Here is a 57120-nt window from a genome sequence, read left to right on the forward strand (position 1 = left end):
ACGCCCGTGCCCAACCGAAAACCGGCTTCGCCGCCACTTCGCCCATCCGAAGCTGGACCAGTTACCCGGCCAAGGTTGCGTGACGGGCCACTAGCTAGCGCGTGACCTGGGCGGCCAGCTTGCGGTGCGCCGCGGAGCGCAGCACGCCGGCCGCCTTCTCCGCGTCGGCGGCGGGGGCCTCGGTCAGGTAGCCCTTGGCCTGCTTGAGCGTGAGCAGCCTGGTGACGGACTGGTCGAGCCGCTCCTTGGAGATCCGGCCCGACCGCACCGCCGCCATCACCGCCTGGTAGGCCTTCGGCAGGTCGTTCGGCATGAGCAGCAGGTCGGCCCCGGCCAGCACGGCCCGCACCGCGATCTCCCCGTCGTTGTACTTCTTGCGCACGCCCTCCATGTTGAGCGCGTCGGTGGAGATCACGCCCTTGAAGCCGAGCTTCTGCCGCAGCAGGCCGGTCAGGATGGGCTTGGACAGCGTGGCCGGGTCGCCCGACGGGTCGAGCTTGGGGAAGACGAGGTGGGCGCTCATCACGGCGTCCACGCCCGCCTCGATCGCCGCCCTGAACGGCGGCGCGTCGATCTTCTCCCACTGCGCCTTCGTGTGCTTGATCACCGGCAGCCCGGTGTGGCTGTCGACGTCGGTGTCGCCGTGGCCGGGGAAGTGCTTGGCGGTGGCGGCCACCTTCGCCTCGCCGAACCCCTTGACCGCCGCCGCGACCATCTTCGCCACCCGCGCCGGGTCGTTGCCGTAGGCCCGGGGGCCGATGACCGGGTTCTTGGGGTTCACGTTCACATCGGCGACCGGGGCGAAGTCGAGGTTGACGCCGAGCGCGCGCAGCTCCTCGCCGGTGGCCCTGGCCACGGCCCGCGCCCGGTCGGGGTTCCTGGTGGCGCCGATCTGGGCGGCTCCGGGGAAGTCGGTCATGAGCGCGGACATCCTGGCCACCAGGCCGTTCTCCTGGTCGGTGCCGATCAGGAGCGGGACGTCCCCGGACGCGCGCTGCAGGCCGTTGGTGAGGCCGACGACCTGGCCGACGCCCTTGATGTTGTGCGGGAAGAGGATCACGCCGCCGAGGTGGTACTTCGCGATCACCTTGGCCGGGGTCTGGGCGCCGTACCTGGCCTGGTTCTCGCCCGACACCGTGTCGGCCGCGGTGCCGTACAGGACGGGCATGAAGAGCTGGCCGACCTTCTCCTCGACGCTCATCTTCGCCAGGACGCGCTCCACGGCGCCCTGGCGCGCCTGCGGCGGGCTCTGCGGCGTCGTCTGCGGAGGCGTCGTCTGCGGGGTCTGCGCGGGCGGTGCGGCCTTGCCTCCTCCGGTCGGGGTCGCACCCGCCGGGCTGCCGCCTGCGCCGCAGGCTGTCAGAGCGATCGCGAGGAGGCCTGCCGTACCGATCCGTCGAAGCATGCCTCCAAAGGTATCCATGAGACAACCCACACCAGACCGTCCCTTTACCAAGACGGCCGGATGTGGACCCGGTTACAGCCCCAGCCGGGTGAGCCCGGACAGGTGCACACGGGCCGCCGCACGCGCCTGAGCCGCCGTCGTCTGCGCCCGCGCGGCCTCGGCGGCCCGCTCGCACTGCTCGAGCGTGTGCGCGGCCAGCACGGCGCGTACGGCGGGCAGCGCCGCGGCGCCCATCGACAGCGAGGAGACCCCGAGCCCGACGAGCACGCAGGCCAGCGCCGGGTCGGCGGCCGACTCGCCGCAGACGCCGCACGGCTTGCCCGCTCTCGCGGCGGCGGCCGCGGTCATGGCGACCAGGTCCAGCAGCGCGGGCAGCCACGGGTCGTGCAGCGCGCTCACGGCGCCGACCTGGCGGTCCGCGGCGTAGGCGTACTGGGCGAGGTCGTTGGTGCCGATCGAGACGAAGTCCACCCGGGTGAGCAACTCGCGGGCGCGCAGCGCGGCCGACGGGATCTCGACCATCGCGCCCACGTTCGTCAGGCCCCTGGCCCGGCACTCCTGCGCGAACCACGCGGCCTCCTCGGCCGTGGCCACCATCGGCGCCATCACCTGGAGCCGCTCGGAGGCGACGGCCGCGAGCGCGCCGAGCTGCGCCGCCATGACGTCGGGGAATCTCCTGAACCTGCGCAGCCCCCGCTCACCGAGCGCCGGGTTCGGCTCGGCGGGTCCGGGCAGGAACGCCAGCGGCTTGTCCGCGCCCACGTCCAGAGTCCGCACGACCACCTTGCCGCCGGGGAACGCCTCCAGCGCCGCGCGGTAGGCCCGCCGCTGCTCCTCCGTGGACGGCGGCCCGGTCCTGTCGAGGAAGAGGAACTCGGTGCGGTAGAGCCCGATCCCCTCGGCCCCGGCGTTGACGGCGTCGTCGAGGTCCGCGGGACCGCCGACGTTGGCGAGCAGCGGAACCGGGTGCCCGTCGGCGGTCCTGCCCGGCCCTTTCGCCGCGGCGATCGCCGCCTGCCGCGCCGCGTCCGCGCCGACCGCCTCGGCCACGTCGGACTCGGCCGGCTCGACGCGTACGTCTCCCGACGTGCCGTCGGCCATCACCCGGACGCCCGGCGGGATCTCCAGCGCGCCCGGGCAGGCCACGACGGCGGGCACGCCCATCGCCCTGGCCATGATCGCGGTGTGGCTGGTGGGGCCGCCCTCCTGGGTGACGAACGCGGCGACGTCCTCCTTGCGCAGCATCGCCGTGTCGGCGGGCGCGAGGTCCCTGGCGACCAGCACGTACGGCTCCTCGGGCGCGACCGGGAGCCCCTGCATGGCGTGCCCGTAGAGCAGCGCGATCACGCGGTCCCTGATGTCGTCGAGGTCGGCGGCCCGCTCGCCCAGGTAGCCCCCGGACCCGGCCAGTACGTGCCGATATTTCGTGAAAGCTTCAAAAACCGCCCTCGGGGCGGCCAGGCCGCGGTCGATCAACGTTCGCACCTTGACGACCAGCCCGGGATCCTCGGCCATCAGCGCCTGGGCCTTGAGGATCTCCTCGGCCTCGCCGCCCGCCTGGTTCCCCCGGGCCTCCAACTCTCCCGCGACCTGTGTGAGCGCGGCCATCGCGCGCTCCTTCTCCTGATCCGCCTCACCGGTGTAGGTGGCGCCCTCGGGGGGTTCGGGCACGGAGACGGTCAGCACGTACGCGGGGCCGTGCCCGATGCCCGGGCTGACCCCGACCCCCCGCAGGTTCATGGCGCCGCGGCGATCGCGGCCAGCTCGTCGAGGACCTCTTCCGACCCCTCGCCCTCCGCGCTGATCACGACGGTCTCGCCCTGCCTGACGTCCAGGGCCATGATCGCGAGGATGCTCTTGCCGTTGACCTGCTGGCTGCCGTGGGACTTCGTCACCGTGATGTCCATGGGGGCCTTCTTCGCCCGCTGGACGAACGTCGCGGCGGGCCGGGCGTGCAGCCCCACTTCCGCCGCCACGGTGACCTTGCGCTCACCCATTACTCCTCCTTCTGGTGCCGGTCCAGACCAGCCGGACCCTCGTGCGATAGCGCGTGTACATTCTGCCGTCTCGGCGGACACGCTCGTTCCGGAGCTATTCCCATCGGAAGAGCTCGTCCCCCGCGTGAACCGCCCCCTCCGCGACCTCGGTCACGGCCCCGGAGAGGGCGTCGAGCGCGACGACCGGGCAGACCGGCGAGCGGCCGCCCGCCTCGACGACCGCCGGGTCCCAGGCCACGACGGGCTGACCGGCGCTCACGCGGTCGCCCTCGGCGGCCAGGAGCTCGAACCCCTGGCCTTTGAGCTGGACCGTGTCGATGCCCAGGTGCACCAGGACGCCTCTGCCGTCGTCTCCGACGATGACGTACGCGTGCGGATGCAGTTTCATGATTTTTCCAGCTATGGGGGCTACGGCCTTGCCCGGCCCGCGCAGCGGGTCGATCGCGGCCCCCGGCCCGACCAGCCCGGCGGAGAACACCGGGTCGGGCACGGCGGCCAACCCCACAGCTGCCCCCTCAACCGGGGCGAGAACAGTCGTCATGGTCTCGCCCTTAGCCGATGATGTCCTCGATGTCGCTGGCGATGGTGTCCGCCTCCGGCCCGACGACGACCTGGACCACGTTCCCCGCGGCCATCACGCCGTGCGCGCCCGCCGCCCTGAGGGCGGCCTGATCGACCTTGGACGCGTCGTGCACCTCCGTACGCAACCGGGTGATGCAGGGCTCGATCTCGATGATGTTGTCGGCCCCGCCCAAACCGGCGATGATCGCGTTCGCGTCAGCCGCCATCCGGCCCTCCCTAGAGCTCTTGTGACCAGGCTATTTCAGTCGGTCTGGGTGACCTTGTTCAGCCCGCGCGGCGCGTCGGGGTCGATGCCGAGCCTGCGGGCCAGCGCCTCGGTGAGCAGCTGACCGGGCACGATCAATCCCATCGGAGCCACCCATTCGGGCAGGTCGGGGCCGTTCAGCGCGGCGGTGCCCGCCCGTGCGAGCGCGTCGCCGCCACCGATCGTGTACGCCGCCGCGCCCGCGGCCACCACCCGCTCGGCCAGCGCGACCGTGCCGGACAGGGTCGGGCTGTTCTCGGCGGCGACCAGCAGCGCGGGCGTGTCGGCGTCGACCACGGCGATGGGGCCGTGCAGCAGGTCGGCGTAGGACAGGCCCATGGCGTGCAGGTAGCAGGCCTCCTTGAGCTTCAGCGCCGTCTCCAGGGCCGTCGAGAACGCCAGCCCACGCCCGGACACGACCACGCCCGGCTTGTCCAGCAGGCCCTCGACCACGGCCTCCAGGTCGCCCGGCTCGGTGATCAGCTTCTCCACCGCCTCGGGCACCCGCCGCAGGTCCCCCGCGTCCACGTCGGCGCCCAGGCCCAGCGCGAGCACCGCCAGGGCCGCGAGCTGCGTCGTGTACGTCTTGGTCGCGGGAACGGCCTTCTCCTCACCGGCGACCGTGCACAGGGCCACGTCGGCGGCCTGCGCGAGGGGGCTCTGCTCGCCGCCGTTCGTGATGCCGACTGTCCTGGCCCCGCAGTCCTTGGCCCAGGCCAGCGTCTCGACGATCTCCTCAGTGCGGCCCGACTGCGAGATCGCGACGGCCAGCACCCCGTCCAGGTCAAGCTTGCGCTTGTACGTCGTGGCGATCGAGGGCGCGGCCAGCGCGGCCAGGCGGCCCGCGTGTGATTCGACCAGGTATCGCCCATAAACTGCAGCATTGTCAGAGGTACCGCGCGCGATGAACAGCAGCTGGCGAGTCTGCTCGCCCACTGCTCTCACCTCGTCGACCCTCGGCAGCAGGGAGTCCAGGGTGGCCCGCAGCGCGGCCGGCTGCTCGGCGATCTCGCTGCGCATCTTCGTGGTCATCTCGGGCTCTTTCCTTGATCGACTGCGACGCGGACTTGACCGTCTTTCGCGACATGTGGTCTAGTCCGGACTAGACCAGTACGAACCATAACCCATTGCCAAGGTCGCGATCGAGGGGAGGATCCGTGGCGCACATCGATCCGGACAGCCCGGTGCCCAAGTATTTCCAGCTCCGCGAGATCCTGTTGGACCTCATCGACAGCGACGAGCTGAGCATCGGGGCGGCCATCCCGTCCGAGCGCGAGCTCTGCCAGCGCTTCGGCCTGTCCAGGATGACCGTACGGCAGGCCGTCGACCACCTCGTGTCCGAGGGCCGCCTGCACCGGGTGCCGGGCAAGGGGACGTTCGTCGCCCGGCCCAAGATCGAGCTGGCGCTGCAGCTGACGTCGTTCACCGACGACATGAGGGCGCGGGGCATGATCCCGGGCTCGCGCGACCTCGATCGCCGGATCGTGCGGGCCAGCGCGCACCTCGCCAAGGAGCTGGGGATCCAGCCGGGCGAGGAGGTGCACTTCATCGAGCGGCTGCGGATGGCCGACGGGGAGCCCCTGTCCATCGAACGGGCGCACATCCCGGTCAAGCTCGCCCCCGACCTGGGTTCCCACGACTTGTCGGATAAATCACTTTATGAGCTGCTGGAGAGCCGCTACGGCCTGGTCATGGACGCCGGCGAGCTCACCATCGACGGCGGCATAGCCGACCCGAGCGACGCGGACCTGCTGAAGCTCCCGCGCGGCGGCGCCGTGCTGCTGCTGCAGCGCAGGTCGTTCGCCGGCGGCGTCTGTGCGGAGCTGGGCGTGTCCACGTATCGTGCGGATCGCTACCAGTTGCGCACCATCCTGGAAATGCCCGTAAGACGGGGCTGAGGCCTCACCCGGCTCGGAGGAACGCCCGGTGAACGAGACCACCGCCGCCCGGCCTTCGCCGTTCGCTCGCGTGATGACCGTGCTCCAGCGGCTGGGCCGCTCCCTCATGCTGCCCATCGCCGCCCTGCCCGCCGCCGCCCTGCTGCTGCGCTTCGGCCAGCCCGACATGCTCGGCTCCAACGGCGCCGAGCCGGGCGGCCTGGCGGACGTGGCCGGGTTCGCCTGGATGAACCAGGTCGCCGAGGTGCTGGCCGCGGCCGGCGCGGCGCTCTTCGAGAACCTGCCGTTGCTGTTCGCCGTGGGAGTGGCGATCGGCTTCGCCCGCAAGGCCGACGGCTCCACCGCCCTGGCCGCCGTGGTCGGCTACCTGGTCTTCGACCGGGTGACCAAGGTGATGTTCTTCGGCTCCGACATCCGCGACACCGTCCTCATCAAGGAGGCCCAGGCCCAGGGCATCAAGGAGATCATCAACTACGGCATGCAGAACCCGACCAAGGTCCTCGGCGGCATCGTCATGGGCCTGGTCGCCGCCCTCCTCTGGCAGCGCTTCCACCGCATCAAGCTGCCGTCCTGGCTGGCCTTCTTCGGCGGTCGCCGATTCGTCCCCATCATCACCTCCATCGTGGCCCTGCTCATCGGCGTGGTCTTCGGCTGGCTCTGGCCGGTGATCGGCGAGTGGATCCGCCACGCCGGCGAGGCCCTGGCCGCCATCGGCCCGATCGGCACCGGCATCTACGGCCTCATCAACCGCCTGCTCATCCCCCTCGGCCTGCACCACTTCGTCAACTCCGTCGTCTGGTACGTGGTGCCGCAGTGCGAGGTGGGCGGCCGGGTGCTGGGCGGGGACTGGAACTGCTACTTCGGCGGCGCCCCGCACGCCGGCCAGTTCATGGCCGGCTTCTTCCCCATCATGATGTTCGCCCTGCCGGCCGCCGCCCTCGCCATGTGGCGCGCCGCCCCACCCCACCGCCGCGCCACGGTGGGCGGCATCATGCTCTCGGCCGCCCTGGCGTCGTTCGTCACGGGGATCACGGAGCCGATCGAGTTCGCCTTCATCTTCGTGGCCCCCCTGCTCCTGGTGGTGCACGCCATCCTGACCGGCCTGGCCATGGCCCTGACCACCTTGATCGGCGGACAACTGGGATTCGGCTTCTCCGCCGGCCTGCTCGACATGCTCCTGAACGCCAGCAAGTCGAACACCCAGAATTTGCCCGGGATCCTGATATTGGGGGTGATTTACGGCGTCATCTACTACGCCGTCTTCACCTTCCTCATCCGCAAACTCAACATCCTCACCCCGGGCCGCGAACCCGAACCAGACCTCGACTCAGGCGAAACCTAACCCCCCGCCCACGGCCGCACCACCCACCCACAGAACACACCCGCCCCACCAACCCACGCCACACCCGCCCCCCAAAGCACCGCCCCGGCCAAACACCCCGCGGGCGAGCCCCACAAGCCCCAGGCCACCCCGCCACAGCGCCGCCCCACGTCCCTCACCCCGCCCGGCCCTCCAAAGCGCCGCGTCGGCGAGACGCCCCACGACCGCACCCGGCGCCAATCAACGGCGGGAGCCCAGAAAAAAGGGACGACCACCACCCCACTACAAGCATGCCCAAAATGGTTTAGGGCGCCCGCAACCCAGCCAATCACGTCCGGAATAGCCACCCACCCCCACCCCAAGGGGATCCAACTTCCAAAATTCTTCTCCATCAAAGACAGACAAACCCAGCCACCCCCAGGAGAAGTTGGCGGCATTTGTATTCCTAGCCAAGACCGAAAACTCCTTATAACGATTCTTTCTTCGTCCAAGAATTTGGAGGATGCGTGTCAACAACCCCCCGCATCGGCGTCACCCCCACCCCCGAACCCCCCTACGACGAAGAGCAGCCGACATCGGAAATCGCACCCCCGGAAATCCACGGCACCCTGGCCCTGGACCCCCACCCCCTCGTATGGGGCCCGCCGGGATCCATCCCCGATGAGCGCAAGCTGCGCCACCTCGGCCAGGCGCTGGCAGAGGTGCTCGCGGGCCGCCGCCCGCCGGAGACCGTGGCCGACAAGCTCACAGCTCGCGCCTACCGAGAGCTGGTCCAGGCAGGCCAGATGATCAGGACCAGCCGCCCCCCGTTCGCCGGCAGCGTGCACGTCAAGGAGCCCAGGGACGGCGCCGTGGAGATGTGCATGCTGGTGCACTGCGGCGACCGCAACCGCGTCCTGGCGATACGGCTCGAACGGAGAGGCGCCCAATGGCTCTGCACGGACTTCGAGACGGCGTAGAAAAAGGCATTTAAAGAGCCCAGAAAAAACCCGGCAGAAAAAAAGAGACCCCCACACGAGGTGGGGGTCTCAAAAAGAAGCGTCAGGCCGCGTTCTTGGGGTCGCCGTGGCAGCGCTTGTACTTCTTGCCCGACCCACACGGGCAGGGCGCGTTGCGCTCCACGTTTCCGTACGCGGCCCGCTCCGCCGAAGTGGTGCGGACGCGGGTGTGCTCGACCTCGCCCTGCTCGCCGGGCGCGGAGTATTCGAGCTCGGCCGGACGCTCAGGCCCGCGCAGCCCGCGCGCGATGATCGAGCGGGTCTCCGCGATGACCGCGTCCTCCTCCTCGACGATCGGGTTTTCCTGCACCTCCACCTCGAGGTTGAACAGGAACCCGACCGAGTCCTCCTTGATGCCCTCGAGCATCGCGGCGAACATCTCGAAGCCCTCGCGGGCGTACTCGATCTTGGGGTCCTTCTGCGCGTAGGCCCGCATGCCGATGCCCTCGCGCAGGTAGTCCATCTCGTACAGGTGCTCGCGCCACTTCCGGTCGAGGACCGAGAGGATCACGCGGCGCTCCAGGTCGCGCGTGGTCTCGGGGCCGAACTCCTCCTCGCGCCTGGCGTACGCCTCGAGCGCGTCGGCCTTGACCTTCTCGGAGATGAACTCGGCGGACAGCTCTTCGCGAGAGCCGGCCTCCTCGACGAGGTCCTCGATCCTGATCGAGATCGGATAGAGCTCCCCGAACGCCTTCCACAGCTTGTCGAGATCCCACTCCTCGGCGAAGCCCTCGGACGTGGCGCCCTGCACGTAGCCGTCGATCACCTCGCCGACGAAGCCGCGCACCTGCTCGTGCAGGTCGGCGCCCTCCAGCACGCGGTGGCGCTCGGCGTAGATGACCTTGCGCTGGCGGTCCATGACCTCGTCGTACTTCAGAACTTCCTTGCGGATCTCGAAGTTCTGCTGCTCGACCTGGTGCTGGGCGGAGGCGATGGCCTTGGAGACGATGCCCGACTCGATCGGCTGGTCGTCGGGGATCTGCAGCCTGGTCATGATCATCTCGACCCTGGCCGAGTTGAACAGGCGCATGAGGTCGTCGCCGAGCGACAGGTAGAACCGCGACTCACCGGGGTCGCCCTGACGGCCGGAACGGCCGCGGAGCTGGTTGTCGATGCGGCGCGACTCGTGGCGCTCGGTGCCGAGAACGTAGAGGCCGCCGAGCGAGGTGACCTCGTCGTGCTCGGCCTTGACCGCCGCCCTGGCCTTCTCCAGCGCCTCGGGGTAGGCCTTCTCGTACTCCTCCGGCGTCTCGACCGGGTCGAGGCCGCGCTGGCGCAGCTCGAGGTCGGCGCGGAACTCGGAGTTGCCGCCGAGCATGATGTCGGTGCCTCGGCCGGCCATGTTGGTGGCGACGGTGACCGCGCCCTTACGCCCGGCCTCGGCGATGATCGACGCCTCACGCGCGTGGTTCTTCGCGTTGAGCACCTCGTGCTGCACGCCGCGGCGCTTGAGCGCCTTGGACAGCCGCTCGGACTTCGCCACCGAGGTCGTGCCGACGAGCACCGGCTGCCCGGCCTCGAAGCGCTCCTTGATGTCCTGGACGACCGCGTCGAACTTGGCGTCCTCGGTCTTGTAGACCACGTCCGCCTGGTCCTTGCGGACCATCGGCCGGTTGGTCGGGATCGGGACGACACCCAGCTTGTACGTCTGGTGGAACTCGTTGGCCTCGGTGGCGGCCGTACCGGTCATTCCGCTCAGCTTGGTGTAGAGGCGGAAGTAGTTCTGCAGGGTGACCGTGGCGAGAGTCTGGTTCTCGTCCTTGATCTTCACGCTCTCCTTGGCCTCGATGGCCTGGTGCATGCCCTCGTTGTAGCGGCGCCCGTGCAGGATGCGGCCGGTGAACTCGTCGACGATCAGGACCTCGCCGTCGGCGACGATGTAGTCCTTGTCCTTCTTGAACAGCTCCTTGGCCTTGAGCGCGTTGTTCAGGAAGCCGACGAGGTGGGTGTGCTCGGGCTTGTAGAGGTTGTCGATGCCGAGCCAGTCCTCGACCTTCTCGACACCGGCCTCCAGGATGCCGACCGTGCGCTTCTTCTCGTCGACGATGTAGTCGCCGGTGCTCTCCTCGCCAGGGTTCTTCGCCTCGACGCCCCTGCGCAGGCGGGGCACGATCTTGGCGAACTCCTGGTACCACTTGCCCGACTGCTCGCCGGGGCCGGAGATGATCAGCGGCGTACGGGCCTCGTCGATCAGGATGGAGTCGACCTCGTCGACGATCGCGAAGTTGTGGCCGCGCTGCGCGCACTCCTCGAGCGACCACGCCATGTTGTCGCGCAGGTAGTCGAAGCCGAACTCGTTGTTGGTGCCGTACGTGATGTCGGCCTCGTACTGCTTGCGCCGCTCGTCTGGCTGCTGGCCGGCGATGATGCAGCCGACCTCGAGGCCGAGGAACCGGTGGATGCGACCCATGGTCTCGGCGTCACGCTTGGCCAGATAGTCGTTGACCGTGATGACGTGGACGCCCTTGCCGGAGATGGCGTTGAGGTACGCCGGAAGCGTACAGGTGAGGGTCTTGCCCTCACCGGTCTTCATCTCCGAGATGTTGCCCAGATGGAGGTTGGCGCCGCCCATGATCTGCACGTCGTAGGGCCGCTGGCCGAGCACGCGGCGGGCCGCCTCGCGCACGGTCGCGAACGCCTCGGGAAGCAGATCGTCGAGCGTTTCACCGTCTGCATGGCGCTGCTTGAACTCATCCGTCAGCGCACGCAACTCCGCGTCGGACAGGCTCGTGAAGTCGTCCTCGATGGAGTTGACCTGGTCTGCGATCCGCTTGAGCTTGCGCAGGATCTTACCTTCGCCGGCACGTAGGATCTTGTCGAGAATGGCTGCCACTTTATGTAAAGCTCCTCGCAGGTCTACCCCGGCGGCGCCGCCAGGAGGAGAGGCCGAGACAAACTTCCCCGTTGCCATCGTAGGCGGTTCCGCAACCAGACACAGCCACCGTGACGACGAGGGCGCAACACCCATCTGGGAGAATGGGTCAAGGCAGAGGGTATGCCGGTTGAGAGCCGGCTCGCACCAATAAGCGCGATAACCGGCAAAGGAAGGATTAATCATGGTTGAGGGGAAGAAGTCGGCGCATCCGGAGAATCTCGGCAGCCACGCCGGGCGGGCGTCATCGTGGCTGGCGGTGACGGTGATGCTGGTGGGCACGGTGGTGGCCGGCTTCGGCCTCACGGCCGCCAACTGGACGCTCGTCTGGATCGGCGCCGGAGTGTTCGTCGTGGGCGGCGTCCTGGCTCTTGTCTTCGATATCTTCACCGACGTCGTGATCGACGCGCCCCGCGTGGGCATGCACGCTGAAGATCACCGCTGACGCACGCTTCACCGGGTGGGGCACCCACCCACGGGTGCCCCACCATCTCCCATCTCCCACACTCTGTGCGCCGCCGGTGACCGGTTCTCCCACACCGCCCGCGAGCACCTCGATGGCGTCGGCCGCGGCCTTTCGTAATAGGCGAGCACAATCCCCGTAACGACGAGCCCGCCGCGCGTGTCGGGCGGGGATGAGGGGTTGCGTACGCGGGCGTACAGCCCCAGGCGGCGCTGGAGGACCCCTGGGCCCGCTATGGGCGCCGTCGCCTGCCACTCGGCCGCGCTCAGATGGCATCGGCGGGCACAGTCGGGTATCGGCGGGCACGATCGGTACGGGCGAGGCAAGGCGGCTGGCGTTGACGGCGGCAGACCGGACGCGGTGGCGTCGTGACGCCAACCGGACGCCATAACGCCGACCGGACGCCGTGACGCCGACCGGACGTGGTGGCGCCGACGGTCGAGGACCGGGCGATATTGACGAGCGGCCAGCCGGGCGAGGGTGGCGCCAGTGGGCGGCGAGCCGGGCGCGCTTGGCGTGGGCTGGCGGCAGTCCGGACATTGGCTGGCTGTAGTCCGGACGTTGGCTGGTGGCAGGCCAGGTGTGGGCGGTGCAAGCTAGCGGGCGATGGGCGACCTCCACTGGCCGACGGGCGCGGGTGACGTCGACAAGGCGTCAGGCGGGCGCGGAACACATCGGCGCGGGAGGCATCGGCGGGGGCGGTCGGCGTTGGCGAGGCCGCAGGCGTTGGCGAGGCGTGGGCCGGGCGCGGATGGCGGGTGGTGTGCCCAGGGGGTTGGGGCGGGCGGGGATGTTTTGTCGGTGGCCGTCGCTACATTGCTCGCATGCATCGCCATACGCAATCGCAGCCATGACCGGCACCACCGACCTGACCCTCGACGAGGCGCGCCGGATCATCCTCCGTTCCCAGGGCATGATCGGCGCCGACGCGCGCAAGGGCGGGGCGCACGCGATGCTGCGCAGGCTGGGCGCCGTGCAGCTCGACACGATCTCGGTGCTCGCCCGTTCCCACGAGCTGGTCGCCTACGCCCGCCTGGGCGCGGTGGGACGGACCAACATCGAACGGGCCTACTGGCACAACCCTGCCCAGAGCTTCGAATACTGGTGCCACGCCGCCTGCATCCTGCCCGTCGAGCACTGGCCCCTCTACTCGTTCCGGCGCCGGGCGTACCGTAAGCGGCGCTACCGCTGGCACGAGGTCCCCGACGGGGTGGACAAGCTGCTCGAGCAGGTACGCGAGCAGGGCCCGCTGACGACCTCGGACGTCGGCGGGGCCAAGAACGGCGGCCCGTGGTGGGACTGGTCCGACTCCAAGATCGGCCTGGAGTGGCTGCTCGACATCGGTGAGCTGGTCTGCAGCCGCCGCGTCGGCTGGCGGCGCGTCTACGACCTGGCCGAGCGCGTGGTCCCCGCGGAGCTCCTGGCCGATGATCTCTCCGACGAGGAGTGCGTCGTACGCCTGGCCGCCGTGGCGGGCCGGTCCCTGGGCGTGGCCAACAGGACCGACCTCATCGACTTCCTGCGCCTGAAGGGCGAGTACGCCGCCATGCTCGACGCGGCTCTGCGCAGCGGCGCGGCGGGCCTGGTGCCCGTGACGGTCTCGGGCTGGCCGGGCAAGAAGGGCTCCCCCAACGCCTGGGCGGACCCGGCGGCGCTGGAGTCCGAGCCGCGCGGGCGTCACCGCACGACGCTGCTGTCGCCGTTCGACTCCCTCATCTGGCACCGCGGCCGCACCGAGCGCGTCTTCGGCTTCCAGTACACGCTCGAGCTGTACGTCCCCAAGCACAAACGGGTCCACGGCTACTTCACGATGCCCGTGCTGGCGGGCGGCCGGCTGATCGGCCGCGTCGACCCGGCCCGTGAGGGCAGCACGCTGGTGATCCGGCAGCTCCACCTGGAGCCGGGCCTGTCGCCCGCCCGGTGGGCCGACGCCCTGACGGACGCCCTGTGGTCTGCGGCGGAGTGGGTAGGCTGCGATTCCGTACGGGTCGAGCACGCCGATCCGCCCGAGCTCGTCCCGATCCTGAACGCCGCCGCCACCGCCCGATAGCCCCCAGCACAACGGCGCCAGGCAGGCGGGTATCGGTGGCGAGCGCGGGTGGCTGCCTATCTCCAGGCCGCCCAGGTGGGGCGGGAGTGAGACGGCTCGCGGGCGGCGGTGGCGGGTGCTTGCCTCCAGGCCTCCCAGGTGGGGGCGGGAGCAAGACGGACTCGCGGGCAGCGATGGCTACCTGCCCCTGGCCGCCCAGGCGGAGCCCGGGGCGACGCGCGGCCTCGCGGGCGGCGATGGTGCCCCTGAGCCGTCCAGGTGAGAACCGGGTGAGGCTCCCCGCATGGACGGCTAGGTGATCTCCAGCATGCGTTCCCGCACCGCGTACACCACGGCCTCCATCCTCGAGTGCAGTTGCAGCTTGTCGAGGATGTTGCGTACGTGGTTCTTCACGGTGTTCTCGGAGATGAACAGCTGCTTGGCGATCTCGCGGTTGTTCATCCCCTTGGCCACCAGCCGCAGGACCTCCATCTCGCGATCGGTCAGGCGGGGGACGGGGAGCTGGGGAGGGCGCTCGGACTCCTTGCGGCTCATGCTCTGGAATTCGCTGATGAGCTTGGCGGCCATCGCCGGGTTGATTAAGGACTGGCCCTCGTGCACGCCGCGCACCGCGGCCGGCACGTCGTTGATCTGGACATCCTTGAGCAGATAACCGGTGGCGCCGGCCTTGATGGCCTCGAAGAGGTCTTCTTCCTCGTCGCTCACCGTCAGCATGATGACGCGCGTGCTCGGGACCGAGGCCTTGATGCCCTTCGTGGCCTCGATCCCGTCCTGCCGTGGCATACGCACGTCCATGAGCGCGATGTCGGGCATGAGGCGGTTGGCCAATTCGACCGCCTCCTGCCCGTCACTCGCTTCGCCGACCACCTCGATGTCGGGCTCAGCGGCCAGAGCGAGAGCCAGGCTCCGCCGGATCAGCTCGTGATCGTCAACGATCAGCACGCGGATCGGCTCGGTCGCTGAGGTACGGACCTCGCCGGACTCGGTCACGAGGCCTCCTTGATCCGCCTCGCGACAGCCTTCGCTTCGCTTCGCTCGCTCATCTGAACCTGACTGAGCTCGCTCACGTCTCCTCCTCGTCGGGGGGCCAGAGCCGTTGAACCGCAATGATGGCATGGGAGCCGCGGTTCTCGGGTGGTCGAGAAGATCTTTTAGCGCGCGATCATGGCTCTACGAGCCGCAACACGCCGTAGTTGTAGCCGCGTCTGTTGTAGACCACGCACGGCTGGCCGCTCTCCTTGTCACGGAACAGGTAGAAGTCGTGCCCGACCAGCTCCATCTCGAGGAGGGCCTGGTCGATGGTCATGGGTTCCGCTTTGTGGAACTTCTCTCGGACGATGAGCGGCCCTTCGCCGTCCATCTCGATCGGGACGATGTCGTCGTAGCGCTGGTCGCGCTGAACCTGCTCGTCCTCTTCGGCCTCGGCGGGGGCGGTGGCCTCCGGCGGGGTCAGGTCCGCGACGTCGGGGAGTGCCGCGGTGATCTCCGCCACAGAGGGCGGGCAGTGGTTGCCGTGGTGGACCTTGCGCCGGTCGGCCAGCCGCCTGAGGCGGCCTTCCAGCTTGTCGAGGGCCATGTCGAGGGCTGCGAATCGGTCGTCGGCCGAGGCTTCGGCGCGGATGGCCGGTCCTCGAGAGTGAATGGTGAGCTCGACGCGCTCGCGCTGGTCAGCGAGGCGCGGATTGCGTTCTTTCGACACCTCCACATCAACTCGGATGAGTTTGTTGTCCAGACGTTCGATCCTGGCCAGCTTGGTCGTCACTTGGTCACGGAACCGATCACTCACACCTGTGTGCCGGCCCTTGACGATGATGTCCATGCAACAGCCCCCCTTCGGTCTAGCGACTGAGCAAGAGCGCCCGACGACGTGCCTGTCGGACGGGGTCTGCTGTCTGCCTTTCTGTCACCGTTACCCTCTTCCGACTCTGCGTCACCGGGAACTCGGTTGGCACCCGTCCGGCCGACCTGGTCTTCGACCCCACATCCGCCTGCTGAGGGTTTCGCAGCTCTGTTGCCACTACCGCCCTTCTCTTCTGGCGAGGGACATCTGGACCCTCGGGAAGGCAGGACTTACCCCTAAGCCGCACCGTGATCGGTCGACAAAGAGTCGCCTTACGTGGACCGTTTTGCCTGCGGCTGGCATCGGCTAGCAGAGTCGGGGACCCCGACCCTGCGCAACCACGGACCCGAACGGGTGCCATGTCAGAACGCTATCCGCATCCTGCGCGAATGTCAGCCGGAGGATCGGCCAAAGGATCACGTACCGTGATTTTCCCGAGGTCCCCATGCTCTCCCAAATGCCCTATTTAACCGATCGGCAACCCTTATGAGGATGGAGCTCCCGCCCACTGAGCAGCCCTGCCGCACCCTTGGGGGAAGTGACATGTGGCCTCGTGGTGAGGATAGCGATGTGGATCTTTCTTTACGCACTGTAACCGTAATCCTTTTCAAGATCTTCGGCGTGTCGCGGCCACGGTCGCGGCCAGCGGCACTCGCACCCCCGCCGAGCTCAGCGCCCTGGCGGCCTCCACGAGGGTGGCCCCGGTCGTGACGATGTCGTCCAGGAGCACCGCACAGGCCGCTGGAGGGCCTTTCGCGGCCCGCCGCACCTGGAGTGACCCCGCGAGGTTGGAGCTCCTCTCGGCGGAACTCAGCCCCGCCTGGTCGGCCACCCGCCGCGCCTGTACCAGCGCCGGCCAGGCCTCGGCCCGCAGGCCCCACGCCCGCAGCCGGCCCGCGGCCAGCACCGCCAGCCGCCCGACCGGGTCGTGGCCGCGGTGCCGGCGCGTCCGCCGCGCGCTCGGCACCGGCACCACCGCGAACCGCCCGCCTGCCCAGGGTGCCTTCGCGCCGTTGACCGCCGTCACGACGGTGAACGCCACGGCCTCCGCCAGCGCCTCCGCCAACGCCACCGCGCCCCGCTCCTTGTACGCCACGACCGCCCTGCGCACCGCGCCCTCATACGGTGCCGCCGACCAGCAGTCGGGCAGGCCGTCCGGCACGGGCTCGGGCAACCGCCTGGCGGGCGCGCCGACGAGCTCGGCCTGACAGCTTGCGCACCACCGCGCCCCTCCGGCGGCGCACCCGGCGCAGGACTGCGGGAGGACGAGGTCGAGCACGGCGGTCAGCACGCGTGCCAGGATGCCGCCCGCGACCGACAATTTCCGTCCGTCGCCAGTACAGCTAGCCCAGGGGGAAGAGCGGGGTGCTGGCGCCGGATTCGATCTTGGTGGTCCAGGACTGCCGGTCCTGGCCGAGCTCCATGATCTGGTTGCCCTTGGCCGTCTTCGCCTCCGCCAGCACGCGGTCGTTCACCGCGGCCACCGCCGCGAGCGGCTCCTTCAGTGGCACTCCCTCGATCTCCCCGTCCCCCACGTTGATCTCGTTGAGCACCTGCCCCGCCTGGCCCTCCACCAGCACCAGCAGGTGCTCGTCATCCTCCCAGGCCACGTCGAGGATCTTGTTTCCCCCCTCGGTGGTGGTCAGGGCCTGGAAGTTGCCCAGCATCATCCCCGCGGCCCCGCCCGTGAGCGCGCCGATCTGGACCGTGTTCTGACCGGTGGTGACCGCCACCCGCACGCCGTCCCTGGCGATCCTGAGCCGGGTGACGTCCAGCCCGGTCAGCTTGGGCGCGGAGATCCGCTGGGGTCCCTTCCCGCTGAGCGGGTCGTACCGGAGCAGGGCGGCGTTCGTCTGGTCGTAGGTCCACAGGGACCCGTCCCGGTGCCACGTGGGCGGGGTCAGAGTGCCCTGGATGACCTCCTGCCAGCGCCCCGACTGCGTCAACGCCGCCACCGAGATGCCGGTGGAGGTCTGCGCGGCGACGTACCCACCGTCCTTGGACAGGGCGAAGCCGTGGAAGCCGTCGCGCTCCTGCCCCGCCGGACCCGGCACGCTGCCCGCGGGCCCGTCCTTGCTCATGTAGTGGACCGCGCCCTTGCTGATGTAGTACGCGGCGTCGCTGGTGGCGTCCAGCCAGTCGTCGTCGGAGTCGGGCCGGTCGATGGAGTAGGACTCCCCGTTCACCTGGATCTCGATGACGCGGCCCTTGGCGATCTCGTTCTTGTTCAGGCTGTACCTGATCTGGGCCCGCAGGGAGTCCTCGGCGCCCAGGTCAAGGGTGTCGAGGGGGCCGGAGAGGTTGATCACCACACGGTCCTCGCCGGACCTGATCGACTCGACCTTGGTGTCGAGCGGGAAGCTCGTCGTCACCGCCCCCTGCAGGGCCGAGGTGGGGCTCTTGAGCAGGCGCTGCAGGATGGTCTGCGCGTACGTCTCCGTCGGCTTCAGCCGCAGGCGCACGCGGTCCACGACCAGCGTGTTCGGGCTGTTGCCGTTCAGGTAGTAGAGGTTCGTGGCCCGGTACGCGCGGCTCACGTCGGAGTCGGTGAGCAGCAGCCCGTTGGGCAGGCTCTTGACCAGGTAACCGCCGCCTTCGGCCTTCACCAGCTCGAAGGAGTCCACCCAGGGGCCGGCGGTGGGGGCGTACGAGTCGTCCTCCTTGATGCGCGCCACCCACCGGCCCTTGACCGTGACCTTCTCCACCGGCTCCGTCGCCTCGCGCTCGGTGGGAGGCACGACCTCGAACGCGTCGTCGACGACCGTCACCGGCCCCGAGGCGCTCCACTTCGCCCGCGCCTCCTGGGTCAGGTACTGGGGCAGGATGGTCGGGTCGTCGGCGTAGGCCGCCATGGCCGCCTGCAGACCCCTGATCGTCTGCTCCTCGTTCCAGGTCTTGTCGGGCGGGAAGGCGATCATGCGGTGGAACGGCTTGCTCAGCGGGTCGCCGCTGCCGGCCTCGTTGACGGTGAGGGGACCGGTCACGGGGATCACGGTGCAGCCGGAGCCCGCGCAGACCACGGCGACCCCGATCACGAACACCGCGCCGAGCCGCCACACCCGCTCACGCCGCCCGGTCACCCGCCTAGTCGTCGTCATGGTCGGCCCCGTCCGCCGAGGCCGGCAGCAGCACCGGCGTCATGGCCGTGCGCCACGTACGCCGCATCTCGATCTCCGGCGGCACCAGCGACAGCGGCGAGCCCTTCAGATCGGCCCCGGCCGTCCTCGGCAGCGTCAGCCTGAACTGCGAGCCCTCCCCCGGCTGTCCCCACGCCTGCAGCCAGCCGCCGTGCAGCGTGGCGTCCTCGCGCGAGATCGCCAGCCCGAGCCCGGTGCCGCCGATCGTCCGCGCCCGCGACGGGTCGGCCCGCCAGAACCGGTCGAACACCATCGTGTCCTCGCCGCCCTTCAGCCCGATCCCGTGGTCGCGCACGGCGACCGCGACCGCGTCCCGGTCGGCGCCGACGGTGACCACGATGTCCCTGCCCTCGCCGTGCTCGATGGCGTTGAACAGCAGGTTGCGCAGGATCCGCTCGACCCTGCGGTTGTCGATCTCGGCCATGCACGGCTCGTTCGGCAGCCGGAGCTCGAAGCGGGTCGTGTGCCGCTCGGCCAGCGCCTCGGAGTCGGCGATGGCCCGCAGCACCACGTCGCGCACGTCCACGGGGTCGAGGTCGAGCGTGGCGGCGCCGGCGTCGTAGCGGCTGATCTCCAGCAGGTCGGCCAGCATGGACTCGAACCGTTCGAGCTGGGCCTGCATGAGCTCCGCCGAGCGGGAGGCCATCGGGTCGAAGTCCTCGCGGGCGTCGTAGAGCAGGTCGGCGGCCATGCGCACGGTCGTCAGCGGCGTGCGCAGCTCGTGGGAGACGTCGGAGACGAACTGCCGCTGGACCTGCGAGAGCTCCTCCAGCTGGTGGATCTTCAGCGCCAGGTTGGCGGCCATCTCGTTGAACGAGTTCGCCAGGCGGGCCAGGTCGTCCTCGCCGCGAACCTTGAGCCGTTCGTCCAGTTTGCCGGAGGCCAGGCGCTCGGCGGCCTGGCGCGCCAGCCGTACGGGAGTGACGACCTGGCGGGCGACCAGGTACGCGATGGCGGCGAGCAGCAGCACGAGCCCGAGGCCGACCACGACGATGGCCAGCCGGACGTTGGACAGCAGCTCCTCTTCGTCCGTGAACGGGAAGAAGTGGTAGACCTCGTAGTTCTGGCCGCTGGAGGGCACGTGCACGGTGCCGCCGACCACGTACGTGAGCCTGGGCTGGCTCTCGCCGGCGAACTTGATCTTCTCGATGGACCCGACGGTCTTCTTCTGCACGTTGTGCCGCAGGCTCTCCGGCACGTTGGACGGCACGACTCCCCCGGACGCCCGCGACTGGCCGGGGATCGCCTGGTTGAGTATCAGCACGTCGTAGCGCTTCTTGGAGCCGTTCTCACCCGATCCGGTGACGATGTCCATGACGTCGTCGAGCGGGTTGGCCGAGCCCTTCTTGCCGCCGTCGGCGGGCTTGGTCGGGTCGTCGGTCTCGGGCGCCAGCGCGTCGGCGATCTGGAGGCGGTCGGCGAAGGCCTCGCTGGCGGAGGAGCGCTGGCTGCTCTGCACGACCGACCGGTTGATCTGCTCGGACAGGAACGTGCCCAGCACGACCACCACGATCACGGAGATCACCAGCGTGCTGGTGACCACCTGGAGCTGGAGCGAGCGCCGCCACACGCTCCGTGTCCTGCCTGCCGCACGGCGCACCCGCCGGCGAACGCCGCCGAGAATCTGGCGGAATGTCCGTCGGCGGAAACGCTTTTTCTTCGCCGGGGGCACGGCAGGTCGGGACGTGGACTAGGCGGGGCCGGCTTTGTAGCCGACGCCGCGGACCGTCACCACGATCTCGGGGTGCTCGGGGTCCTTCTCGATCTTGGCCCTGAGCCGCTGGACGTGCACGTTGACCAGCCGCGTGTCGGCCGCGTGCCGGTAGCCCCAGACCTGCTCGAGCAGGACCTCCCGGGTGAACACCTGGCGCGGCTTGCGGGCCAGCGCGACCAGCAGGTCGAACTCCAGCGGCGTGAGGTTGATCGTCTCCTCGCCCCGCTTGACCGAGTGCCCGGCCACGTCGATGGTGATGTCGCCGATCTGGAGGATCTCGGGGGTCGGCTCATCGGTGCGGCGGAGCCGCGCCCGCACCCGGGCCACGAGCTCCTTCGGCTTGAACGGCTTGACGATGTAGTCGTCGGCCCCCGACTCCAGCCCGAGAACGACGTCGATCGTGTCGCTCTTGGCCGTGAGCATGACGATCGGAACCCCCGACTCGGCCCTGATCCTGCGCGCGACGTCGATGCCGTCCGCCCCCGGCAGCATCAGGTCGAGCAGGACCAGATCCGGGCGTGTATCCCGGAACGCATCGAGGGCCTTGTCGCCGTCGGAGACAAAAGACGGCTCGAAGCCTTCCCCTCGCAGGACGATCCCCAGCATCTCGGCGAGAGCGGCGTCGTCATCGACGACCAGCACGCGACCTTTCATGGCCCCTCATTCGTTCTACGCATTGTGGGACATACCCGCACGATCGCTGAAGGTTACCCTTGGTGAGCCCATGAGTGTGACATGAGCCATGCAAAAGGCGAATTTTAGGTCCGCCCCCCGCGACCGCAATCTCAAGTCTGCGGTAACAGAGCAACTTTCTGCCATCCCCTGGACGTGAACCTCGACCGGATTCTCCGTCGAATACGGCAAGGAGGAGACGGCGAATGCGCTCAGCGACACCAATGCCCCGTTCAGCATGCCAGGATTGGGATATGTCAGACGGTCACGGTCCCCCGCCCGAGACGCCATCAGGCTGGTCGGCCGAACAGCCCCCGCCCTACAGCGCCCCGCCGGCCTCCCCGTGGACCGCGCCAGGCGCGCCACAGCAGATGCCCTACGGGCAGCCGTACGGGGAGCCCCTTCAGCAACAACAGCCACTGGGACCCGGGCCCCAAACACCCTATCCGCCCTATCCGCATCCTCAGCCCGGTCACGGCTACGCGCCGCCACCACCGGCGCTGAGGCCGGGCATCATCCCGCTGCGCCCCCTGGGCCTCGGTGACATCCTCGACGGCACGATCAAGCTGATCCGGTCCAACCCGAAGGCCGTGCTCGGCCTGTCGGCCGTCGCCGCCCTGCTCGCCTCCGTGCCCGTGGCCGTCGGCCAGGCGTTCGTGCTCGACACCATGAGCGGCGCGTTCACCGATCCCGAGAGCGCGTACACCTCCTCCGACCAGCTCACCAGCGTGTACGGCGTCGCCGCCCAGTACGGCGGCACGCTCGTCTCGTACATGGTCCAGTTCGTCGTGGTCACGCTGCTGACCGGCGTGCTGACCAGGATCCTCGGCCGGGCCGTCTTCGGCGGCAGCATCACCGCCGGGGAGGCGTGGCAGCTCGTCAAGGGCAGGGTGCCCGCGCTGTTCGGCGTCGTGGCGCTGATGGCCGTCATCATGCTGGTGCCGCTGGTCGTGATGGTGCTGCTCATCGTGGTGGTCGCGATGAACGTCTCCTCCGGCGGAGCAGGCGTGGTCCTCGGCCTGACCTTCCTGTTCATGATCGCCTACCTCGGCTACTACCTGTTCTTCACGACCCGCTTCGCCTTCGCCTCGCCCATCGTGGTGCTGGAGGGCAGGGGGGCGATCGAGGCCATGCGGCGCTCGTGGCACCTGGTGACCGGCGACTTCTGGCGCGTCTTCGGCATCCTGCTGCTCACGTCCCTGCTGGTCGGGCTCGTGGCGGGCGTCCTGTCGGTGCCCTTCACGCTGGCGGGCACGCTGTTCGGCATGTTCGGCGCGGGCTCGGTGGCCACCACCGTCGTGTCGGCCGTGCTCATCGCGCTCGGCGGCACGCTCGGATCGATGCTCACCTATCCGTTCCAGGCCGGGGTCGCCGGCCTGCTCTACGCCGACCGGCGCATGCGCAGCGAGGCGTTCGACCTCGTGCTGCAGACGGCGGCCATCGAGCAGCAGCGCCAGGGATGGGTGCACTCCTCCGCGGACGAGCTCTGGCACCCCTCCAACTCCGCCAGGCCGTGAGCCCGATCGACAGGGAGGAGGCCGCGCGCCGGGCCGCGGAGGAGCTCCTCAAGCCTGCATACGAGAAGGAGTCCCTGCTCGACCTGATCTACCGGCGGGTCATGCAGTTCCTCGGCGACCTGGTGGACACGGCCGCGGGCGGGGGCGCCGCCGGAGGGGTCATCGCCTCCGTGATCATCGTGCTGGTCATCCTCGCGCTGATCGTGCTGATCTCGTGGCAGCTCCGCAAGGCCAGCCGCAAGAACGCGCTCACCGTGGGCGGGCTGTTCGGGGAGCGGGTGATGACGGCGGCCGAGCACCGGACGGCGGCCGCCGGGCTGGCCGCCGAGCAGCGCTGGACCGAGGCCGTCCAGGAACGGCTCCGCGCCATCGCCCGTGACCTGGAGGAACGCGCGCTCGTCGACGGCATGCCGGGGCGCACGGCCGACGAGCTGACCAGTGAGGCGGCACTCTCGCTGCCCGGCTTCGCCACGAGGCTGGCGGCGGCCGCCCGGTCGTTCGACGACGTGACGTACGGCGGTGTGGCGGGCACGCGGGAGGCGTACGAGGAGATGGCCGACCTGGACGAGCAGCTCCGCCAGGCCCGCCCGGTCCCGGTCGGGGCCGGCGCGGCGGCCACGGCCTGGACCCCGGTCGGCGCGACCCCCGGCGAGCGGCCCGGGACGGGCGGGAGCGCATGAGCGTCCTCACGCGCCCCGCCGACGGCGCGTCCTACTCGACCTCGCCCACGGCGCGCTCCACCTGGCGCGGCAGCCGGATCATCGTCCTGCTCGGCCTCATCGTCGTGCTCATCGCGGTCGCGGGCGTCCTGTTCGGCCCGGAGCGGGGCCCGTCGCGGGCCCTGGACCCCGACGACACCACTCTGGCGGGCTCCAAGGCGCTGGCCGAGGTGCTCAGGTCACGGGGCGTCACGGTGGACCGGGTCGACTCCGTGGAAGCCGCCGCCGCCAAGGCCACGACCGGCAACCGGCTGCTGCTGATCACCGACATGTCGTACTTCGACGAATACAGCCTGACCCAGATCCAGGGCGACCGGCTGATCGTCGGCGACCTCCCCGGTCTCGACGCCCTCGCCCCCGGCGTGCGCAGCGAGCCGGCCCCGGCGCGCACGCGCTCGCGCGAGCCCGAGTGCTCGCTGCCCGCCGCCCGGGCCGCGGGCAGCGCCTACCTGGGCGGCGCCGTCTTCCGCGGCCCCACCGGGGCCACCGGCTGCTACCCGGCCGGCGACGGATACACGCTGGTCAGCTTCCCGCAGGCGGGCGGCGTGACCACGGTCGTCGGCGACGGCGGCTTCATGACCAACCAGCGCCTGGCCGAGGACGGCAACGCCGCGCTCGCGCTCAACCTGATCGGCACCGGCAGGCCCGTGACCTGGCTGGTCCGCCCCGCGACCCCGCCACCCGTCGCCGAGCTGCCGGGCGAGCGGGGCAAGTCGATGTACGACCTCATGCCCGAGAGCATCCGCTGGACCGTCTACATGTCCCTCATCGCCCTGGCTCTCACGGCGTTCTGGCGGGGCAGGCGGCTGGGCCCCGTGGTGACGGAGAAGCTGCCGGTCATCGTGCGCGCGGCCGAGACCGTCGAGGGCCGCGGCAGGCTCTACCGGGCCAGGCGCGCGCGGCAGCGGGCCGCGGAGTCGCTGCGCGAGGGCACGATCGACCGGCTCACGCCCAGGCTGGGGCTCGGATCGGGGGCCGGGCCGAACGAGGTCGTCGCGGCGCTCGCCGCCCGCACCGGCCAGGACGCCCACCAGGTCGGCGCGGCGCTCTACGGGCCACCGCCGGTGGACGACGCCGGGCTCGTCGGGTTGGCCGGATATTTGGACTTCATCGAAAGGCAGGTCAGTGAACTCTGAGGAGACGTTCCGCGTCCCGAGCTCGGGCGACTCGGCCAGGGAGGCGCTGGGCGCGCTGCGCGCCGAGGTGTCCAAGGCCGTGGTCGGCCAGGACGCGGTGGTGACGGGGCTGGTCATCGCGCTGCTGTGCAGGGGGCACGTGCTGCTCGAAGGCGTGCCCGGCGTGGCCAAGACGTTGATGGTGCGCACGTTGTCGGCCGCCCTGTCCCTTGACTTCAAACGGGTGCAGTTCACGCCGGACCTGATGCCGGGTGACGTGACCGGCTCGCTGATCTATGACGCGAAGACCGCGGAGTTCGAGTTCCGCGAGGGCCCGGTGTTCACGAACCTGCTGCTCGCCGACGAGATCAACCGCACCCCGCCGAAGACCCAGGCCGCGCTGCTGGAGGCGATGGAGGAGCGGCAGGTCAGCGTCGAGGGCGCGGCGCGGCCGCTGCCCGACCCGTTCGTGGTGTGCGCGACGCAGAACCCCGTCGAGTACGAGGGCACCTACCAGCTCCCCGAGGCCCAGCTCGACCGGTTCCTGCTCAAGCTGACCGTGCCGCTGCCGCCGCGCGAGCAGGAGATCTCCGTGCTCGAACGGCACGCCCGCGGCTTCGACCCGCGCGACCTGAGCGAGGTCAAGCCCGTCGCCACGGCCGACGACATGGCGGCCGGGCGGGAGGCGGTCTCGAAGGTGCACGTGGCGCCCGAGGTGCTCGGCTACATCGTGGACGTGGCCCGCGCCACCAGAAACTCGCCGTCGCTGCAGCTCGGCGTCTCACCACGTGGCGCCACGGCGCTGCTGGCGGCCTCGCGGGCGTGGGCGTGGCTGTCCGGGCGCCCGTACGTGACTCCTGACGACGTCAAGGCGCTGGCCAGGCCCGCGCTGCGGCACCGGATCCAGCTCCGGCCGGAGGCCGAGCTGGAGGGCGCGACCGCCGACGGCCTGCTCGACGGCATCCTGGCCTCCGTACCGGTCCCGCGCTGATGGCTCTCACGGGACGTGCCGGCCTGGTCGCGGCGATCGGGATCGTCGTGGTGCTGCTGGCGCCGCAGCCCGGGGCCGCGCTGGCCGGGGTCTGCCTGCTGCTGGCCGCCGCGATCGTGGTGGACCTGGTGTTCGCCGGCGCGGTGCGCCCGCTGAGGTTCCACCGTTCCGGCGACACGCTCGTACGGCTCGGCCAGCGGGCCACGGTCGAGCTGATCGTCGAGAACCCGGGCCCCCGGCGGGTGCGCGGCGCGCTCAGGGACGCCTGGCCGCCGTCGGCGGGCGCCACGCCGCGCGTCGCCGACCTGAACGTGCCCAAGGGCGAGCGCCGCAAGATCGTCGTGACGCTCGCCCCGACCAGGCGCGGCGACCGCTCGTCCGTGGCGGTCACGGTGCGCTCGGTCGGGCCGCTGGGCCTGGCCGCCCGCCAGGGCAGCCACCAGGCGCCGTGGTCGGTACGCGTGCTGCCGCCGTTCCTGTCGCGCAAGCACCTGCCGTCCCGGCTGGCCCGGCTCCGCGAGCTGGACGGCCAGCACCCGGCGCTGGTGCGCGGGCAGGGGACGGAGTTCGACTCGCTGCGGGAGTACGTGGTGGGCGACGACGTGCGCTCCATCGACTGGCGGGCCACGGCGCGCCGCCACGACGTGGTCGTACGCACCTGGCGCCCGGAACGCGACCGCCGCGTGCTGATCGTGCTCGACACCGGCCGCACCTCGGCGGGCCGGGTGGGCGACGCGCCCATCCCCATGACCGGGGCCGCCGCGGGCGGCGCCGGGCTGCTCGTACGGCCGGATCCGCGGCCGGCGCCCGGCTGGCCCCGGCTCGACTGGTCGATGGACGCCGCGCTGCTGCTGGCCGCGCTGGCCGCCAGGGCCGGTGACCAGGTCGACTTCCTCGCCTACGACCGGGCGGTGCGCGCCTGGGTGAGCGGGGCGTCGCGCACCGAGCTGCTGTCGTCGCTGGTCAACGTGATGGCGCCGATCGAGGCGGAGCTGATCGAGGCCGACTCGCAGGGCATGGTCGCGGCCGTCCTGTCGCGGGCCAAGCGGCGCTGCCTGGTCGTGCTGCTCACCGACCTCAACGGGGCGGCCCTGGACGAAGGGCTCATGCCGGTGCTCTCCCAGCTCTCCTCGCGCCACCTGGTGCTGGTGGCCGGGGTGTCGGACCCCCGGGTGGCGGCCATGGCGGGACGCCGGGCGTCGGCCGAGGAGGTGTACGACGCGGCGGCGGCCGAGCACGCCCAGCTCGAACGCCGGCGCATCACGGCCCGGCTGCGGCGGCACGGGGTGGAGGTCGTGGACGCGCCCCCGGAGGACATCGCCCCCGCGCTCGCGGACGCGTACCTGGCGCTGAAGGCGGCCGGGCGGCTGTAGGGCCTGGGCCGGGGGTCAGGCCGTCGGGGCGACGTCCGGGGCCCGTTCGAGGTCGCCGGTCTCGTTCTGGCGCAGGGCACGGCGGCCGAAGGCGATCACGTACAGCAGGAAGACCACCTCCGCGAGCGCGCCGATGCTCACGCGCGCCCACGTCGGCAGCCCGGACGGCGTGACGAACGCCTCGATCAGGCCCGACACGAACAGCACCACGACCAGCCCCAGCGCCACGCTCATCACCGCCCGGCCCTGCTCGGCCAGGGCCTCCGTCCGCCGGCGCGGCCCCGGGTCGATGACCGTCCAGCCCAGGCGCATCCCGACCGCCGCCGCCAGGAACACGGCGGTCAGCTCCAGCAGCCCGTGCGGCGTGATCAGGCCGAAGAAGATGTCCAGCTTGTCGCGGGAGGCCATGAGACCGCCGGAGATGCCGACGTTCGCGGCGTTCGAGTAGAGCACGTACGGGATCGGCAGGCCGAGCAGCACCGAGTAGATGATCGTCTGCGCCGCGACCCACGCGTTGTTCACCCACACCTGGCTGGCGAAGGAGGCGGCCGGGTGCTCGGAGTAGTAGTCGGCGAAGTCGTGGTCGACGAGCTGGGCGATCTCGTCCGGCGAGCCGATCGTCGCCTGGACGTCGGGGTTGGCCGCCACCCACGCGCCCATCACCCACGCGACCGCGATGAACGCCACCGTGCTCCCCAGCCACCACCACCGCGCCCGGTAGGCCACCACGGGGAACGACACCGTGAAGAACCTCACCAGCTCCCGCCAGGCGGGCGTGTGCGCCCCGGTCACCGCCGACCTGGCCCGCGCCACCAGCGCCGACAGCCGGCCGGTCAGCATCGCGTCCCCGGACGAGGAGCGCACGATGGAAAGATGGGTGGACACGCGTTGATAGAGGTCCACCAGCTCGTCCACCTCGGCACCCGTCAGCGACGAACGGCGCTTGACCAGATGATCGAGCCGGTCCCACACGGGGCGGTGAGCTGTGACGAACGCATCGATGTCCACCCGAACATTCTGGCCGCTCAAACACCAGTACACAGCCGTTAGGCTCCACATATGTCTGAGGTTGTGACCGGCGACGCGGTCGTCGTCGAAGTGCGGATCGCCCAGATGCCCTCGCGCGCGCTGGCGATCGTCATCGACATGGCCGTGCAGTTCACGGTGCTGATCGCCGCCTATGCGATCTTAGGCGCGTTCTCGGTCATCTCGGACTCGGCCATGTTCGGGGCCGCGATGATCGTGTTCATGGTGCTGGTGCTGGTCGGCTACCCCGTGATCTTCGAGTCGCTGACCAGGGGACGCAGCCTCGGCAAGCTCGCGCTCGGGCTCCGGGTGGTCAGCGACGACGGCAGTCCCGAGCGCTTCAGGCAGGCGTTGTTCCGCGGCCTGGCCGGGGTCGTGGAGTTCTGGATGCTCTCCGGGGCGCCCGCGCTGATCGCGTCGCTGGTCTCGCAGCGGGGCAAGCGGCTCGGCGACGTCTTCGCCGGCACCATCGTGATCTCCGACCGGGCTCCGCGCGACTCCGGGCAGCTCATTGTGATGCCGCCGCCGCTGGCGGCCTGGGCGGCGACGCTGGAGCTCTCCCAGCTCCCCGACGAGGTGGCGCAGGCGGCCCGGCAGTACCTGTCGCGGTGGCACGACCTGTCGCCGCAGGTCCAGCATGAGATGGGGGTGCGGATCGCGACCCAGACGGCGTCCTTCGTCTCGCCCGCGGCGCCCGCGGGGGTGCCGCCGCACGCGTACCTGAGCGCCGTCCTGGCCGAGCGCCGCAGGAGGGAGCAGGTACGTTTCGCGCAACGCGCCGCCAACGGCCGCCCGCCCCAGGCCCCCTACGCACAGCCGTCGCCGTACCAGCCCCAGCCGCCCTACGCGCAGCCGGGCCCGTACCAGCCCCAGCCCCCGGCGTCCTACCAGCCGCAGCCCCGGCCCCCCGCGCCGGAGCCGCCGAGGGCGACTCCGGGCGGGTTCGCGCCGCCTCAGTGAGAGCGGCGCACAGGGACGGGATCGGTCACCAGTTGCGGTACGACTCCTGCGTCTGCACGTTCAACCGGTCGGTGCGGACGTGCCTGGCGTTGTTCGTGAGCGGATCGGTGATCTTGACGACGTCGAGGCCCTCGTGGAAGTCGGCCGCGTAGATGTAGCCGTTGTAGTAGTACGCGGACCAGATGCCGCCGCCACCGCCGGCCGAGCGCGGGCCGCGCTCGAAGTAGCCGATCTCCCTCGGGTAGGCCGAGTCGGTGAAGTCCCACACCGACAGCCCGCCCATGTACCAGGCCTGGACCATGATGTCCCGGCCCTTGACGGGGATCAGCGAGCCGTTGTGCGCGACACAGTTCTCGCTGTCGGCCTGGTAGCGCGGGATCTTGAAGTAGCTCTTGAACGTGAACTGCCCGTTCGAGATGTCGTAGATCGCGTCCGCGCCGCGGTTCGGCCCGGTGGCCTCGTTGCAGGTGGCCCCGCCGCCGCCGCCGAGCTCGTCGGTGAAGACGACCTTCTTGGCGTCGTTGCTGAAGGTGGCCGAGTGCCAGAACGCGAAGTTCGGGTCCGTGGTCCTGGCCGTGACCTTCGGGTTCAGCCGGTCCGAGATGTCGAACAGCACACCGTCACCCATGCACGCGCCCGCCGCGATGTCCTTCTCGGCGTAGGCGGTGATGTCGTGGCAGCCGCTGGTCGGCAGGAGCAGGCCGGGCTGGGTCTCGTTGCCGCCGTCGGGGAAGACCACCGGGGTGGCCGCGACCGCCGCCGCCGTCGGGTTCCTGAGCGGCACCTTGATGATCGAGAGCTTGTCGTGCGGCGGCTGGCAGTCGGGGAACGTGGCGTTCGGGTTGTAGGACGAGACGTAGATGTAGACGTTCTTGTTCCGGTCGCGGCCCTTGCCCGGCACCAGGGTCAGGGTGTGGGAGCCGCAGTTGGTCTCGACCGACTTGATGTACTTCGGGTTGGCCTTGTCGGAGACGTCGAAGATCCGGACGCCTTCCCAGGCCTCCTTGTGATCGGCGGTCAGCGCCGTGCTGTTGCACGAGTCGTCGCTGCGCGAGGAGTCCACGGCGGTGAACAGCAGGTCGCCGTAGACGCTGACGTCCATCTGGGAGCCGGGGCAGACGACCGAGCTGACGGGCTTGGCCTTCTTGGGGTTGCTGATGTCGTAGATCGAGAAGCCGCCGTAGTTGCCGACGTAGGCGTAGTCGCCCTGGAAGGTGATGTCGGTGTTGATGGTGCCGGCGATCGGGGCGGGCTTGGGGATGTTCAGCACGTGGGTCACGTTGGGGCTGGTGACCACGGCGTCGGGCGGTGGGATGTCGGTGGCCAGGGCGGGAACGCTCGTCAGCGCTAACGCGACGGCGGCCGCGGCCATGACGAGGGCACGACGCGGATTGAACACTCCGAGACTCCTTATCGCATATGTCTGGATAAGTGAAAACGGCGAGGACCCGGTCGGGGCCCTCGCCGCCTGGGGATCAGTGGCCGTATTCGGGATACGACGTCTGGGTCTGCGCGTTGAGTGAGCGCATCTTGACGCCGTTCGCCCGGTTCGTACGCCAGTCGTTGATCTTCAGCACGTCCAGGCCCAGGTTGAAGTCGGACCCGTAGATGTAGCCGTTGTAGTAGTACGCGGACCAGAAGCCGCCGCTGAGCGCCGGCGCGGTGTTGTCCGGGCCGCGCTCGAAGAACGCGATCTCCTGCGGGTGGGCCGAGTCGGTGAAGTCCACCACCGAGATCCCGCCCTGGTACCACGCCTGCACCATGATGTCCCGGCCCTTGACCGGGATCAGCGAGCCGTTGTGGGCCACGCAGTTCTCGGTGTCGGCCTGGTGGCGCGAGATCTTGAAGTAGCTCCTGAACTGGAGCTGCCCGTTCACGATGTCGTAGTACGCGTTGGCGCCCCGGTTCGGGCCGATGGCCTCGTTGCAGGTCGCCCTGGTCCCGCCGCCGAGCTCGTCGGTGAAGATGACCTTCGTGCCGTCGTTGTTGAACGTCGCCGAGTGCCAGAAGGCGAAGTTCGTCTCGTCGCGCACGGTCGCGGTGACCTTGGGCTGCTCGGGGTTGCGGATGTCGAGCAGGATGCCGTCGCCCATGCAGGCGCCGGCGGCGATGCCCTTCTCCGGGTAGGCCGTGATGTCGTGGCAGCCGGTGGTGGCGGACTTCCCGTTCGGGTAGGGCTGCGAGACGCCGCCGTAGCCGCCGTCGGGGAAGAGGTTCGGCGCGCCGATCACGGTGGCGGCCGTCGGGTCGCGCAGCGGCACCTTGATGATCGAGATCAGGTCATGGGGCGGCTGGCAGTCGGGGAACGAGGCGTTCGGACTGTAGGAGGAGACGTAGATGTAGACGTTCTCGCCCTTGCGGTCGGGCACCAGCGTGTTCGTGTGGGAGCCGCAGTTGGTCTCGACCGACTTGATGTACTTCGGGTTGGCCTTGTCGGAGACGTCGAAGATGCGGATGCCCTCCCACGACTCCTTGACCGACGCGGGCTGCGAGGTGCTGTTGCACGAGTCGTCGTTGCGGGAGGAGTCGACGGAGCCGAAGAGCAGGTTGCCGTAGACGGACATGTCCATCTGGCCACCGGGGCAGACGACCGAGCTCACCAGCGAGGTCCGCTTCGGGCGCTTGATGTCGTAGATCGAGAAGCCGTAGTAGTTGCCGACGTACGCGTAGTCGCCTTGGAAGGCCATGTCCGTGTGGATGTCGGCCAGGGCCTCGGGCTTGGGCACGTTGGTGATGTGCTGGATGTTGGGACTCATGACGATCTCGCCAGGAGCCGGGATGTCCGCGGCCTGAGCCGGTAAGACGACGCCGGCCATCGCCACGACCGCCGTGACCAGGGTGAGGGCCCTGCGGAGGGAGAACACTAGGGATCCTCCTATAAAGAGAGCATAAATCTACGCCATCCTCGCGTTTCCCCCCTCGACTGGCCAAGCAGACAACTTGTCAAATTTTGTTCCTGTTCACTCTCTTTTAATTTGTCCACTTATGGCCTAGAGTGCGCATTCTCGTCCGAGTCAGTCAGGGAGGTTGCGGGTGCGCGCCGCGCTCATCGTCATCATGGGCACGGTCGTTGCCCTCTCCGGCTGCACCTCCTCCTCTCCGCCGCCGGCGCCACGGGCCGACTCGACCGCGCCCGTGCTCGCTCCCGGCCGCCCCGGGGAGCAGGCCAAGACGCTGTCGCCCAGCGAGGCCGCCACCGCCGTCCCCTCGGCCACGGCCAACGCGTCCGACATCAAGTACGTCCAGGACATGATCGTCCACCACCGCCAGGCCCTGGACATGGCGCTCCTCGCGCCCACCCGGGCCGAGTCGGCCCAGCTGAAGAACCTGGCGGGCCGAATCAAGGACGCCCAGGGGCCGGAGATCCAGTTCATGACGACGTGGCTGCGGGAGCAGCAGCAGACGGTGCCCGAGCACCACGCCGCGCACGAGGGCATGCCCGGGATGGCCACGCCCGCCCAGATGGAGGCCCTGAAGGCGGCCAAGGGCAAGGACTTCGACCGGATGTTCCTGGAGCTCATGATCAACCACCATCTGGGGGCGATCAAGATGTCGGAGCAGGTGCTGACGAGCGGCTCGCACATCCGGGTCGAGGAGCTGGCCAGCGACGTCAGCGTGACCCAGGCCGCCGAGATCCGCCGCATGCAGCAGATGCAGGCCGCCCTTTAGAAAGGCCGGAACTTCGAGGACGGGGGCCTCGTCCCGGCGCTAAAGTACACTATCCCTGCCGGTAGTGCAGGCAATGTGCGAGGAGGATGTCACGTCCATGGCAGATTCAAACGCTCCATCCGCATCGCCCACGCCGTCGGTCACCCCCACGGGGTCACCCACACCGAGCCCCACAGGAACACCCACGGGGACACCCACGTCCAGCCCCACGCCCACCCCAAGCTCCCCATCCCCGACGCCCAGCCAGAGTCCGACGTCGCCAAGCCCTTCCCCCACACCCACCCCGACGCCCACGCCATCGCCGTCGCCAACCAAAGCGCCTGTGGCGTCGCCGACTCCCACGACTGCCCCCACGTATCCCGTCCCCACCCCTTCGCCGAGCTCACCCGGCCTCGGCCGCCCGGGCGTGCCGAACATCGATGTCCGCGGGAGCGCCTTCACGGGGGCGGCCGGCGGCTTCATCACCGAGCACGACGAGCTGGCCAGGGACGCCCGCCGGATCCTCGACGCCATCACCGCGCTGGGCGACTTCGCCGGCACGGACGAGACGGCGAACACCTTCAAACAGGGCTATTCCACCGGGTTGAAGAAGGCCGAGACCTACGTCAACGCGTTACGCGACGTCTATCCCGGGATCGCCGAACGGCTGGCCGGCATGAAGACCGGCTTCGACGTCGCACACTGGGCCAGCATCCAGTCCCTGCCGAAAGTGTCCGACCCGCCCAAGTACTCGAAGTCGGACGGAAAGCTCAACCCCTGACGTTGTTCGGAGACCCGATGACCGCACCAGACGACGGCGCCCCCTTCCTCGACGAGGAGATGCAGCGCCTGCTCGCCCAGTTCCAGGCCGATCTCCGGCCGCTGCAGGAGCTGCGCGAAAGCCTCGACAACCTCCGAGGCCATGGCCAGGCGGCCAACGGCCAGGTGAAGGCCGAGGTGCTGCCGAGCGGCGCGCTCGGCGGCCTGCGCATCGACCCGCGGGCGATGCGGCTCGGCGCGGACGCGCTGGCGGAGGCGGTGCTCGCCGCCGCGAACGAAGCCGCCGCGGACCTGGCCAAGCAGATGGCCGGGATGATGACGGACGGCCTGACCCCGTTCGCCGACGAGGTCAGGCGTTTCGGCCAGGACTAGCTACGTGGTCACCAGCCGTCAGTATCCGCGCCAGCGCCTGAACTGGTCCTGGCCCGCGGCGACCCCCAGCTTGGCGAGCATCTGCTCCCAGGTGGGCAGCAGGCTGGCCGGATCGTCGATCACGTCGCCGGGCCGGTTGAGCGCGTTCGCCGTGGTGGTGAAGATGGACGACCCGGTCAGGAAGACGATGGCGTTCTGCGCCGCCTTGTTCTTCGGCAGCAGGTTGGCGGCCTTTCCGAAATTGGCGGGATCCACATGGTAGAAGACCATCGCCGCGGCGAAGTTCTTCACCATGTACTCGCCCCGGTCGCCCCACGACCCCATGTCCTCGCCGCGCCCCAGCTTGATCCCGTCGACGAGCAGCTGGTCGAGGGCCGTGTAGGCGAGGCTGCCGCCCACGGCGTAGATGAAGCGCTTGCCCACCGCGTGGTTGAACAGCTTGAGCAGCAGCCCGGCCTGTCTCCTGCGCATCGCCCAGTTGATCAGCACCTGGACCTTCTTGTCGATGGCCGGCCAGCAGAAGAACATCAGCAGCTCGAGCCACTGGATCATGGCCATCGTGTGGAGCGCGTGCTGGGTCTGCTCCAGCATGTCCGCGTAGTCGTCGACCGCGTCGGCCAGCCCGCGGAGGTACGCGGACACGTGCGGCGGATAGGGCGTGAGATCTTCGTTGAAGTACTTCCTGAAGGCGTCGACCCCCGCGCCGGAGCTGGGCGGCCGCCACACCGTTCGCGCGACGTCCTCCACGTCGTCCAGGCTCGTGTCCACCCGCGTGGCCAGCTGCCGCAACAGACGCGCGGCCTCGCGCGCCTTGGCCGGGTCGCCGTCGGGGTAGGCGACGGACAGCATCTGCAGGACCACGGCGCCGACACCGAGGGCGGAGAACGCGAACCCTCCCATCGGAAGGGACTTGGGGGATGGACTCACGTGGCAGACCCTTTCTCCACCGCCGGACATACCAGGATCATCCGATCATCCTGCAATACCATCGGCCACGCCAACCCCACAGCCCCCTCGGGTCCCTCTAGGAACCGACCCTCCAGGAGTGGAGATACTCCTCCTGCTCGGGCGTGAGCTCGTCGATCCCGATCCCGGCCGCGGCCAGCTTCAGCTTGGCGACCTCGTGGTCGATCTCCTCCGGGACGTCGTAGACACCGGGATCGAGGCGGGAACGCTCGCCGGCCAGCCAGACCACGGCCAGGGCCTGCGCGGAGAAGGACATGTCCATGACGGCCGCGGGATGGCCTTCGGCGGCGGTGAGGTTGACCAGCCGGCCCTCGGCGAGCAGCAGCAGCCGCCGGCCGTCGGGCAGCACGTACTCGTCGGTGTTCGGCCGCACCCCGCGGTGCACCTCGGTGGCCAGCTCGTCCAGCGCGCGCACGTCGATCTCCACGTCGAAGTGCCCGGCGTTGGCCAGGATCGCGCCGTCCCTCATGACCGACAGGTGCTCGGCCCTGATCACGTCGCGGTTGCCGGTCACGGTGACGAAGAGGTCGCCGAGCATCGCCGCCTGCGCCATGGGCCGGACCTCATACCCCTGGAGGGTCGCGTCGAGCGCCTTCACGGCGTCGATCTCGGTCACGATCACCCGCGCGCCGAACCCCTTGGCCCGCTCGGCCACACCCCGCCCGCAGAACCCGAACCCGGCCACGACCACCGTGCGCCCGGCCAGCATGGCGTTGGTGGCGCGCATGATGCCGTCCAGCGTGGACTGCCCGGTGCCGTAGCGGTTGTCGAACATGCGCTTGGTCCGGGTGTCGTTCACCGCCACGACGGGGAACCTCAACGCGCCCTCGGCGGCCATCTGCCGCAGCCGAATGATCCCGGTGGTGGTCTCCTCGCACCCGCCCGTGACGTGTTCGAGCAGGTCGGTGCGTTCGGTGTGGAGAATGTTCACCAGGTCGCAGCCGTCGTCGAGCACGAGGTCGGGCTCAAGGTCGAGCGCCTGGTGGATGTGCCGGTAGTAGGTGGCCCGATCGACGCCGGCCCGCGCGTGCACGGAGATTCCGTAAACACGCAGCGCCTCGGCCACGTCGTCCTGCGTGGACAGGGGGTTGGACGCGGCGAGCGCGATCTCGGCCCCGCCCGCCTTCAAGGCCCCCATCAGAACGGCCGTCTCGGCGGTGACGTGCAGGCAGGCGGCGATCTTCAGCCCGTCCAGGGGCCGTTCGATGCCGAACCGCTCTCCGATCGCGGTCAACACCGGCATCGAACGAGCGGCCCAGGAGATCTGCCGCTCGCCACTTTCCCAGAGATCCATGCCAGCCCTTTGAGCGAAGAAGACGGCCAAGAACACGCGTCGTCACGGCGAGCGACCCGTGAGCCTTCACGACCGGCCATGACGGACGGCCACTGACGTCGGCGCGTGCGGCCCACCGTGCTCAGCCGTAAAAAACGGGGTATAGCGGAAAGCTCCGGGAGGCGAGAAACCCTCCCGGAGCCAAGGAAAAAGATCAGTACCGGTAGTGGTCGGGCTTGTAGGGGCCCTCGACGTGGACGCCGATGTAGGCGGCCTGCTCCTTGGTGAGCTCGGTGAGCTTGACGCCCAGGGCGTCGAGGTGCAGGCGGGCGACCTTCTCGTCCAGGTGCTTGGGCAGCGTGTAGACCCCGATCGGGTACTCGGCCGTCTTCGCGAACAGCTCGATCTGCGCGATCACCTGGTTGGTGAACGAGTTGGACATGACGAAGCTCGGGTGGCCGGTGGCGCAGCCGAGGTTCATCAGGCGGCCCTCGGCGAGGACGATGATCGAGTGGCCGTCGGCGAAGACCCACTCGTCGACCTGCGGCTTGATGTTGTTCTTCGTGATGCCGGGCTGCTTGGCGAGGCCGGCCATGTCGATCTCGTTGTCGAAGTGGCCGATGTTGGAGACGATCGCCTGGTGCTTCATCTTCGCCATGTGGTCGGCGGTGATGATGTTGAAGTTGCCGGTGGAGGATACGAAGATGTCGGCGATGCCGACGACCTCGTCCAGCGTGGTCACCTGGAAGCCGTCCATGGCCGCCTGGAGCGCGCAGATCGGGTCGATCTCGGTGACGATGACGCGGGCGCCCTGGCCGCGCAGCGCGTCGGCGCAGCCCTTGCCGACGTCGCCGTAGCCGCACACCACGGCCACCTTGCCGCCGATGAGCACGTCGGTGGCGCGGTTGAGGCCGTCGATGACGGAGTGGCGGCAGCCGTACTTGTTGTCGAACTTCGACTTGGTGACCGAGTCGTTGACGTTGATGGCCGGGAAGAGGAGCTGGCCGTTCTTGTGCATCTCGTAGAGGCGGTGCACGCCGGTCGTGGTCTCCTCGGTGACACCCTTGATGCTCTCGGCGATCTTGGTCCACCGCTTGTCGTCGCCGACCGTGCGGGTGAGCAGGTCGATGATGACGTGCCACTCCTCCGGGTCGTCGGCCGTGGCGGCCGGCACGGCGCCCGCCTTCTCGTACTCGGCGCCCTTGTGCACCAGCAGCGTGGCGTCGCCGCCGTCGTCGAGGATCATGTTGGGCGCGTCACCGCCGGGCCAGGTGAGGGCCTGCTCGGTGCACCACCAGTACTCCTCCAGCGTCTCGCCCTTCCAGGCGAACACCGGCACGCCCTGCGGGTCGTCCGTGGTGCCATTGGGGCCGACGACCACCGCGGCGGCGGCGTGGTCCTGCGTGGAGAAGATGTTGCAGCTGACCCAGCGGACTTCGGCGCCGAGCGCGACGAGCGTCTCGATGAGGACGGCCGTCTGGATCGTCATGTGCAGGGAGCCCATGATCTTCGCACCGCGAAGGGGCTGGGAGGCCGCGTACTCCTTGCGAATCGCCATGAGGCCGGGCATCTCGTGCTCGGCGAGCCGGATCTCCTTGCGGCCGAAGTCGGCAAGTGAAAGGTCTGCGACCTTGAAGTCCATCGGGTTTCCCCTCGCGTCACTGATGGTTGTCCCGACGAGTTTAGGTGGCTCTACGAGGGGTGCGCATCTCGGGGCGGCCGAAACTGACGTAAGAATGTAAGAATGCGTATCACGGAGGCCGCGAAGCGGCTCGGCATGTCCCCTCGAATGCTCCGATATCGGGAGGCACTCGGTCTGCTGCCGCCCGTGCGGGAGCAGGGGGCGCACCGGCGGTTCGGGCCTGACGAGCTGGCGGCGGTGGCGCAGGGGGTGGAGCTGGAGAAGCAGTTCGACGTCTCACCCGCGGAGCTGGCCTTCGCGCTGCGGGTGCTCAGCGAGCCCACGGTGGCGGCGGCCGTCCGCGACCTCGGGATCCGGATCGGGCGGATCCAGGTGCCACGCCGGGCGCTGGACTTCGAGAAGGAGAAGGCGCTGCGCCTCCTGCGCCCCTCCGGCCGCTGACCATTCAGGTGGCGGGGGTGACGAGTTGCTGGGCCAGCCACGGGAGGGCCTGCGGGAGCTCGCGGTTCCAGGTGTTGAAGTTGTGCCCGCCGCTGGGCAGGATCAGCGAGGACGCCCGCATCGGCGGCTTCACCGCGCTCAGGAACCTCATGGTCGCCGGATAGTCGCTCTCCCCCTTCCTGCTGCTGGTGACGAGCACGTTCACGGGGGGCGCGGGCAGGTTGGCCAGCCGCCACATCAGATCGTTGCGCTGTTCGACCGACTTGTCCCCGTGGAACAGGTCGCCGGTGGTGTTGTCGACGATCGTCTTGAAGTAGCCCGACTGCGAGACCGCCGCGGAGAACTGGTCGGGATGGCTCATGACGATCTTGAGCGCGCAGTAGCCGCCGGTCGAGCCGCCCAGGATGCCCCACGAGTCCCGGCCCTCCGCCACCCGGTAGTGAGTGGTCATGTCATGTTTGACGTCGTTCGCGAAGTACGCCTGGATCTGCGGCCCGTCCGGCACGTCCACGCACTCGGTGTCGCGCGGCAGCACCACGCTGGGCCGCATCATGACCAGGACCGTGGGCTTGACCTGGTGCTGGGCGATCGCCTTCGCCATCCGGCCGGGCAGGTCGAGCCGGGTCATGAGGTTGCGCGGATCCCCCGGGTAGCCGGTGAGCGCGATGATCGCGGGGAAGCGCTCCGTGGTGTGCTTCAGGTACGCCGTGGGCAGGAACACGTACGCCTCCTCGCTCAGGCGCGTGGACGGCCCCGGCATGATCACCTGTTCGATCCGCCCGCCCGGCACCGAGCGGGTGCTCAGCACCTGCAGCCCCGAGGCGGCGACCGTGATCGGCGCCGTCCCCGTGTCGGTGCCCAGGAGATCGTTCCAGGAACTGTAGAAGGCGAAGTACTGGTTCACCGCCAGACCCAGGGCGGCCAGCGTGAACCCTTGGCAGACGGCCAGCGCGCCCACCCGGCCCAGCACGGCGCTCAGGCGCGCCGCGCTCAGCCGTGGCCACAGCCACACCGTCGCCGCCAGCGCCGCCACCGCCAGCACCGAGAAGGTGGCCAGCAGGCCGATTGAGTTCAGTCCCATGAGGCATGGAATACAGGGAGGGCCGTAAGCAGGGAGTTAACATGGAGATTACCCGGCCGGGTCTTCAATCTCGGAGTGTGAAGCGCTCCTGGATTCGTGCCGTCGCCGCCTATGCGTCGCTGGTGGTCGGCCTGCTGGACATCAGCAAGGCGGTGTTCCCCCGTTTCGAGCACAGCCGCATGGGTGTGTGGACGGACATCCTGCCGGGCATCGTCACGACCTTCGCCCGAGCGTCCTCCCTGGTCGTCGGCATCATGCTGATCATGCTCGCGCACGCGCTGCGCCGCGGGAAGGTGCGCGCCTGGCGCGCGGTCGTGCTGCTGCTCCCGGTGAGCGCCGTCGTGAGCTTCATCCACCTGCGTCCGGCCTCGGCCGTGATCAGCCTCGCCCTGCTGGTCCTGCTCGTGTGGGGCAGGGGCGAGTTCTCCGCGCTGCCCGACCCGCGCTCGCGCTGGCGCGCCCTGGGGAACCTGCTCGTGCTCGGCGCCATCGACGTGGGCCTCGGCTACCTCATCATCAGCGCCCGCCCGCACGTGATCGTGGGCCGTCCGAGCGTGCTCGAACGCCTCGAACACGTCCTGCTCGGCCTGGTCGGGATCGAGGGACCGGTCACGTTCACCGTCGAGCGGATCTCCGACCTGGTCTACTTCTCCCTGGTCGCGCTCGGCACGCTCACCGCCGTCTCCACGCTCTACCTGGCGCTGCGCCCCGAGCGCCCGGCCGCCGAGCTCACCGAGGACGACGAGCGGCGCCTGCGCGCCCTGCTCGCCCAGCACGGCGAACGCGACTCGCTCGGCTACTTCGCGCTGCGGCGGGACAAGAGCGTGCTGTTCTCCCCTTCGGGGAAGGCGGCCATCGCCTATCGCGTCGTGTCCGGGGTCATGCTGGCCAGCGGCGACCCGATCGGCGACCGCGAGGCGTGGCCGGCGGCGATCAAGGTGTTCATGAACGAGGCCAGGCGGCACGCCTGGGTGCCCGCCGTCATCGGCTGCGGCGAGACCGGCGGAGAGGTGTGGACGCGCGAGGCCAAGCTGTCCGCGCTGGAGATCGGCGACGAGGCCATCGTCGAGGTCGCCGACTTCACGCTGGAGGGCCGCGCCATGCGCAACGTCCGCCAGATGGTCAACAGGACCGAGCGGAACGGCTACACGTGCCACGTGCGCCGCAGCGCCGACCTGACCGGCCAGGAGCGCGAAGACGTCCGGCAGGCGGCCGACTCCTGGCGCGGCACCGAGACCGAGCGCGGCTACTCCATGGCGCTTGGCCGCTTCGGCGACCCGGCCGACTCCCAGTGCCTGGTGGCCACCGCCCACAAGGACGGCGAGCTCAAGGCCGTGCTGCATTTCGTGCCGTGGGGGCCGCACGGCATCTCGCTCGACCTGATGCGGCGCGACCGCGGCGCCGATCCGGGGCTCAACGAGTTCCTGATCGTCAAGACCCTCCAGGCCGCGCCGGCCCTGGGCATCACGCAGGTCTCACTGAACTTCGCCATGTTCCGCGCCGTCCTGGCCCGCGGGGAGCGCCTCGGGGCCGGACCGGTGCTGCGGGCGTGGCGGGCGTTGCTGATCTTCCTGTCGCACTGGTTCCAGATCGAGTCGCTGTACCGGTTCAACGCCAAGTTCCGGCCGATCTGGGAGCCCCGCTTCGTGGTCTATCCGAACGCCCGCGACCTGCCCCGCATCGGTGTCTCGGCGTTGCAGGCCGAGGCGTTCATCACTCTGGGCCGGCCCCGCAGGCCCCGGCTGCGCCTCCCGCGCCTCCGCCCGGCCCAGCTCACGTCGTGAACGTCAGGAGGCGGAGGTGCTGCTGCGGAGGCGGTCCAGGTCGGGCTCCAGGTAGATCACGCGAGCGATCGGCACGGCCTCGCGGATGCGCCGCTCGGCCTCGTCGATGCCCTTCGCGACCTCGGCCGCCGTGTCGTTGTACGCCACCGCGATCTTGGCCGCCACCAGCAACTCCTCGGGGCCGAGGTGCAGCGTGCGCATGTGGATGACCCTGGCCACCTCGGGCGAGCCCTCCAGCGCGGACCGGATCTGGGCCTCCATCTCGGGGGTGGCGCCCTCGCCGACCAGCAGCGACTTGGTCTCCATGGCCAGCACCACCGCGATCACGGCCAGCAGCACGCCGATCATCAGGGTGCCGATGCCGTCCCAGGTGCCGTCACCGGTGACGACCGCCATCGTCACGCCGAACAGCGCGAAGATCAGACCGAGCAGCGCGCCCAGGTCCTCCAGGAGGATGACCGGCAGCTCGGGCGACTTGGACCGGCGAACGAACGCGACCCACGACAGCTTGCCGCGTACGGCGTTCGACTCCTTGATGGCCGTGCGGAACGAGAAACCCTCGGCGATGATCGCGAAGATCAGCACCGCGAACGCCCAGATCGGCGCCTCCACCGGCTCCGGAGCGGAGAGCTTGTGGATGCCCTCGTAAATCGAGAACGCCGCGCCGATCGTGAACAGCACGACGGCCACCACGAAGGCGTAGAAGTAACGTTCGCGGCCGTAGCCGAACGGGTGCTCCTTCGTGCTGGCCCTGGCCGCCCGCTTGCCGCCCACCAGCAGCAGCACCTGGTTGCCCGAGTCGGCGACCGAGTGAATGCCCTCCGCCAGCATCGAGGACGACCCGGTGAAGAACGCGGCCACGAATTTGGACACGGCGATTGCCAGGTTCGCGGTCAAGGCCGCAATGATCGCTTTAGTACCGCCGCTCGCGCTCACCGGTCTTCTCCACTCATAAAGATCACGTACAAAGGCCTGAAAAGGGATCCTATTGCGAAATTCTGGCCTTCAGCTCAGTGATCGCTGACACAGGGGTCGGATCGATGGCATATCCGAGCGCCAGATACGTGCTCGCGTAGTCGCCGAGCGCGATCAGCGTGGCCATCCGTTCCAGCGGATGTTCGCCCTCCGCCGACAGCTCCGTCACCGGCACGTCGCGCTCCCGCGCCAGCCGTACCGACGTCTCGCGCCGCCGCATCACCTGGGGATGCTCCTCGACGTCGCGCAGCACCACGAGCCGGAGCGTGCGCCCGGCGGTGTCGGCGAAGATGTCGCGCTCGGCCAGCGGCCCGTCGAAGACCTCGACCTGGTTGTGGCCGGCCTCGGGCAGCTCGCCGTGGACGGCGGGGTATTTCGCGTTGGTGTTGAGCTGGCAGGCCAGCCGGTACGCCGCCACCGACGCGACGGGCGACGACCCCCAGATCATCGGCACGCTCTCGGCCAGATCCATGGCGAGCGACTTGCCGGGGTTGATGAACGACTCGCTGGACGGCCGGCACCGGTGCGCCATGTCCTCCAGCGTCTTGGCCACCCGTTCGAACAGGTCGGCGTCGGCCTGGACGAGCCGCAGCGCGGCGGCGGCCACGATGACCGGGGCGGCCAGCAGCCACAGGCTCGCCCTGGACGGGCCGGTGACCGGCACCGGCACGTAGATCGCCGAGGCCTGGGTGGCGACGGCCTCCAGCGGGGAGCCGGGGGCGCCCACGCCGAGCAGCGCGCATCCGCGCCGGACCGCCTGGGTGGCGACGGACACCGTCTCCTCGGCGTCGCCGGAGCCGGACACGGCCACGACCAGGTCGGTGGCGCCCACCCAGCCGGGGAGCTGGTAGGAGCGCAGCGTGACGATCGGCAGCGGCGCGCCGTTGCCGACGATCGCCGCCAGGATGTCGCCGACGATGCCCGAGCCGCCCATGCCCGCGACCACGATGGCGCGCGGGCGCCCGTGGTCGGCCAGGCGGCCGACGCGGGCCTCGACCGCGGTGCGGTAGCCGGTGCGTACGTGCGCCGCCGAGGTGGCGACCGCCGGCAGCATCCCGCCGGGATCCGCCTCGCTGAGGTGACGCTGGTCGTCGAGCCGCTCCGGCTCCCAGGTCACGGCTTCCTGGCCTCGTCGACGAGCAGGACGGGGATGTCATCCCGTACCGGATAGATCAGGCCGCAGCCCGTGCAGACCAGCTCCTCGGCCTCGTTCTCGGCACGCAAGGCAGCCTTGCACGCCGGACAGGCCAGGATCTCCAGCAGCCAGTCGTCGATCTTCACTCTGACACCCTTCCCACGATGGCGAGGACCTCGTCCCTGATCGCCCTCATTGTGCTCTCGTCGGCCGCCTCGGCGTTCAGCCTGAGCAGCGGCTCGGTGTTGGACGCCCGCACATTGAACCACCAGCCCGGCCCGGTCACGGTCAGCCCGTCGAGCTCGTCGAACTCCCCCCGCGCCGCGAACGCCTCCCGCACCCGCCGCAACGCGTCGCCCTGGTCCGCCACGGTGCTGTTGACCTCGCCGGAGGCGTGGTAGCGCGAGTAGACCCCCACCACTTCCGACAGCGGGCGCTCCTGCTCGCCCAGCGCGGCCAGCACGTGCAGCGCCGCCAGCATCCCGGAGTCGGCGAACCAGAAGTCGCGGAAATAGTAGTGGGCCGAGTGCTCACCGCCGAAGACGGCTCCCGTACGGGCCATCTCGGCCTTGATGAACGAGTGCCCGACGCGCGTGCGCACGGGCACCCCGCCCTGCTCGCGCACGATCTCGGGGACGGCCAGCGACGTGATCAGGTTGTGAATGATCGTCGAGCCGGGATGTTTGGCCAGCTCCCGCGTCGCGACCAGCGCCGTGACGGCCGACGGCGAGACCGACCGCCCTTGCTCGTCGATCACCCAGCACCGGTCGGCGTCACCGTCGAACGCCAGCCCCAGGTCCGCCCCGCTCTCGACCACGGCCCGCTGGAGATCGACGAGGTTCTGCGGCTCGATGGGGTTGGCCTCGTGGTTGGGGAAGTCGCCGTCCAGCTCGAAGTAGAGCGGCGTCAGCTCGATCGGCAGCCCCTCGAACACGGCCGGGACGGTGTGCCCGCCCATGCCGTTGCCCGCGTCGACGACCACCTTGAGCGGCCGGATGCGCGACAGGTCGACGAGCGTGCGCAGGTGGTCGGCGTAGCCCTGCAACAGGTCCTTCTCGATCACCGACCCGCCGGGGGCGGCCGTGACGCCCACCAGCTCGGCGGCCCGGTCACGGATGTCGATGAGCCCCGTGTCGCCGCCGATCGGCACCGCGCCGGCCCGGCACATCTTCATGCCGTTGTAGCGGGCGGGGTTGTGGCTGGCGGTGAACATCACCCCGGGCAGCCCCAGGCTGCCGCTGGCGTAGTAGAGCAGATCGGTGGAGCCCAGCCCGGCGTGCACCACGTCGGCGCCACGCGAACGGGCGCCCCTGATGAACGCCTCTGCCAGCGGAACCGAGGACTCGCGCATGTCGTGCGCGACCACGATCGACTCGGCCCCGGTCACTTCGACGAAGGCGGCCCCCACGGCCTCGGCGGTCGGCTCGTCGAGCTCCTCGGGCACCACTCCGCGAACGTCGTACGCTTTGAAGATCTTGGCGAGGTCGCCCACTCTCCAGCTCCGCCCTTGGGTCGATTCTCCGGCGTAATCGAGCCTACCGGTCGCGGTGCTGCTGAGCCGACCTCAGAACGCGCAGGTGCCCCCTGCGACCGACCTCGACGCCCTGACCGACCGGCTCACCGCCGCCGGACGGCGTGGGCCGCGCGGCCTCCCTGACCGCGTTGGCCAGCGCCTCGAGGTCGTCGGAACTCGGGGAGGCGCCGTCCGTCGGCAGCCGTACCACTTCCCAGCCTCGGGGAGCGGTCAACCGCTCGGCATGTTCGGCGCACAGGTCGTAACAGTGTGGCTCCGCGTACGTCGCCAGGGGGCCGAGAACAGCGGTCGAGTCGGCGTATACGTACGTGAGCGTGAAGACGGCAGGCTGACTGCAGGCGGTGCGGGAACAGCGGCGGACGGGGCTCACGGAGGGACCGTATCTGGTAAGTGTGCGGGGCGCCACTATCTGAGCGCTCTTAACGAGCGTGTCGCCACAATTCGGACACCTGTCGCAGCCTTTCCACCCACATGCCCCGAAGACACCGGCCCTCCGGACCTTGGGGGATCACGTAGAGGTGGTGAGCGGTGACGCTTCCTCAGAGCCTAAGGGGATCAACGCACGGTGGGGAGCGGCAACGCCGCACCCCGCCCCCAGAGATCACACACCCCGGCCCACCCGAACGCCGAAGCACGACCGACACCCCGACACCCCACCCGAACGCCGGGCTACGGCCAACGCCTCACCGCCCCACGACCTCTCACGGCGCCGGCAACCACCCAGAACCTCGGAACATCACCCAGAGGCGCGGAGAGGTGACACCGTTCCTCAGAATCGACAGGCCATCCCCGTACACTTGCTTGCGTGACACAGAAGCGCGGTCCCAGACGGCGCGATCGCCACGGTCGTGGCCTCCGCGGCCCGCTCGCTCCCTCCCACGTGCCCATGGCCAAGTCCCGGAGCGAGCGCTTCGACGACCTCGTGCTGGACGCGGTCGACCGCCTCCGCCCCCGCTGGGAACGCCAGTTGTCGGCGGTGGAGTTCGCGGTGGAAGAGGTCCCGCCGCTGAGCGAACTCGGCGACGGCCCGAGCCTGGGCACCGACCCGATCCCCTTCGGCCGCGCCGACGCCGCAACCGGCCAGAACCCGGCGTCGATCGTGGTCTACCGCCGCCCGCTCGAAGCACGCGCCAGAGACCGGGACACCCTCGGCGCCATGGTCCACGACACGGTGGTGGAACAAGTGGCCACCCTCCTGGGCCTCTCCCCCGAAACCGTCGACCCCGGCTACGACGACCGCCGCTGAGCCCCGTACGGACCCCCGGACAAACGGCGCGATCCTCACACAGCGGCACGCTTCGCGCGGATCGCCTCTCAAGGAGGCCCACCCCTCTCCTGAAAGCGCGGTCCTCGCGCGGTGGGGAACTCGGCCAGCGCCCTGTGGGGGCCCGCGACGAGAAGCCTTCAAGGGGCCCAGGAGAAATCAGTCGCGAGAGCGTGGATAAGGCCCGTACCGTCACGCCTTATGAGGCTCCTCTCCGTCAACATCGGCAGACCCCGGCCCAACCCCTGGAAGGGCCTGAGCGCGACGGGCATCGACAAGCGACCCGTCCACGGCCCGGTCGCTGTGCGAGCCCCGGGCCCGAAGGGCACCGGTGAGGTCGGTCTCGCCGGCGATCGGGTGTACGACGTGAAGCACCATGGCGGCGTTCACCAGGCTGTCTACGCGTACGCCCGCGAGGATCTCGACACCTGGGAGGCCGAGCTGGGCAGGCCGCTCACAAACGGCGTCTTCGGCGAGAACCTCACAAGTCTGGGTCTGGACGTCAACGGCGCCCTGATCGGTGAGCGTTGGCGGATCGGGCCGGACGTCGTCCTGGAGGTGTCGTGCGCGCGGATCCCGTGTGGGACCTTCCAGGGCTGGCTGGAACGTGACGGCTGGATCAAGCGTTTCACGCAGGCCGCACGGCCGGGCGCGTATCTGCGCGTGATCGAGCCCGGTGATATCCGCGCCGGTGATCCGGTCGAGATCGTGCACCGGCCCGATCATGATGTGACCGTCGCGCTGGTCTTCCGTGCGATGACCTTGGAGCCGGAACTACTGCCGCGGCTGCTGGTCGCCGAGGCCCTGCCGCCAGAGGACAAAGAATCGGTACGCAGGCGCTCCGCATAGAGGTCGGCTTCAGGGGATCGCCCGCGCCGTCGGGGTGAGGGACGGAGAGCCCGGGCGTCGTTGGCTCCCCAGGTTTCACCAGCCGCCATGCGCCCCGCTCTAGGGACGAGTTTCGGCTCCGTCAGGCCCTCCAGCCGCACCACCACCATCAGCCGGAGTCGGCTCCACCCCACCAGAATCGACGCCGACAGCCCCTGCGAGATCGGCATCGCTCAGATCCGCTCCAGAAAGACCGGCGCCGGTCAGGTCGGCGTTCCGCAGGATGGCGCCGGCGAAGGTGGCCTCCGTGAGGTTGCATCCGGTCAGGATCGCGCCCTCGAGGTTGGATCCGGCGAAGCAGAATCGGCTCAGATCGCACCCGGCCAGATCGGCCGCCCGTAAATCGATCTTCTCCAGCTCGATGCTGTCGCCTGGAAGGACCATCGTTCGTCGGCTGAGCACCGCCATCGCCGCGCCGATATCGTCGCGCAGCCCTCCGTGATAACGCTTCCGTTCAAGGTCGACCTCCTGCGTCGGGCGACTCGGCGGCCAGGGCGCGTTTAACCGGACGAAGGAGGCCAGCAGGGCGGCGGCGTGACCGCGGTAGTGCGGCGCGGCACTCGCGATCTGCTCCATCGCGTAGACACCGCCCATCCGCGTTCCGACGTGATCGCTCGCCAACTGCTCGATGGCTTTGGTGAACAGATCGATGAACTGCCCCTCTCTGCTCACCCGGATCTGGCGCAGCGTCATCACGGCGCCCAGCGCAACACTCCCCAGCGCCACCAGCGCGGCCAACCCCTGCAACAGGGTCACCCGTACGTCGTTGATGGCTTTGAGCCGGTCACCGGCCGAAAACCCTGACGAACCGCTCCCAAGGTCGTGCCGGACGATCCAGGCGGGAAGAAAGAAGACGCATGCGACCACCAGGACACCCACGACGACCAGGATCAGAGTCGCCAAAACAGCGCGCCGCTTCACACCTCGAAGCATGACGGCACCACTCCGCGCACGACCCCGAAGTCGCTCGCTAACGAAGGCTCCATGACGGTCATGGCTGCCATTCTCCCTCGGTCATATCGCGGCGACGCTGTCCGCGAGGCGCGCGGAAGGCAGCTTGTGCACCGCGGTCGCCTTCATCGTCAACGGATCCAGCCTGCGCGCCGCCTTCCCCAAGGCACGCTGACCTCCTCACCGCTCATCGCGCGGACCAGGTACGGCATCCGGCGGGCCGGACATCCAAGCGATCAGGCCTATAAGAGTGAGGACGGGAATGGCGATCAACGCGGGAGAATGCCACTCGGGAGCCATCATCTCAAGATCGCCATCGTCATTGAGCAGCCAAAACCGTGTCAGGGGAGAAAGCAGCACCCCTATGACCAGAGTCAGTTCGTACAGGATGAACCAGACGCCGGTCGGCACGGTGGACCTGGAGGGTGATCGACGGTTCAGCCGGTCGAGCACGGCGATGAGAACCGCCTCGGCGGCCAGGACCAGGGTGATGCCGAGCGTCACATTCCGCGCATGCGTGACCTCCTGCTCCAGCTGTTCCAGCAGCATGTCATTCCATGGCTCCTCGTACCAGGGATTGAGTTCTCCCGTCGGATGGGCGATCAGCTGGAGCGCGGTCATGTTGACCGCGGCGTACAGAACCGGGGCTGCCAGAGCGGTCGAATATATGAGGCGACGTACCTTCATTCGCTGTTGGATGCCAATGTCGGCGTGTAGGTTCCGCTGGGAGCCCAGCCGGACGATGAGCACGGGTTCAGCTCCATCCGAGGGATGGGCTGAGCTGGGCGGATAAGGTCTCGGCTATTTGGTGACATGGAGCGGGAAGGCGCCGCGCGACGCCAGGTCGCGCTCGGTGTCCAGGGCCTCGCTCAGGAGGTGGACGTCAGCAGCGCGGTCGGGGTGGGCGTCGAGGTAGCGCCTCAGAACGGCACTGATCTCCTCACGAGTGACGGTCATGACACCCATGGAAGTTGGCCGGTCAGGCGGCCGCAATCGACTGCGGGACTTCGGCGGAAACCTCCCACCTGTCCCGTTGACCGGTCGGACCAGGATGGAGACAAGGGCCCGGACTGGTTACCGTCCTCTGGACCGCAAAGGCTGGAGATGCAGCCCGGTGCAACCGGGCCGAAGGAGGTCGACAGGCATTCGCACTCCCTGCAGCCCGTTACTTGATCCGTTCCAGGAGGCGAATGGTGACGCTGTCCCCAGGCCCCTTCTCGATCAGCTCCCGTACGTCGTTCTTCACCGGCAGCTTGTGCGTGCCGTCCCCCAGAGCCATGAACGAGCTCCGGAACGGGTGACCGTCGATGGTCCCCCGGATCTTCACCAGTCCCCGGGTGCCGAGGAACTCGGCGGACCCGGGCATCACGACGTACGTCCACCCACCCTTGTTCGGGCTCTTCACCAGCGTCGCGGTGAACTCCTTGTCCAGTTCCTGGACCACGTCATCCGCTCGCGTAGCGCCACTCATCGCAGGTTCCCCCTCTCCGCTATTCGACGATCTCGAGGCCGTTGCCGTCCAGGTCACGGAGGGCGAACATCGGCGGGACGCCCTCCCACCGCAGCAGCTCGTCCACGTCGGCCTTGCGCTCCACAAGCTCCTTGTGCAGGGACGCGGCGTCCGCCGTGCCGAGCCGGATGCCCGTCTCGACGCCGACCGCCGTCCCGGGAGCCGTCAGGATCAGCGCGATCGTGGTCGTCGCTCCCGGCGGCGCCACCTCGATCCATCGCCCGCCGAGCTGTTCGACGGGCGCGTCCAGCCGCTTCTCCAGTCCCAGTGTGCCCACATAGAACTCGACGGCACGGTCCTGGTCGGTGACGGGAACGCCGACGGTCCTGACACCGGTGACCCCGGTACCCACTTGCTCGCCCACTTCGGACCTCCTGTCGTTCGGTTCACCTGGTTGGACTCGCGAACGCCCGAAACTCATCGCGGGACGTCGAGGTGGAATGACGACGCGAGCGCTGAGCTGTACAGGGCCCGGGGAAGAGCGTTGAGGCGCCTCGAAGACCACCGGAACGCAACCCCAGGTGCGAGGTGTGCTGGAGCCTTCATCCAGGCCTCACCGGGGACCCGGCGGAAGGCCTTCACAGAGCTGCCGCCAGCCCCAAGGCAGCCACCTTGATGATCGCACTCTTTCCGCAGTTCGTACCAGCCGACCAGCCGCCGGCGGGACCGTCATGGTCAGCCCGCCGGGTAGAGCAGGAGGACTTCGGTGGCTGCCGGCCACCCCGCTCTGTCTGGCAGCCGACCCCATGGTGCTGGCGGAAAAGCTTGACAAGGTGCTGGTCCAGCAATTCGCTGATGCTAATCGGACCACCGAGTACCGTGCCCGTCACCTGGAAGCGATCAACGCCCCGGCTGCACATTATCTGCAGTTCCCGCGCGCTGTTGAGGAGCGTGGATGACCGACGACATCAGTCCGGACAAGGTCGCCGAGATCACCGCATTCGTGGATGTCGAAGCGCCTCCACCCGACGATTGCCCCACGGCGCTCATCCTCTTCGGCACCAATCAACCGCAACCGGCCGAAATCGCGGCCGACCGGTACCACAGGGGGCTCGCCCAGCTGATCATCGCTACTGGCGGAGTGAACCGTCACAACGGGATCGTCGAGGCACGCACCTTCCATCGCCTCCTCATCGAGCGTGGCGTGCCCGAAGCCGTCATCCGCTGTGAAGACCGGTCCGCCAACACCTGGCAGAACGTCGAGTTCGCGCTTCCCTTCCTTCAGGAAGCCTTGCGGGTGGGGCTGGTTATCACCGCTGTGTCCAAGTGGTACCACCTTCGCACCGTGCACATGCTCAAGTCCCTCGTGCCGGAGATCGGGGCCTTTCACGCCATCACTTGGGAACCTGTCTACGCCGGCAAACCAGTGACGCGGACGAACTGGCAGTCTGCCCCTGACGGCAAACGGCGGGTGATCCGCGAGTGGGAGGAGGTGTCCCGTCGCGTCGCAGACGGCAGCCTCCCTGAGCTACGACGCGAAGATGGGGCATGGCGCTGAGCGAACGCTCTGCGACAAACGGACTCAGGAAGGGCGCCGAGTAGCGCCTGTTCAGGAGATCATCCGTCTCCGTAGGTGACGGATATCCCGTATTTCCAGCGGGCCAGGGCCCGGGGAGCGCGAGGGGCTGGAAAGCCCCTCGCCGGGGGTGTGGGGGCCTGCCCCCACAGGGCGCTGCCCGAGCTCTCCATCGCGCGAAGCGCGCCCCCGTGCGAGGACCTCGCCGTTGGGGGATCGAAAGGGGGCGAGCCCCCCTTGGGAAGCGCTGCCCGGAGCCGATTCGCGCGAAGCGCCTCGCAACGCGCGAGGTCCATGCAGTTCCCGGGGCTTAAGGCGCAACCACGTTGGGGGTGTCGGTCAAGGGTGGGAGCAGGGTCCACAGGCGGGAAGGGGCCAGGGGCTGGGTGGTGAGGAGGAGGCCGGTTTTCAGGTGGTCCTCGATCACTCTCGCGCCGTAGACCTCCCCCGCGACCGGCGTGACCGCCAGCGCGTAGTCCCCCTTCGGTTTCAGTTTGACGTTCTTCGTGCGGCCCGCCGGTATCGACACCTCGAACGGCTCCTCCGGCCGGCCCTTCTCGGGTATCACCTGGATCCGTACCTTGCCGGGGACGCCGACGGCCGTGAGGATCAGCTTCGAGCCCGGGCCGTTGCGGGCCACCGTGCTGCCCAGGTCCAGCGCAGGAGTGCCGGCGGTGAAGGCGACGTCCGAGCGGCCGCCCGTGCCCGTGATGACGAGGCCGGCCACGATCGGGGTGGGTGAGGTGAGGACAAGGGCCGCCGAGGAGCCGCCCACGCCCGTGGTGACGTCCAGGGAGACCACGCTGCCGGCGGGCACGTCCAACGACTCGCGGCCCTTCATGGCGTACTCGGCGTCCTCGCTCACCGCCTTGATCCGCACCTGGGCGTCGTTCTCGCCGGGGGCGGCGACCAGGAGTTCGCGGCGGCCGCCGCCACCGGGGAGGCCGGGTACGACGACGCGGGTGGCGGGCGGGGCGGCCGAGGGGAGCCAGTCGACGCCGCCGGTTTCGAGGGTGGTCCTGGCGGCGACGGCGAGGCGGCCGAAGGCGGTGGTGACGCTCACGGCCATGATGTCCGCCGACGGGGCGATGGTCTTGAGGTCGATCTCGCGGTGCTCGCCGGGCGCGATCTCCAGGCCGATGCCCTTGTCGCCCGAGATGGGGCCCTCCGCCGCGTAGACCTGTACGTCCGCCAGGGCCGGCGCCTTGTCGGCGTTCGTGAGGTGCAGGCGAACGTCGGCGTTGGCGGGGCCGGGGCCCACGAGCCAGGTCGTGGGGGCGGGTTCGGTGCAGCGGACTCCCGCGAGGCCGCGGCCGGCGCCCTGGGTGGCGCGGGTGAGGTAGCCGGCCTCCAGCCCGCCGGGGCCTTTCGTCGCGTACGGCTTGGCGTCGCGCATCGGCTCGTAGGTGAGCGTGCCGGGCAGGTAGACACTGACCCGCTCGCCCTTGGAGCCGGGGCACACCGCGGTGACCGACTCGACGGCGACCTTCCTGGGTTGCGGTTGCGGGGCTGCCGCCGCCGGAGGGGCCGGCCTGGTGACGTACGCGACGCCGTACAGGACCGCCAGCGCCACGACGACCAGCGCCGGCAGCCCGAACCGGTTCTCCACGAATGCCTTCATCGCCCACCCGCCACGTTCACGGCCATTCTGGCGGCGACCGCCGGCGGCGCCTCCACGGCCTCGGGGGCGCTTTCACGCCGCCCCGGCGCCGCCAGCACCGCGATCACCAGCACCAGCACCGCCTGGGTCCACAGCCAGGGCGTGTGCAGGGCGCTGACCGGCTGGGCGGGTACGCGGACGACCGGCTCGGCCAGCCGCCACAGCCCGCCCGCCTCCGACAGGCTCATGCGCGCCAGCGACGGCTGCGAGTCGAGCGTTCTGGCCAGTTCGGCGGAGACGGGCGGCGCCACGGCCACCATGCCCACGCCGAGCTTGCCCAGGGTGACCGCGTCGCCGCCGCGCCCGCCGACCAGGCCCTCGACCGCCGCCCCCAGGCGAGTGCGGGCCTCGGACGCGATCGGGAGCTCCGACTCGCCGATCAGCGGGGTACGGCCGTGCAGCACGGTGAACGAGGAGCCCTTGATCACCAGCGTGCGCTCCCCCTGCGTGGTACGGGCGGCGGCCAGCACGGGCAGCACGTCCGGCACGTCGCCCACGAGCGGTCCCCGCACCCCGGTGGCGACCCAGTACCCGGCCGCCAGCAGCGGCGTGCTGAACGCCACCGCCGCCACCGCCATCGCCCCCAGCCGGCGCAGCGCGCCTCCGGCACGGAGCTCGGCCAGCCGGTGGGCGGTCAGGCCCACGAGGACCACCAGCCCGGTCCCCGCGAACGCCAGCGGGACCCCTGGCCAGGCCCGTGCGCCTTCGACGGTGACGCGGCTGACCAGGATCGCCGCCAGCACCCCGTACAGGGTGATGCCCCAGCCGATGGCGACGATCATCCGCTGGCGGCGCATGAGGAGCGCCGCCAGGGCGGTGGCCACCAGACCCCCGGTCACCCAGAACGGCGGCAGCCCCGGCCCTCCCGGGCTGAGCGCCAGCAGCGACTCGGGGGCGAGCGCGACGTCCACCAGGGCGGGGTCGTGCAGCCCCGCTTCCAGCAGGATCTTGCCTGGGGACGTCACCAGCCCCGCCAGCCAGGGGAAGAGCAGCACCAGAGGCACCGCGAGCGCGATGGCCATCGAGGTCACCGCGCCGCGGAACGCGACCGCCGCCAGCACCCCCAGCACGGCGAACAGCGGATAGACCAGGGGCGCGAACGCCGTCCCCACGGCCAGCAGCAGCCCGAGCGCCCACGCGGCCCGGCGGGCGCGGCGGCGTTCGCCGGACAGCACCACCGTCCCGAGCGAGGCGTAGAGCGGCACCAGCACGAACACCACCGCGGTGCCCAGCCGTCCGGCCGCGATCGCTCCCGTCGCGACGGGCAGCAGCGCGTACGTCCCCGCCGCCCAGGCCCGCGCGGGCACCGCCGGGATGACGTGCCGGGTGGCCAGGTACGCCGTCGCGCCCGCCAGCGGCACCGAGCCGAGCAGCAGCACGGACACGGCCAGCCACGTCTTGCCGAACGCGAGCGTGGACAGGGCCGCGAGCACGGCGACGTACGGGGGCGTCCAGGCGTTCGAGCCGAGCCCGATGTCGTGGAAGCCCTCGGTGTAGAAGGCCCACAGGTCGCCCGCGCCGCCCGTGACCGGGACGAGGGCGCCGCCGCCGAGCCGTTCGCCGCCGAGGAGGGAGCGTTCGGCGACCAGCGCGACCGCGGTCAGCGCGAGCATGAGGACGACGCCGGGGCGGCTGAGGAAGCGCTTGACCGCGCCGGTGTCCGCCGGCACGACCTCGTACTCGTCCTCGGCGGAGGTGGAGGCGGTGGCGTGGTGGTGGCGGCCCGTCGAGTCCACGGGCGCCTCGCCGGCGAGGAAGCTCCGCACCATGTCGATGAGCCGCCGCCAGGCCGCGCCCCGAGGGGTCATCAACCGCTTTATGCGGATATATCCCTTCTTGCGGGCCTGCCTGTTTCCGGCGGGGCGGCGGGCCCTGCGCGCCCGCAGCAGCCGGAACGGATGCAGCAGGATCGACGCCATCGCCGCCAGCTCGTCCAGCGCGTTCGCGGGCTGTTTGCTCACCACGAACAGCGCCGTGCGGAAGGCCGAGCCGAGCACGTTCCGCAGCAGCGCCCAGAGCATCGCGCCGAACGGCAGGTTCGCCATCACCACGAAGATCGCGTTACGCCTGTCCAGCCTGCGGGGATGGTCGCCGCTGACCGTGATCCTGCGCCGCCTGCGGGCCGCCGCCTCGGCGTGCCAGGCCACGGCGGAGGTCACGTTCAGGACCTTGTGTCCGGCGTTGCGCACCCGCCAGCACAGGTCGAGGTCGTCGCGGAACAGCGGGAAGAACGGGTCCAGCCCGCCGGCCCGCTCCCACACGTCGCGCCGGATGAGCATCCCGGCCGTGGACACCGACAGCACGTCCCGCGTCCCGTCGTGCTGCCCCTGGTCGAACTCGCGCGGCTCCAGCCCCGTCTCCCTGCGCCCGGTACGGCCCACGGTGACGCCCACTTCGAGCAGGCGCCGGCGGTCGAGCCAGTCGAGCAGCTTCGGGCCCAGCACGGCGGCCTTCGGATCCTGCGCCGCCGCGGTGAGCAGCGCCTCCAGCGCGCGTCTGTCGGGGGCGCAGTCGTCGTGCAGCAGCCAGATCCACTCGTCGCTTCCGGCGGACGGCAGCTTGGCGAGGACTTCGGCGACGGACTCGCCGAAGCCGGTGGAGCGCGGCAGGGAGATCAGGTTGCCGCGGCCGAACGCCTGGGCGAGCAGGTCGGCCGAGCCGTCCCTGCTGCCGTTGTCGACGCCGGCCACGCGGTCCGGCCTGCGACTCTGGTTCACCAGAGCACGCAGCGTCTCCCCCAGCCAGCGCGCGCCGTCGTGAGCGACGACGATCACGGTGACATAGGGACGTGACATGGGCGGATGCTCCTGAGGGGGGTAGAGCAGGCGCGCCCACCATATACCTGTGACAGCCGGGACAGCAGATGCGGAAAGGGTCACGCGTTCGACCGCGTGACCCTTCCGCCCATATACCTAAACGGCCTGGCGCTTGATCCGTCTGCGCTCCCGCTCGGACAGCCCTCCCCAGATGCCGAACCGCTCATCGTGCTCGAGTGCGTATTCCAGACACTCTGCACGGACCTCGCACGATCGGCAGACCTTCTTGGCCTCTCTGGTGGAGCCGCCCTTCTCCGGGAAGAACGCCTCCGGATCCGTCTGCGCGCACAACGCGCGCTCCTGCCAGCCGAGTTCTTCAGCGTCAAGCTGATCCTGTGCGATGACCGGATCGGTCACTGCACACCTCCCTGCCGCCCGCCCGCAATGGAGCCCCCCATGGACGCCTTCCTTATTACCCACCCATCGGAAGGCGTAACAACATGGTTGTAATTACACGCGTGTGCTGTAGCTGACGTCAAGCGGCATGCAGCTATCCGGGGAAAGACCAGAGCTCGCCCCGGTGTGCTTGGCATGTGATGTTCACGCCCGGCCGACACCCTTTTGCGCGCGGCGTCGTAAGGCTCGTTCAACCTGTCAGCGGTCCGAACCGTACCAGGGCGGGATAGACACCCGCCCAGGCCCCACCTTCTCTCTAGTCGTTCATTACCGGTCCGTTACCTGCGGGGCTCGTTGGGCGTGTATATGGCCGTAGGGTCGATGGGGTCGTCTCCCGGGCGTGCGCCGTAGGGGGTGGAGTCGAGCCGCATCGTCGCGTCGCCGACAGGCTCCGCCTGGTGGGGCCAGGGCTGCTGCTGTTGGGGCGCCTGGTGGGTGGGCCGGTACTGGCCCTGCTGGGGCTCGTAACCACCCTGCTGGAGGTGCTGCGGGTGGCCGAGCGGGTCCTCGTACGACCTGGGCGCCTGGCTGGAGTAGTCGGGCACGCGCAGCTCCGGCTGGGTGCCCGCGGTGGAGTGCTGGGCCGTCGAGTGCTGGCCGGTCGAGTGCTGGTACGTCTCCGCCTGCTGGTAGGCGTCCATGAGCTGCTGGGAGCGCGGGTCCACGGGCGGGTCGGGCTCCTGGTACGCGGACGGGGTGGCGTACTCGCGGCCCGAGTAGCCGGTGAACGGCTGGCCGCCCTGCTGGTCGAAGGCGCTCTGGCCGAAGTACGGCTGCTGCTGCTGTTCGGCGGCCGGCGGGTAGGGGACGCTCGGCGCGGTGTCGCCGGCCGGCGTCGGGAAGGCCTGGTCCGCGAACGCGTTGGGCGCGGCCTCCGGGGGCGCGTACGGGTTCGGGCGGTCCGCGGGCGGGGCGTAGGGATTGGGCTGCTGGTCCGCGGACGGGGCGTACGGGCTGGGCTGGTCGGTCCCGGGCGGCGCGTACGGGTTCGGGCTGGGCTGGCCGTAGGCGCTCGGCTGGCTGTCGGCCGGTACGTACGGGGCGGGCTGGTACTCGACGGCCGGCGGGGTGGAGTACTCCTGGGCCGAGGGGGCCGTGTCGGCGGGGGCGTAGGCCGACGGGGCGAAGCCCTGCGGGGCGTAGGCCTGGTCCGCCTGGCCCTGGTCCGGCGAGCCGAAGCTCGGCGGGGCATAGGACTGGTCGGGCTGGCCCGGTCCGAAGCCCTGGGGAGCGAAAGACTGCTCGGGCTGGCTCTGCTCCACCGGCTGGAAGCTCGGCGAGGAGTAGCCCTGGCCGGCCTCCCCCGGTCCGAAGCCCTGCGGGGCGAAGGACGGCTCAGGCTGGCCCGCCCCGAAACCCTGCGGGGCGTAGGGCAGCTCAGGCTGGTTCGATCCGAAGCCCTGGGGAGCGTAGGGCTGCTCGGGCTGGCCCGACCCGAAGCCCTGGGGGCCGAAGGACTGCTCGGGCTGGCTCTGGTCGACCGACCCGAAGCTCTGCGGCGCGTAGGGCTGGTCCGGCTGGCCCTGCTCCAACGAGCTGAAGCTCGGCGTGGAGTAGGACTGGTCGGGCTGGCTCTGCTCCGGCGGGCCGAAGC

53 protein-coding genes and 1 pseudogene (1 of these 54 only partly in view) are annotated in these 57120 nt (G+C 69.8%); 20 read left to right on the forward strand and 34 right to left on the reverse strand.

Annotation, left to right across the window (positions count from 1 at the left end):
- Positions 1 to 94: 94 nt before the first annotated feature.
- From AB0L65_RS10300 to AB0L65_RS10325, 6 genes and pseudogenes are all read right to left on the reverse strand, one after another.
- On the reverse strand, positions 95 to 1405 hold the full coding sequence (locus AB0L65_RS10300; protein WP_364242856.1) for a glycoside hydrolase family 3 protein: 1311 nt from the start codon (positions 1403 to 1405) through the stop codon (positions 95 to 97).
- Between the two features lie 72 nt (positions 1406 to 1477).
- Positions 1478 to 3145 (reverse strand): phosphoenolpyruvate--protein phosphotransferase, encoded by a 1668-nt coding sequence (gene ptsP / locus AB0L65_RS10305; protein WP_364242859.1) that lies wholly within the window; start codon positions 3143 to 3145, stop codon positions 1478 to 1480.
- Positions 3142 to 3402, reverse strand: coding sequence for an HPr family phosphocarrier protein (locus AB0L65_RS10310; RefSeq protein WP_192790234.1), 261 nt, complete (start codon positions 3400 to 3402; stop codon positions 3142 to 3144). Before AB0L65_RS10310 ends, ptsP begins: the two co-directional genes overlap by 4 nt.
- A 94-nt stretch (positions 3403 to 3496) precedes the next feature.
- A complete protein-coding gene (locus tag AB0L65_RS10315) occupies positions 3497 to 3943 on the reverse strand; it encodes a PTS glucose transporter subunit IIA (RefSeq protein ID WP_192790233.1) in 447 nt (148 codons plus the stop codon).
- Between the two features lie 10 nt (positions 3944 to 3953).
- A pseudogene (locus tag AB0L65_RS10320) lies at positions 3954 to 4193 on the reverse strand (PTS glucose/sucrose transporter subunit IIB); the annotation flags it as partial.
- Positions 4194 to 4225: 32 nt separating this feature from the next.
- Positions 4226 to 5260 (reverse strand): SIS domain-containing protein, encoded by a 1035-nt coding sequence (locus AB0L65_RS10325; RefSeq protein ID WP_364242862.1) that lies wholly within the window; start codon positions 5258 to 5260, stop codon positions 4226 to 4228.
- A 125-nt stretch (positions 5261 to 5385) separates the two neighbouring features.
- Here AB0L65_RS10325 and AB0L65_RS10330 point away from each other — a divergent pair, with 125 nt between their 5' ends.
- The 3 genes from AB0L65_RS10330 to AB0L65_RS10340 all read left to right on the forward strand — a co-directional run bounded on the left by AB0L65_RS10330 (position 5386) and on the right by AB0L65_RS10340 (position 8406).
- Positions 5386 to 6126: a GntR family transcriptional regulator gene (locus tag AB0L65_RS10330; RefSeq protein WP_350728418.1), complete on the forward strand. Its 741-nt coding sequence runs from the start codon at positions 5386 to 5388 to the stop codon at positions 6124 to 6126.
- A gap of 28 nt (positions 6127 to 6154) precedes the next feature.
- Positions 6155 to 7468 (forward strand): PTS transporter subunit EIIC, encoded by a 1314-nt coding sequence (locus tag AB0L65_RS10335; protein WP_364242865.1) that lies wholly within the window; start codon positions 6155 to 6157, stop codon positions 7466 to 7468.
- 485 nt (positions 7469 to 7953) lie between these two features.
- The gene (locus tag AB0L65_RS10340) at positions 7954 to 8406 is read left to right on the forward strand and encodes an Rv3235 family protein (RefSeq protein WP_364242868.1); all 453 of its coding nucleotides are present in this window, start codon (positions 7954 to 7956) and stop codon (positions 8404 to 8406) included.
- A gap of 82 nt (positions 8407 to 8488) precedes the next feature.
- Here AB0L65_RS10340 and secA read toward each other — a convergent pair whose 3' ends face one another.
- Complete coding sequence (gene secA / locus AB0L65_RS10345) at positions 8489 to 11278, reverse strand: preprotein translocase subunit SecA (RefSeq protein WP_364242871.1); 2790 nt, start codon at positions 11276 to 11278, stop codon at positions 8489 to 8491.
- A gap of 223 nt (positions 11279 to 11501) precedes the next feature.
- Between secA and AB0L65_RS10350 the strand changes: the two genes are divergently transcribed.
- Together AB0L65_RS10350 and AB0L65_RS10355 are read left to right on the forward strand one after the other, a co-directional pair.
- Positions 11502 to 11762: an HGxxPAAW family protein gene (locus tag AB0L65_RS10350; RefSeq protein ID WP_364242873.1), complete on the forward strand. Its 261-nt coding sequence runs from the start codon at positions 11502 to 11504 to the stop codon at positions 11760 to 11762.
- Positions 11763 to 12630: 868 nt separating this feature from the next.
- Positions 12631 to 13830 carry a crosslink repair DNA glycosylase YcaQ family protein gene (locus tag AB0L65_RS10355; protein ID WP_364242876.1) on the forward strand — a complete coding sequence of 400 codons (1200 nt, stop codon included), beginning with the start codon at positions 12631 to 12633 and terminating at the stop codon, positions 13828 to 13830.
- A gap of 291 nt (positions 13831 to 14121) precedes the next feature.
- Here the strand turns inward: AB0L65_RS10355 and AB0L65_RS10360 are convergent, their stop codons facing one another.
- From AB0L65_RS10360 to mtrA, 6 genes are all read right to left on the reverse strand, one after another.
- Positions 14122 to 14820: a response regulator transcription factor gene (locus AB0L65_RS10360; protein ID WP_364242879.1), complete on the reverse strand. Its 699-nt coding sequence runs from the start codon at positions 14818 to 14820 to the stop codon at positions 14122 to 14124.
- A 172-nt stretch (positions 14821 to 14992) separates the two neighbouring features.
- A complete protein-coding gene (gene raiA, locus AB0L65_RS10365) occupies positions 14993 to 15649 on the reverse strand; it encodes a ribosome-associated translation inhibitor RaiA (RefSeq protein ID WP_364242882.1) in 657 nt (218 codons plus the stop codon).
- Positions 15650 to 16277: 628 nt separating this feature from the next.
- On the reverse strand, positions 16278 to 16961 hold the full coding sequence (locus AB0L65_RS10370) for a ComF family protein (RefSeq protein WP_364242885.1): 684 nt from the start codon (positions 16959 to 16961) through the stop codon (positions 16278 to 16280).
- A gap of 52 nt (positions 16962 to 17013) precedes the next feature.
- A complete protein-coding gene (locus tag AB0L65_RS10375; protein ID WP_364242888.1) occupies positions 17014 to 18768 on the reverse strand; it encodes an LpqB family beta-propeller domain-containing protein in 1755 nt (584 codons plus the stop codon).
- On the reverse strand, positions 18755 to 20377 hold the full coding sequence (gene mtrB / locus AB0L65_RS10380; RefSeq protein WP_364242890.1) for an MtrAB system histidine kinase MtrB: 1623 nt from the start codon (positions 20375 to 20377) through the stop codon (positions 18755 to 18757). Before mtrB ends, AB0L65_RS10375 begins: the two co-directional genes overlap by 14 nt.
- A 120-nt stretch (positions 20378 to 20497) precedes the next feature.
- Positions 20498 to 21175 carry an MtrAB system response regulator MtrA gene (gene mtrA, locus AB0L65_RS10385; protein WP_043620615.1) on the reverse strand — a complete coding sequence of 226 codons (678 nt, stop codon included), beginning with the start codon at positions 21173 to 21175 and terminating at the stop codon, positions 20498 to 20500.
- 272 nt (positions 21176 to 21447) lie between these two features.
- Between mtrA and AB0L65_RS10390 the strand changes: the two genes are divergently transcribed.
- From AB0L65_RS10390 to AB0L65_RS10410, 5 genes are read left to right on the forward strand one after another with little or no spacing between them, the layout of a single operon-like run.
- Positions 21448 to 22710, forward strand: a complete 1263-nt coding sequence (locus tag AB0L65_RS10390; RefSeq protein WP_364242893.1) for a glycerophosphoryl diester phosphodiesterase membrane domain-containing protein — start codon at positions 21448 to 21450, stop codon at positions 22708 to 22710.
- A complete protein-coding gene (locus AB0L65_RS10395; RefSeq protein WP_364242896.1) occupies positions 22707 to 23390 on the forward strand; it encodes a DUF4129 domain-containing protein in 684 nt (227 codons plus the stop codon). Before AB0L65_RS10390 ends, AB0L65_RS10395 begins: the two co-directional genes overlap by 4 nt.
- Positions 23387 to 24565 carry a DUF4350 domain-containing protein gene (locus AB0L65_RS10400; RefSeq protein ID WP_364242898.1) on the forward strand — a complete coding sequence of 393 codons (1179 nt, stop codon included), beginning with the start codon at positions 23387 to 23389 and terminating at the stop codon, positions 24563 to 24565. The genes AB0L65_RS10395 and AB0L65_RS10400 overlap by 4 nt, the downstream gene beginning before the upstream one ends.
- Positions 24555 to 25535, forward strand: a complete 981-nt coding sequence (locus AB0L65_RS10405) for a MoxR family ATPase (RefSeq protein WP_363962484.1) — start codon at positions 24555 to 24557, stop codon at positions 25533 to 25535. Before AB0L65_RS10400 ends, AB0L65_RS10405 begins: the two co-directional genes overlap by 11 nt.
- Positions 25535 to 26908: a DUF58 domain-containing protein gene (locus AB0L65_RS10410; protein WP_364242901.1), complete on the forward strand. Its 1374-nt coding sequence runs from the start codon at positions 25535 to 25537 to the stop codon at positions 26906 to 26908. The genes AB0L65_RS10405 and AB0L65_RS10410 overlap by 1 nt, the downstream gene beginning before the upstream one ends.
- 15 nt (positions 26909 to 26923) lie before the next feature.
- On the opposite strand, the gene AB0L65_RS10415 is transcribed toward AB0L65_RS10410, so the two are convergent.
- Complete coding sequence (locus AB0L65_RS10415) at positions 26924 to 27916, reverse strand: stage II sporulation protein M (RefSeq protein ID WP_364242904.1); 993 nt, start codon at positions 27914 to 27916, stop codon at positions 26924 to 26926.
- A 51-nt stretch (positions 27917 to 27967) separates the two neighbouring features.
- On the opposite strand from AB0L65_RS10415, the gene AB0L65_RS10420 reads away from it, so the two are divergent.
- Positions 27968 to 28894, forward strand: coding sequence for an RDD family protein (locus AB0L65_RS10420; protein WP_364242907.1), 927 nt, complete (start codon positions 27968 to 27970; stop codon positions 28892 to 28894).
- A 25-nt stretch (positions 28895 to 28919) separates the two neighbouring features.
- Here the strand turns inward: AB0L65_RS10420 and AB0L65_RS10425 are convergent, their stop codons facing one another.
- Together AB0L65_RS10425 and AB0L65_RS10430 are read right to left on the reverse strand one after the other, a co-directional pair.
- Complete coding sequence (locus tag AB0L65_RS10425; protein WP_364242910.1) at positions 28920 to 30293, reverse strand: hypothetical protein; 1374 nt, start codon at positions 30291 to 30293, stop codon at positions 28920 to 28922.
- A gap of 76 nt (positions 30294 to 30369) precedes the next feature.
- A complete protein-coding gene (locus tag AB0L65_RS10430) occupies positions 30370 to 31758 on the reverse strand; it encodes a hypothetical protein (RefSeq protein WP_364242913.1) in 1389 nt (462 codons plus the stop codon).
- A gap of 169 nt (positions 31759 to 31927) precedes the next feature.
- Here AB0L65_RS10430 and AB0L65_RS10435 point away from each other — a divergent pair, with 169 nt between their 5' ends.
- The 3 genes from AB0L65_RS10435 to AB0L65_RS10445 all read left to right on the forward strand — a co-directional run bounded on the left by AB0L65_RS10435 (position 31928) and on the right by AB0L65_RS10445 (position 33694).
- Complete coding sequence (locus AB0L65_RS10435) at positions 31928 to 32563, forward strand: DUF305 domain-containing protein (RefSeq protein ID WP_364242916.1); 636 nt, start codon at positions 31928 to 31930, stop codon at positions 32561 to 32563.
- A 406-nt stretch (positions 32564 to 32969) separates the two neighbouring features.
- Positions 32970 to 33323 carry a hypothetical protein gene (locus AB0L65_RS10440; RefSeq protein WP_364242919.1) on the forward strand — a complete coding sequence of 118 codons (354 nt, stop codon included), beginning with the start codon at positions 32970 to 32972 and terminating at the stop codon, positions 33321 to 33323.
- Between the two features lie 17 nt (positions 33324 to 33340).
- Complete coding sequence (locus tag AB0L65_RS10445; protein WP_364242922.1) at positions 33341 to 33694, forward strand: YbaB/EbfC family nucleoid-associated protein; 354 nt, start codon at positions 33341 to 33343, stop codon at positions 33692 to 33694.
- A gap of 18 nt (positions 33695 to 33712) precedes the next feature.
- Here AB0L65_RS10445 and AB0L65_RS10450 read toward each other — a convergent pair whose 3' ends face one another.
- The 3 genes from AB0L65_RS10450 to ahcY form a co-directional block, all read right to left on the reverse strand.
- A complete protein-coding gene (locus tag AB0L65_RS10450) occupies positions 33713 to 34621 on the reverse strand; it encodes a hypothetical protein (RefSeq protein ID WP_364242925.1) in 909 nt (302 codons plus the stop codon).
- Positions 34622 to 34718: 97 nt separating this feature from the next.
- Positions 34719 to 35954 (reverse strand): adenosylhomocysteinase, encoded by a 1236-nt coding sequence (locus tag AB0L65_RS10455; RefSeq protein ID WP_364242928.1) that lies wholly within the window; start codon positions 35952 to 35954, stop codon positions 34719 to 34721.
- 193 nt (positions 35955 to 36147) lie between these two features.
- Entirely contained in the window at positions 36148 to 37575 is a 1428-nt protein-coding gene (ahcY, locus tag AB0L65_RS10460; protein ID WP_364242931.1) for an adenosylhomocysteinase, read from the reverse strand.
- 102 nt (positions 37576 to 37677) lie between these two features.
- Between ahcY and AB0L65_RS10465 the strand changes: the two genes are divergently transcribed.
- Positions 37678 to 38016, forward strand: coding sequence for a MerR family DNA-binding transcriptional regulator (locus AB0L65_RS10465; protein ID WP_192790205.1), 339 nt, complete (start codon positions 37678 to 37680; stop codon positions 38014 to 38016).
- Positions 38017 to 38020: 4 nt separating this feature from the next.
- Here the strand turns inward: AB0L65_RS10465 and AB0L65_RS10470 are convergent, their stop codons facing one another.
- Positions 38021 to 39097 carry an alpha/beta hydrolase-fold protein gene (locus AB0L65_RS10470; RefSeq protein WP_364242933.1) on the reverse strand — a complete coding sequence of 359 codons (1077 nt, stop codon included), beginning with the start codon at positions 39095 to 39097 and terminating at the stop codon, positions 38021 to 38023.
- Between the two features lie 77 nt (positions 39098 to 39174).
- Between AB0L65_RS10470 and AB0L65_RS10475 the strand changes: the two genes are divergently transcribed.
- Entirely contained in the window at positions 39175 to 40881 is a 1707-nt protein-coding gene (locus AB0L65_RS10475) for a phosphatidylglycerol lysyltransferase domain-containing protein (protein WP_364242936.1), read from the forward strand.
- 3 nt (positions 40882 to 40884) lie between these two features.
- Here the strand turns inward: AB0L65_RS10475 and AB0L65_RS10480 are convergent, their stop codons facing one another.
- The 5 genes from AB0L65_RS10480 to AB0L65_RS10500 are packed head-to-tail and all read right to left on the reverse strand — an operon-like array spanning position 40885 to position 44895.
- Positions 40885 to 41817, reverse strand: a complete 933-nt coding sequence (locus tag AB0L65_RS10480; RefSeq protein WP_364242938.1) for a cation diffusion facilitator family transporter — start codon at positions 41815 to 41817, stop codon at positions 40885 to 40887.
- A gap of 49 nt (positions 41818 to 41866) precedes the next feature.
- Positions 41867 to 42973, reverse strand: coding sequence for an SIS domain-containing protein (locus tag AB0L65_RS10485; RefSeq protein ID WP_364242941.1), 1107 nt, complete (start codon positions 42971 to 42973; stop codon positions 41867 to 41869).
- Positions 42970 to 43137, reverse strand: coding sequence for a Trm112 family protein (locus AB0L65_RS10490; RefSeq protein WP_185070977.1), 168 nt, complete (start codon positions 43135 to 43137; stop codon positions 42970 to 42972). Before AB0L65_RS10490 ends, AB0L65_RS10485 begins: the two co-directional genes overlap by 4 nt.
- Positions 43134 to 44483: a phosphomannomutase/phosphoglucomutase gene (locus AB0L65_RS10495; RefSeq protein WP_364242944.1), complete on the reverse strand. Its 1350-nt coding sequence runs from the start codon at positions 44481 to 44483 to the stop codon at positions 43134 to 43136. The genes AB0L65_RS10490 and AB0L65_RS10495 overlap by 4 nt, the downstream gene beginning before the upstream one ends.
- A 43-nt stretch (positions 44484 to 44526) precedes the next feature.
- Positions 44527 to 44895, reverse strand: a complete 369-nt coding sequence (locus AB0L65_RS10500) for a DUF3499 domain-containing protein (protein ID WP_106236645.1) — start codon at positions 44893 to 44895, stop codon at positions 44527 to 44529.
- Positions 44896 to 45411: 516 nt separating this feature from the next.
- On the opposite strand from AB0L65_RS10500, the gene AB0L65_RS10505 reads away from it, so the two are divergent.
- Positions 45412 to 45771 carry a metallopeptidase family protein gene (locus AB0L65_RS10505; protein WP_221519419.1) on the forward strand — a complete coding sequence of 120 codons (360 nt, stop codon included), beginning with the start codon at positions 45412 to 45414 and terminating at the stop codon, positions 45769 to 45771.
- 375 nt (positions 45772 to 46146) lie between these two features.
- Positions 46147 to 46638, forward strand: coding sequence for an MOSC domain-containing protein (locus tag AB0L65_RS10510; RefSeq protein WP_364242947.1), 492 nt, complete (start codon positions 46147 to 46149; stop codon positions 46636 to 46638).
- Between the two features lie 99 nt (positions 46639 to 46737).
- Here AB0L65_RS10510 and AB0L65_RS10515 read toward each other — a convergent pair whose 3' ends face one another.
- The 5 genes from AB0L65_RS10515 to AB0L65_RS10535 form a co-directional block, all read right to left on the reverse strand.
- Complete coding sequence (locus AB0L65_RS10515; protein WP_364242949.1) at positions 46738 to 47598, reverse strand: pentapeptide repeat-containing protein; 861 nt, start codon at positions 47596 to 47598, stop codon at positions 46738 to 46740.
- Positions 47599 to 47808: 210 nt separating this feature from the next.
- On the reverse strand, positions 47809 to 48378 hold the full coding sequence (locus AB0L65_RS10520; RefSeq protein ID WP_364242952.1) for a hypothetical protein: 570 nt from the start codon (positions 48376 to 48378) through the stop codon (positions 47809 to 47811).
- A gap of 51 nt (positions 48379 to 48429) precedes the next feature.
- A complete protein-coding gene (locus tag AB0L65_RS10525) occupies positions 48430 to 48585 on the reverse strand; it encodes a hypothetical protein (protein ID WP_364242955.1) in 156 nt (51 codons plus the stop codon).
- A 208-nt stretch (positions 48586 to 48793) separates the two neighbouring features.
- Positions 48794 to 49099 (reverse strand): DUF1905 domain-containing protein, encoded by a 306-nt coding sequence (locus AB0L65_RS10530; RefSeq protein ID WP_364242958.1) that lies wholly within the window; start codon positions 49097 to 49099, stop codon positions 48794 to 48796.
- 19 nt (positions 49100 to 49118) lie between these two features.
- Positions 49119 to 49502, reverse strand: coding sequence for a VOC family protein (locus AB0L65_RS10535; protein WP_364242961.1), 384 nt, complete (start codon positions 49500 to 49502; stop codon positions 49119 to 49121).
- A gap of 382 nt (positions 49503 to 49884) precedes the next feature.
- On the opposite strand from AB0L65_RS10535, the gene AB0L65_RS10540 reads away from it, so the two are divergent.
- Together AB0L65_RS10540 and AB0L65_RS10545 are read left to right on the forward strand one after the other, a co-directional pair.
- The gene (locus AB0L65_RS10540; protein ID WP_364242964.1) at positions 49885 to 50037 is read left to right on the forward strand and encodes a hypothetical protein; all 153 of its coding nucleotides are present in this window, start codon (positions 49885 to 49887) and stop codon (positions 50035 to 50037) included.
- The gene (locus tag AB0L65_RS10545; RefSeq protein WP_364242967.1) at positions 50034 to 50636 is read left to right on the forward strand and encodes a YdcF family protein; all 603 of its coding nucleotides are present in this window, start codon (positions 50034 to 50036) and stop codon (positions 50634 to 50636) included. Before AB0L65_RS10540 ends, AB0L65_RS10545 begins: the two co-directional genes overlap by 4 nt.
- A 328-nt stretch (positions 50637 to 50964) precedes the next feature.
- On the opposite strand, the gene AB0L65_RS10550 is transcribed toward AB0L65_RS10545, so the two are convergent.
- The 4 genes from AB0L65_RS10550 to AB0L65_RS10565 form a co-directional block, all read right to left on the reverse strand.
- Positions 50965 to 52275: a DUF5719 family protein gene (locus AB0L65_RS10550; protein WP_364242970.1), complete on the reverse strand. Its 1311-nt coding sequence runs from the start codon at positions 52273 to 52275 to the stop codon at positions 50965 to 50967.
- A complete protein-coding gene (locus tag AB0L65_RS10555; protein WP_364242973.1) occupies positions 52272 to 55109 on the reverse strand; it encodes a glycosyltransferase family 2 protein in 2838 nt (945 codons plus the stop codon). The genes AB0L65_RS10550 and AB0L65_RS10555 overlap by 4 nt, the downstream gene beginning before the upstream one ends.
- Positions 55110 to 55226: 117 nt before the next feature.
- Positions 55227 to 55487 (reverse strand): WhiB family transcriptional regulator, encoded by a 261-nt coding sequence (locus tag AB0L65_RS10560; RefSeq protein ID WP_020546325.1) that lies wholly within the window; start codon positions 55485 to 55487, stop codon positions 55227 to 55229.
- Between the two features lie 317 nt (positions 55488 to 55804).
- Positions 55805 to 57120, reverse strand: the 3' portion of a protein-coding gene (locus AB0L65_RS10565; RefSeq protein WP_364242976.1) for a hypothetical protein. 931 nt of this gene lie beyond the right edge of the window; 1316 of the gene's 2247 nt are visible here — the last part of the coding sequence; the start codon falls outside the window, past its right edge; the stop codon is at positions 55805 to 55807.

This window comes from Nonomuraea sp. NPDC052116 (assembly GCF_040680035.1).
Taxonomy (GTDB): domain Bacteria; phylum Actinomycetota; class Actinomycetes; order Streptosporangiales; family Streptosporangiaceae; genus Nonomuraea; species Nonomuraea angiospora_A.

Bases quoted from the DNA above. Each gene is read 5' to 3' on its own strand.
- AB0L65_RS10310 (WP_192790234.1), bottom strand. From the start codon at position 3,402: ATGGGTGAGCGCAAGGTCACCGTGGCGGCGGAAGTGGGGCTGCACGCC.
- ahcY (WP_364242931.1), bottom strand. From the start codon at position 37,575: ATGGACTTCAAGGTCGCAGACCTTTCACTTGCCGACTTCGGCCGCAAG.
- AB0L65_RS10355 (WP_364242876.1), top strand. From the start codon at position 12,631: ATGACCGGCACCACCGACCTGACCCTCGACGAGGCGCGCCGGATCATC.
- AB0L65_RS10325 (WP_364242862.1), bottom strand. From the start codon at position 5,260: ATGACCACGAAGATGCGCAGCGAGATCGCCGAGCAGCCGGCCGCGCTG.
- AB0L65_RS10375 (WP_364242888.1), bottom strand. From the start codon at position 18,768: ATGACGACGACTAGGCGGGTGACCGGGCGGCGTGAGCGGGTGTGGCGG.
- AB0L65_RS10420 (WP_364242907.1), top strand. From the start codon at position 27,968: ATGTCTGAGGTTGTGACCGGCGACGCGGTCGTCGTCGAAGTGCGGATC.
- AB0L65_RS10400 (WP_364242898.1), top strand. From the start codon at position 23,387: ATGAGCGTCCTCACGCGCCCCGCCGACGGCGCGTCCTACTCGACCTCG.
- AB0L65_RS10465 (WP_192790205.1), top strand. From the start codon at position 37,678: ATGCGTATCACGGAGGCCGCGAAGCGGCTCGGCATGTCCCCTCGAATG.
- AB0L65_RS10410 (WP_364242901.1), top strand. From the start codon at position 25,535: ATGGCTCTCACGGGACGTGCCGGCCTGGTCGCGGCGATCGGGATCGTC.
- AB0L65_RS10550 (WP_364242970.1), bottom strand. From the start codon at position 52,275: ATGAAGGCATTCGTGGAGAACCGGTTCGGGCTGCCGGCGCTGGTCGTC.
- AB0L65_RS10545 (WP_364242967.1), top strand. From the start codon at position 50,034: ATGACCGACGACATCAGTCCGGACAAGGTCGCCGAGATCACCGCATTC.
- AB0L65_RS10530 (WP_364242958.1), bottom strand. From the start codon at position 49,099: ATGAGTGGCGCTACGCGAGCGGATGACGTGGTCCAGGAACTGGACAAG.
- ptsP (WP_364242859.1), bottom strand. From the start codon at position 3,145: ATGAACCTGCGGGGGGTCGGGGTCAGCCCGGGCATCGGGCACGGCCCC.
- AB0L65_RS10455 (WP_364242928.1), bottom strand. From the start codon at position 35,954: ATGGATCTCTGGGAAAGTGGCGAGCGGCAGATCTCCTGGGCCGCTCGT.
- AB0L65_RS10505 (WP_221519419.1), top strand. From the start codon at position 45,412: ATGGCCAAGTCCCGGAGCGAGCGCTTCGACGACCTCGTGCTGGACGCG.
- AB0L65_RS10470 (WP_364242933.1), bottom strand. From the start codon at position 39,097: ATGGGACTGAACTCAATCGGCCTGCTGGCCACCTTCTCGGTGCTGGCG.
- AB0L65_RS10525 (WP_364242955.1), bottom strand. From the start codon at position 48,585: ATGACCGTCACTCGTGAGGAGATCAGTGCCGTTCTGAGGCGCTACCTC.
- AB0L65_RS10315 (WP_192790233.1), bottom strand. From the start codon at position 3,943: ATGACGACTGTTCTCGCCCCGGTTGAGGGGGCAGCTGTGGGGTTGGCC.
- AB0L65_RS10540 (WP_364242964.1), top strand. From the start codon at position 49,885: ATGGTGCTGGCGGAAAAGCTTGACAAGGTGCTGGTCCAGCAATTCGCT.
- AB0L65_RS10350 (WP_364242873.1), top strand. From the start codon at position 11,502: ATGGTTGAGGGGAAGAAGTCGGCGCATCCGGAGAATCTCGGCAGCCAC.
- AB0L65_RS10300 (WP_364242856.1), bottom strand. From the start codon at position 1,405: ATGCTTCGACGGATCGGTACGGCAGGCCTCCTCGCGATCGCTCTGACA.
- raiA (WP_364242882.1), bottom strand. From the start codon at position 15,649: ATGGACATCATCGTCAAGGGCCGGCACACAGGTGTGAGTGATCGGTTC.
- mtrA (WP_043620615.1), bottom strand. From the start codon at position 21,175: ATGAAAGGTCGCGTGCTGGTCGTCGATGACGACGCCGCTCTCGCCGAG.
- AB0L65_RS10445 (WP_364242922.1), top strand. From the start codon at position 33,341: ATGACCGCACCAGACGACGGCGCCCCCTTCCTCGACGAGGAGATGCAG.
- AB0L65_RS10390 (WP_364242893.1), top strand. From the start codon at position 21,448: ATGTCAGACGGTCACGGTCCCCCGCCCGAGACGCCATCAGGCTGGTCG.
- AB0L65_RS10555 (WP_364242973.1), bottom strand. From the start codon at position 55,109: ATGTCACGTCCCTATGTCACCGTGATCGTCGTCGCTCACGACGGCGCG.